This is a genomic window from Bradyrhizobium ingae, assembly GCF_055791185.1.
Window position 1 is genome coordinate 1 of the sequence record NZ_JBVUBB010000015.1, and the last position, 56,481, is coordinate 56,481.

Annotated in this window: 53 protein-coding genes (1 of these 53 only partly in view); 21 read left to right on the forward strand and 32 right to left on the reverse strand. The window is 65.0% G+C overall.

All coding sequences use genetic code 11. The annotated features are described in order from the left end of the window. The first annotated feature begins 139 nt into the window (after positions 1-139). Positions 140-3,661, forward strand: coding sequence for a PAS domain-containing hybrid sensor histidine kinase/response regulator (locus ACV1FX_RS21485; protein WP_473119554.1), 3,522 nt, complete (start codon positions 140-142; stop codon positions 3,659-3,661). Positions 3,662-3,814: 153 nt separating this feature from the next. Here ACV1FX_RS21485 and ACV1FX_RS21490 read toward each other — a convergent pair whose 3' ends face one another. Continuing rightward, positions 3,815-4,486, reverse strand: a complete 672-nt coding sequence (locus ACV1FX_RS21490) for a response regulator transcription factor (protein ID WP_473119555.1) — start codon at positions 4,484-4,486, stop codon at positions 3,815-3,817. A gap of 340 nt (positions 4,487-4,826) precedes the next feature. Here ACV1FX_RS21490 and ACV1FX_RS21495 point away from each other — a divergent pair, with 340 nt between their 5' ends. Beyond that, positions 4,827-6,452 carry an MFS transporter gene (locus ACV1FX_RS21495; protein ID WP_473119706.1) on the forward strand — a complete coding sequence of 542 codons (1,626 nt, stop codon included), beginning with the start codon at positions 4,827-4,829 and terminating at the stop codon, positions 6,450-6,452. 92 nt (positions 6,453-6,544) lie between these two features. On the opposite strand, the gene ACV1FX_RS21500 is transcribed toward ACV1FX_RS21495, so the two are convergent. Both ACV1FX_RS21500 and ACV1FX_RS21505 read right to left on the reverse strand, forming a co-directional pair. Next, positions 6,545-7,009 carry a secondary thiamine-phosphate synthase enzyme YjbQ gene (locus tag ACV1FX_RS21500; protein WP_473119556.1) on the reverse strand — a complete coding sequence of 155 codons (465 nt, stop codon included), beginning with the start codon at positions 7,007-7,009 and terminating at the stop codon, positions 6,545-6,547. A 175-nt stretch (positions 7,010-7,184) separates the two neighbouring features. Next, positions 7,185-7,703 (reverse strand): hypothetical protein, encoded by a 519-nt coding sequence (locus ACV1FX_RS21505; protein WP_473119557.1) that lies wholly within the window; start codon positions 7,701-7,703, stop codon positions 7,185-7,187. A 345-nt stretch (positions 7,704-8,048) separates the two neighbouring features. On the opposite strand from ACV1FX_RS21505, the gene ACV1FX_RS21510 reads away from it, so the two are divergent. From ACV1FX_RS21510 to ACV1FX_RS21530, 5 genes are all read left to right on the forward strand, one after another. Then, a complete protein-coding gene (locus ACV1FX_RS21510) occupies positions 8,049-8,423 on the forward strand; it encodes an AtpZ/AtpI family protein (protein WP_473119558.1) in 375 nt (124 codons plus the stop codon). 108 nt (positions 8,424-8,531) lie between these two features. After that, positions 8,532-9,281, forward strand: coding sequence for a F0F1 ATP synthase subunit A (locus tag ACV1FX_RS21515; protein ID WP_473119559.1), 750 nt, complete (start codon positions 8,532-8,534; stop codon positions 9,279-9,281). Between the two features lie 53 nt (positions 9,282-9,334). Then, positions 9,335-9,562, forward strand: coding sequence for a F0F1 ATP synthase subunit C (locus ACV1FX_RS21520; protein WP_018643436.1), 228 nt, complete (start codon positions 9,335-9,337; stop codon positions 9,560-9,562). 60 nt (positions 9,563-9,622) lie between these two features. Then, complete coding sequence (locus ACV1FX_RS21525; RefSeq protein ID WP_473119560.1) at positions 9,623-10,186, forward strand: F0F1 ATP synthase subunit B family protein; 564 nt, start codon at positions 9,623-9,625, stop codon at positions 10,184-10,186. Between the two features lie 5 nt (positions 10,187-10,191). Further along, positions 10,192-10,677 (forward strand): F0F1 ATP synthase subunit B family protein, encoded by a 486-nt coding sequence (locus ACV1FX_RS21530; protein ID WP_473119561.1) that lies wholly within the window; start codon positions 10,192-10,194, stop codon positions 10,675-10,677. A gap of 204 nt (positions 10,678-10,881) precedes the next feature. On the opposite strand, the gene ACV1FX_RS21535 is transcribed toward ACV1FX_RS21530, so the two are convergent. The 14 genes from ACV1FX_RS21535 to coxB form a co-directional block, all read right to left on the reverse strand. Beyond that, a complete protein-coding gene (locus ACV1FX_RS21535; RefSeq protein ID WP_473119562.1) occupies positions 10,882-11,562 on the reverse strand; it encodes a hypothetical protein in 681 nt (226 codons plus the stop codon). A 103-nt stretch (positions 11,563-11,665) separates the two neighbouring features. After that, entirely contained in the window at positions 11,666-12,253 is a 588-nt protein-coding gene (locus tag ACV1FX_RS21540) for a GNAT family N-acetyltransferase (RefSeq protein WP_473119563.1), read from the reverse strand. 45 nt (positions 12,254-12,298) lie between these two features. After that, on the reverse strand, positions 12,299-13,588 hold the full coding sequence (locus ACV1FX_RS21545; protein ID WP_473119564.1) for a M16 family metallopeptidase: 1,290 nt from the start codon (positions 13,586-13,588) through the stop codon (positions 12,299-12,301). Beyond that, positions 13,585-15,003 carry a threonine synthase gene (gene thrC, locus ACV1FX_RS21550; RefSeq protein WP_473119565.1) on the reverse strand — a complete coding sequence of 473 codons (1,419 nt, stop codon included), beginning with the start codon at positions 15,001-15,003 and terminating at the stop codon, positions 13,585-13,587. Before thrC ends, ACV1FX_RS21545 begins: the two co-directional genes overlap by 4 nt. Before the next feature lie 462 nt (positions 15,004-15,465). Next, positions 15,466-16,110 (reverse strand): response regulator transcription factor, encoded by a 645-nt coding sequence (locus ACV1FX_RS21555; RefSeq protein ID WP_473119566.1) that lies wholly within the window; start codon positions 16,108-16,110, stop codon positions 15,466-15,468. 153 nt (positions 16,111-16,263) lie between these two features. After that, entirely contained in the window at positions 16,264-16,629 is a 366-nt protein-coding gene (locus ACV1FX_RS21560; protein WP_473119567.1) for a nuclear transport factor 2 family protein, read from the reverse strand. A 118-nt stretch (positions 16,630-16,747) separates the two neighbouring features. Continuing rightward, positions 16,748-17,503 (reverse strand): SURF1 family protein, encoded by a 756-nt coding sequence (locus tag ACV1FX_RS21565; protein WP_473119568.1) that lies wholly within the window; start codon positions 17,501-17,503, stop codon positions 16,748-16,750. Continuing rightward, on the reverse strand, positions 17,500-17,886 hold the full coding sequence (locus ACV1FX_RS21570) for a DUF983 domain-containing protein (RefSeq protein WP_473119569.1): 387 nt from the start codon (positions 17,884-17,886) through the stop codon (positions 17,500-17,502). The genes ACV1FX_RS21565 and ACV1FX_RS21570 overlap by 4 nt, the downstream gene beginning before the upstream one ends. A gap of 81 nt (positions 17,887-17,967) precedes the next feature. Next, positions 17,968-18,864 (reverse strand): cytochrome c oxidase subunit 3, encoded by an 897-nt coding sequence (locus tag ACV1FX_RS21575; RefSeq protein ID WP_473119570.1) that lies wholly within the window; start codon positions 18,862-18,864, stop codon positions 17,968-17,970. Positions 18,865-18,941: 77 nt separating this feature from the next. Beyond that, positions 18,942-19,580, reverse strand: a complete 639-nt coding sequence (locus ACV1FX_RS21580; RefSeq protein WP_473119571.1) for a cytochrome c oxidase assembly protein — start codon at positions 19,578-19,580, stop codon at positions 18,942-18,944. Positions 19,581-19,585: 5 nt separating this feature from the next. Further along, complete coding sequence (locus ACV1FX_RS21585) at positions 19,586-19,750, reverse strand: CoxF protein (RefSeq protein WP_254102697.1); 165 nt, start codon at positions 19,748-19,750, stop codon at positions 19,586-19,588. Between the two features lie 7 nt (positions 19,751-19,757). Further along, positions 19,758-20,696: a heme o synthase gene (locus ACV1FX_RS21590; RefSeq protein ID WP_473119572.1), complete on the reverse strand. Its 939-nt coding sequence runs from the start codon at positions 20,694-20,696 to the stop codon at positions 19,758-19,760. A 63-nt stretch (positions 20,697-20,759) separates the two neighbouring features. Next, the gene (gene ctaD / locus ACV1FX_RS21595; protein WP_473119573.1) at positions 20,760-22,382 is read right to left on the reverse strand and encodes a cytochrome c oxidase subunit I; all 1,623 of its coding nucleotides are present in this window, start codon (positions 22,380-22,382) and stop codon (positions 20,760-20,762) included. Between the two features lie 69 nt (positions 22,383-22,451). Further along, positions 22,452-23,291, reverse strand: coding sequence for a cytochrome c oxidase subunit II (coxB, locus tag ACV1FX_RS21600; protein ID WP_473119574.1), 840 nt, complete (start codon positions 23,289-23,291; stop codon positions 22,452-22,454). Between the two features lie 453 nt (positions 23,292-23,744). Between coxB and ACV1FX_RS21605 the strand changes: the two genes are divergently transcribed. After that, a complete protein-coding gene (locus ACV1FX_RS21605) occupies positions 23,745-24,281 on the forward strand; it encodes an invasion associated locus B family protein (RefSeq protein ID WP_473119575.1) in 537 nt (178 codons plus the stop codon). A 147-nt stretch (positions 24,282-24,428) separates the two neighbouring features. Here the strand turns inward: ACV1FX_RS21605 and ACV1FX_RS21610 are convergent, their stop codons facing one another. Further along, a complete protein-coding gene (locus ACV1FX_RS21610) occupies positions 24,429-24,716 on the reverse strand; it encodes a hypothetical protein (RefSeq protein ID WP_473119576.1) in 288 nt (95 codons plus the stop codon). 198 nt (positions 24,717-24,914) lie between these two features. On the opposite strand from ACV1FX_RS21610, the gene tldD reads away from it, so the two are divergent. The 3 genes from tldD to ACV1FX_RS21625 all read left to right on the forward strand — a co-directional run bounded on the left by tldD (position 24,915) and on the right by ACV1FX_RS21625 (position 27,844). Then, the gene (tldD, locus tag ACV1FX_RS21615; protein WP_473119577.1) at positions 24,915-26,342 is read left to right on the forward strand and encodes a metalloprotease TldD; all 1,428 of its coding nucleotides are present in this window, start codon (positions 24,915-24,917) and stop codon (positions 26,340-26,342) included. Next, a complete protein-coding gene (gene lepB, locus ACV1FX_RS21620; RefSeq protein WP_473119578.1) occupies positions 26,339-27,151 on the forward strand; it encodes a signal peptidase I in 813 nt (270 codons plus the stop codon). The genes tldD and lepB overlap by 4 nt, the downstream gene beginning before the upstream one ends. A 126-nt stretch (positions 27,152-27,277) precedes the next feature. Next, complete coding sequence (locus tag ACV1FX_RS21625; protein ID WP_473119579.1) at positions 27,278-27,844, forward strand: nucleotidyltransferase family protein; 567 nt, start codon at positions 27,278-27,280, stop codon at positions 27,842-27,844. A gap of 27 nt (positions 27,845-27,871) precedes the next feature. Here the strand turns inward: ACV1FX_RS21625 and ACV1FX_RS21630 are convergent, their stop codons facing one another. From ACV1FX_RS21630 to ACV1FX_RS21640, 3 genes are all read right to left on the reverse strand, one after another. Beyond that, a complete protein-coding gene (locus ACV1FX_RS21630) occupies positions 27,872-28,450 on the reverse strand; it encodes a PAN domain-containing protein (RefSeq protein WP_473119580.1) in 579 nt (192 codons plus the stop codon). 108 nt (positions 28,451-28,558) lie between these two features. Next, a complete protein-coding gene (locus tag ACV1FX_RS21635; protein ID WP_473119581.1) occupies positions 28,559-29,929 on the reverse strand; it encodes a glutamate--cysteine ligase in 1,371 nt (456 codons plus the stop codon). 99 nt (positions 29,930-30,028) lie between these two features. Beyond that, entirely contained in the window at positions 30,029-30,517 is a 489-nt protein-coding gene (locus ACV1FX_RS21640; RefSeq protein WP_254102677.1) for a MarR family winged helix-turn-helix transcriptional regulator, read from the reverse strand. A 125-nt stretch (positions 30,518-30,642) separates the two neighbouring features. On the opposite strand from ACV1FX_RS21640, the gene gstA reads away from it, so the two are divergent. Both gstA and ACV1FX_RS21650 read left to right on the forward strand, forming a co-directional pair. Then, on the forward strand, positions 30,643-31,257 hold the full coding sequence (gene gstA / locus ACV1FX_RS21645) for a glutathione transferase GstA (RefSeq protein ID WP_473119582.1): 615 nt from the start codon (positions 30,643-30,645) through the stop codon (positions 31,255-31,257). Positions 31,258-31,494: 237 nt separating this feature from the next. Next, positions 31,495-31,803, forward strand: a complete 309-nt coding sequence (locus ACV1FX_RS21650) for a hypothetical protein (RefSeq protein ID WP_473119583.1) — start codon at positions 31,495-31,497, stop codon at positions 31,801-31,803. A 467-nt stretch (positions 31,804-32,270) separates the two neighbouring features. Here the strand turns inward: ACV1FX_RS21650 and ACV1FX_RS21655 are convergent, their stop codons facing one another. The 4 genes from ACV1FX_RS21655 to ACV1FX_RS21670 form a co-directional block, all read right to left on the reverse strand. After that, on the reverse strand, positions 32,271-34,484 hold the full coding sequence (locus ACV1FX_RS21655) for an FAD-dependent oxidoreductase (RefSeq protein WP_473119584.1): 2,214 nt from the start codon (positions 34,482-34,484) through the stop codon (positions 32,271-32,273). A 252-nt stretch (positions 34,485-34,736) separates the two neighbouring features. Further along, positions 34,737-35,945 (reverse strand): acetyl-CoA C-acetyltransferase, encoded by a 1,209-nt coding sequence (locus ACV1FX_RS21660; RefSeq protein WP_473119585.1) that lies wholly within the window; start codon positions 35,943-35,945, stop codon positions 34,737-34,739. Between the two features lie 56 nt (positions 35,946-36,001). Next, entirely contained in the window at positions 36,002-37,792 is a 1,791-nt protein-coding gene (locus tag ACV1FX_RS21665) for an acyl-CoA dehydrogenase C-terminal domain-containing protein (RefSeq protein ID WP_473119586.1), read from the reverse strand. A 103-nt stretch (positions 37,793-37,895) separates the two neighbouring features. Further along, positions 37,896-38,291 (reverse strand): nuclear transport factor 2 family protein, encoded by a 396-nt coding sequence (locus tag ACV1FX_RS21670; RefSeq protein WP_473119587.1) that lies wholly within the window; start codon positions 38,289-38,291, stop codon positions 37,896-37,898. A 182-nt stretch (positions 38,292-38,473) separates the two neighbouring features. Between ACV1FX_RS21670 and ACV1FX_RS21675 the strand changes: the two genes are divergently transcribed. From ACV1FX_RS21675 to ACV1FX_RS21695, 5 genes are all read left to right on the forward strand, one after another. Next, complete coding sequence (locus ACV1FX_RS21675) at positions 38,474-39,061, forward strand: PadR family transcriptional regulator (RefSeq protein WP_473119588.1); 588 nt, start codon at positions 38,474-38,476, stop codon at positions 39,059-39,061. Positions 39,062-39,412: 351 nt separating this feature from the next. Continuing rightward, positions 39,413-42,874, forward strand: coding sequence for a hypothetical protein (locus tag ACV1FX_RS21680; protein ID WP_473119589.1), 3,462 nt, complete (start codon positions 39,413-39,415; stop codon positions 42,872-42,874). A 201-nt stretch (positions 42,875-43,075) separates the two neighbouring features. Beyond that, positions 43,076-43,876: a COG3904 family protein gene (locus tag ACV1FX_RS21685; protein WP_473119590.1), complete on the forward strand. Its 801-nt coding sequence runs from the start codon at positions 43,076-43,078 to the stop codon at positions 43,874-43,876. 313 nt (positions 43,877-44,189) lie between these two features. Next, complete coding sequence (locus ACV1FX_RS21690; protein WP_473119591.1) at positions 44,190-45,107, forward strand: sulfite exporter TauE/SafE family protein; 918 nt, start codon at positions 44,190-44,192, stop codon at positions 45,105-45,107. Then, positions 45,104-45,877 carry a TIGR02186 family protein gene (locus ACV1FX_RS21695; RefSeq protein ID WP_473119592.1) on the forward strand — a complete coding sequence of 258 codons (774 nt, stop codon included), beginning with the start codon at positions 45,104-45,106 and terminating at the stop codon, positions 45,875-45,877. The genes ACV1FX_RS21690 and ACV1FX_RS21695 overlap by 4 nt, the downstream gene beginning before the upstream one ends. Positions 45,878-46,023: 146 nt before the next feature. Here the strand turns inward: ACV1FX_RS21695 and ACV1FX_RS21700 are convergent, their stop codons facing one another. Next, complete coding sequence (locus ACV1FX_RS21700) at positions 46,024-46,797, reverse strand: MBL fold metallo-hydrolase (RefSeq protein WP_473119593.1); 774 nt, start codon at positions 46,795-46,797, stop codon at positions 46,024-46,026. Between the two features lie 12 nt (positions 46,798-46,809). Beyond that, entirely contained in the window at positions 46,810-47,736 is a 927-nt protein-coding gene (locus ACV1FX_RS21705) for a DMT family transporter (RefSeq protein WP_473119594.1), read from the reverse strand. 120 nt (positions 47,737-47,856) lie between these two features. Between ACV1FX_RS21705 and ACV1FX_RS21710 the strand changes: the two genes are divergently transcribed. Beyond that, the gene (locus tag ACV1FX_RS21710) at positions 47,857-48,720 is read left to right on the forward strand and encodes a LysR substrate-binding domain-containing protein (protein ID WP_473119595.1); all 864 of its coding nucleotides are present in this window, start codon (positions 47,857-47,859) and stop codon (positions 48,718-48,720) included. A gap of 11 nt (positions 48,721-48,731) precedes the next feature. Here ACV1FX_RS21710 and ACV1FX_RS21715 read toward each other — a convergent pair whose 3' ends face one another. The 5 genes from ACV1FX_RS21715 to ACV1FX_RS21735 form a co-directional block, all read right to left on the reverse strand. Continuing rightward, on the reverse strand, positions 48,732-49,139 hold the full coding sequence (locus ACV1FX_RS21715; RefSeq protein WP_473119596.1) for a hypothetical protein: 408 nt from the start codon (positions 49,137-49,139) through the stop codon (positions 48,732-48,734). A gap of 10 nt (positions 49,140-49,149) precedes the next feature. Further along, a complete protein-coding gene (pdeM, locus tag ACV1FX_RS21720) occupies positions 49,150-49,848 on the reverse strand; it encodes a ligase-associated DNA damage response endonuclease PdeM (RefSeq protein WP_473119707.1) in 699 nt (232 codons plus the stop codon). A 151-nt stretch (positions 49,849-49,999) separates the two neighbouring features. Then, a complete protein-coding gene (locus ACV1FX_RS21725; protein ID WP_473119597.1) occupies positions 50,000-52,591 on the reverse strand; it encodes a ligase-associated DNA damage response DEXH box helicase in 2,592 nt (863 codons plus the stop codon). 231 nt (positions 52,592-52,822) lie between these two features. Beyond that, positions 52,823-54,052 (reverse strand): ABC transporter substrate-binding protein, encoded by a 1,230-nt coding sequence (locus tag ACV1FX_RS21730; RefSeq protein WP_473119598.1) that lies wholly within the window; start codon positions 54,050-54,052, stop codon positions 52,823-52,825. A 117-nt stretch (positions 54,053-54,169) separates the two neighbouring features. Next, the gene (locus ACV1FX_RS21735) at positions 54,170-55,096 is read right to left on the reverse strand and encodes a class I SAM-dependent DNA methyltransferase (protein ID WP_473119599.1); all 927 of its coding nucleotides are present in this window, start codon (positions 55,094-55,096) and stop codon (positions 54,170-54,172) included. A gap of 131 nt (positions 55,097-55,227) precedes the next feature. On the opposite strand from ACV1FX_RS21735, the gene ACV1FX_RS21740 reads away from it, so the two are divergent. Together ACV1FX_RS21740 and ACV1FX_RS21745 are read left to right on the forward strand one after the other, a co-directional pair. Beyond that, entirely contained in the window at positions 55,228-56,265 is a 1,038-nt protein-coding gene (locus ACV1FX_RS21740) for a ligase-associated DNA damage response exonuclease (RefSeq protein ID WP_473119708.1), read from the forward strand. Next, on the forward strand, positions 56,262-56,481 hold the 5' portion of the coding sequence (locus ACV1FX_RS21745; protein WP_473119600.1) for a cisplatin damage response ATP-dependent DNA ligase. 1,661 nt of this gene lie beyond the right edge of the window; the window shows 220 of its 1,881 coding nt (coding positions 1-220); the start codon lies at positions 56,262-56,264; its stop codon lies beyond the right edge, outside the window. Before ACV1FX_RS21740 ends, ACV1FX_RS21745 begins: the two co-directional genes overlap by 4 nt.

The window sequence follows — 56,481 nt, forward strand, 5'->3', positions numbered from 1 at the left end:
CCCCCCCCCCCCCCCCCCCCCCCCCCCCCCCCCCCCCCCCCCCCCCCCCCCCCCCCCCCCCCCCCCCCCCCCCCCCCCCCCCCCCCCCCCCCCCCCCCCCCCCCCCCCCCCCCCTTTCTAGTCGTCGGCAGCGTCAGATGTGTATAAGAGACAGCTCCATGACTGGGGCGTGATTGCAGCCGCTTTCGGCTATATCGGCTTTTTGTTCCTGGTGGCGAGCCATGGCGACCGCCGTTCCCAGGCGCGGGCCGGCCGTGCCTCCGGCCTGATCTACCCGCTCTCGCTCGCGATCTACTGCACCTCCTGGACCTTCTTCGGCTCGGTCGGCTTCGCCACCCGCACCTCGACCGACTTCCTCGCGATCTATGTCGGCCCGGTCCTGATGATCGGGATCGGCACCGGCATCCTGCGCCGCGTGATCCAGCTCGCCAAGGCGCAGAACATCACCTCGATCGCCGACTTCATCGGCGCGCGCTACGGCAAGAACCAGGCGGTGGCGGCGACGGTCGCGCTGATCGCGATCATCGGCTCGGTGCCCTATATCGCCCTGCAACTGAAGGCCGTCGCCTCCTCGCTCGAAACCATCTTGAGCGAAGACCAGGCCTTCTCCCACATCCCGATCCTCGGCGACATGGCGCTGATGGTGACACTGGCGATGGCGGCCTTCGCCGTGCTGTTCGGCACGCGCCAGACCGACGCCACCGAGCATCAGCACGGATTGATGCTCGCGGTCGCCACCGAATCCATCGTCAAGCTGGTGGCGTTCCTCGCCGCCGGTGCCTTCGTCACCTTCTGGATGTTCTCGCCGCACGAATTGATCGAGCGCGCGATGAAGACGCCGGAGGCGGTACGCGCTATCGACTATTCGCCCTCGATCGGCAACTTCCTCACCATGACACTGCTGTCGTTCTGTGCGGTCATGCTGTTGCCGCGCCAGTTCCACGTCAGCGTGGTGGAGAATTCGTCCGATGCCGAGGTCAGCCGCGCCCGCTGGCTGTTCCCGCTCTATCTCGTCGCCATCAACGTGTTCGTGATCCCGATCGCGCTCGCCGGCCTCGTGACCTTCCCGTTCGGCGCAATCGACCCCGACATGTACGTGCTGGCGCTGCCGATGGAGGGCGGCAGCGACCTGCTCAGCGTCGCCATCTTCGTCGGCGGATTGTCGGCGGCGACCGCGATGGTGATCGTGGAATGCGTCGCGCTCTCCATCATGGTCTCCAACGACCTGGTGGTGCCGCTGGTGCTGAAGCGGCGGCCCGAGGGCCGGGCCGGCGCCACGGATTTCATCGACTTCCTGCTGCGCTCGCGGCGGCTTGCGATCTTCGCCATCATGGTGATGGCCTATTTCTATTATCGCGCGCTCGGCAACACCCAGCTCGCAGCGATTGGCCTTCTGTCCTTTGCCGCCATCGCCCAGCTTGCGCCGAGCTTCTTCGGCGGCCTGTTGTGGCGGCGCGCCACCGCGCGCGGCGCCATCGGCGGCATGCTGGTCGGCTTCGCCGTGTGGCTCTACACGCTATTCCTGCCGAGCTTCCTCGACTCCTCGACCTCGGGGATCCTGCTGCTCCAGCATGGTCCGTTCGGCATCGAGGCGTTGCGGCCGCAGGCGCTGTTCGGCGCCGACCTGCCGCCGCTGCTGCACGGCGTCGCCTGGTCGCTGTCGCTCAATATCCTCACCTACGTGCTGCTCTCGCTGGCGCGCCAGCCGAGCTCGATCGAGCTCGTGCAGGGCGACCTGTTCGTCCCCAACACGCTCGCGCCGATCGCGCCGAATTTCCGCCGCTGGCGTACCACCGTCACCGTGCAGGACATCCAGAGCACGGTCGCGCAATATCTCGGTCCCGAACGCGCGCGGCAATCCTTCGAGGCCTTTGCAGCGCGTCGCAATGTGCGGCTCGAGGCCGGGGCGCCGGCCGATTTCGAGCTGCTGCAGCATGCCGAGCACATGATCGCATCCTCGATCGGAGCGGCCTCCTCGCGCCTCGTGATGTCGCTCCTGCTGCGTAAGCGGACCGTGTCGGCAAAAGCCGCGCTGAAGCTGCTCGACGATTCCCATGCGGCACTGCATTTCAACCGCGAGATCCTCCAGACCGCGCTCAACCACGTGCGCCAGGGCATCGCGGTGTTCGACGAGGACCTGCAGCTGATCTGCTCGAACCGGCAGTTCGGCGAATTGCTGAGCGTGCCGCCGCACTTCATCCAGTTCGGCACGCCGCTGCGGGAGATCCTGGAGTTCATGGGCGCCGGCAACCCGGCGGAGGTCGGCGACCACGAGGCGATGCTGGCGCGGCGGCTCGTCGCCTATACGACCGACAGCGCGCCGTATCTGGAGCGCCTGCCCGATCGCCATATGGTGATCGAGGTCCTGACCAATCGCATGCCCGGCGGCGGCTTCGTCATCACCTTCACCGACGTCACCCCCACCTTCGAGGCGGCGGAGGCGCTGGAGCGCGCCAACGCGACGCTGGAGAAGCGGGTGCGCGACCGCACCGAGGAACTGACCCGGCTCAACTCGGAGCTGGCGCAGGCGAAGAGCACCGCCGAAGACGCCAACATTTCCAAGACGCGCTTCCTCGCGGCGGCGAGCCACGACATCCTCCAGCCGCTGAACGCCGCGCGCCTCTATGCCACCAGCCTGGTCGAGCGCCAGCATGGCGGCGAGGAGACGCGGCTGGTCGAGAACATCGACGAATCGCTGCAGGCGATCGAGGAGATCCTGGGCGCGCTGCTCGACATCTCGCGGCTCGATGCGGGCGCCATGACGACCTCGATCTCGAGCTTCAAGATCGGTGACCTGATGCGGTCGCTGGAGATCGAGTTCGCACCGATCGCGCGCGCCAAGGGCTTGCGGCTGACCTTCATGCCCTGCTCGCTGGCGGTCAAATCGGACCGGCTGCTGCTGCGGCGCCTGCTCCAGAACCTGATCTCCAACGCGATCAAATATACGCCGCGCGGGCGTGTGCTGGTCGGCTGCCGCCGCCAGGGGGCCTCGCTGAAGGTCTGCGTCTACGACACCGGCGTCGGCATCCCCGCCGTGAAGCGCAGCGAGATCTTCAAGGAATTCCATCGCCTCGAACAGGGCGCGCGGATCGCGCGCGGCCTGGGGCTGGGCCTGTCGATCGTCGAGCGCCTGGCGCGCGTGCTCAAGCACGGCATCGCCATCGACGCCAATGCCAGCGGCGGCTCGATGTTCTCGGTGACGGTGCCGACCGCGAAGGCGGCGACCCATACCGCAGCCGTGACCAGCGCCACGCCGCTCGCGCGCGCCCCGATTGCCGGCGCGCTGATCGTATGCATCGAGAACGACGCGGCGATCCTCGACGGCATGCGCACGCTGCTGAAAGCCTGGGACGCCGAGGTCATCGCGGTCGCCGATCCGGAAGGAGCGATCAGTGCGATCGAGGCGGCCGGTCGCAACGTGACGGGCCTGCTCGTCGACTATCATCTCGACCGCGGCAACGGCATCGCCGCCATCCGCGACATCCGCCGCCGCTTCGGCGACAACATTCCGGCGATCCTGATCACCGCCGACCGCAGCCCGGCCGTGCAGGTCGCCGCGCGCGAGGAGCAGATCGCGGTGCTGAACAAGCCGGTGAAGCCGGCTTCGCTACGGGCTCTTCTCGGACAGTGGCGCACGCAGCAGATGGTGGCCGCGGAGTAGCGCGACTTTAGCCGGCGCACCGCCTAAATCCGTCATGCTGAGGAGGCCGCGTAGCGGCCGACTCGAAGCACGACGGCCCAAGTGGGGCCGTTCATCCTTCGAGGCTCGCTACGCGAGCGCCTCAGGATGACGGAACTGGCAGCCGCACCCGCCCTACTCCGTCGGCGTGCCCTGCTTCCACTGGCCGCCGGCGATCTTGGCGGCGGCGATCACGGCCTGGGTGCGGCTCTCGACGCCAAGCTTTTGCAGGATCGCGGAGACGTGGGCCTTGATGGTCGCCTCGGAGACGCCGAGTTCATAGGCGATCTGCTTGTTGAGAAGACCTTCCGACAGCATCATCAGCACCCGCACCTGCTGCGGCGTCAGCGTCACAAGGCGGTCGCGCAGCCGCATCATGTCGGGATCGGCGGCGGAGTTGAGGTCGATATCCGGCGGCACCCAGACGTCGCCGTCCATCACCTTCAGGATCGCATCACGCAGGGTCTCGACGCCGAACCGCTTGGGAATGAAACCGGAAGCGCCGAAGTCGAGGGAACGGCGGATCGTGGCGCTGTCGTCGGACGCCGAGACGATGACGACGGGGATCGCCGGATATTGCGCGCGCAGATAGATCAGGCCGGAAAAGCCCGAGATCCCGGGCATCGAAAGGTCGAGCAGGACCAGGTCGACGTCGGAATCCTGCTCCAGGAGCTTGGTCAGGTCTTCGAACGATCCGGCCTCGTCGACCCTCGCCGAGGTCAGAACGCCGGCCACGGCCTGACGCAGCGCATCGCGAAACAGGGGATGGTCATCGGCGATGACGAGGCGGGTTGCGGGAGCGTTCATCGATCTCTTGCTGTCGTTGCGGTCGGGGCCAATGAGCCAGGCCCCGGCGGGTCAATTCTTCCCCGAGCGGCCGTGGCATGCAAGCCCACATTATCCCTTTGCGGCAAAGGGGTTAATCCCGATCTTCTACCTCCCGCCGTATTGGTGCCAGCACCCGTCAGCCACCTGTCAGTGCAAAAGGCCGAAAGTCGTATTGGGGCCTGTTTCACGGCGATGTTACCTTCGGGCCAAGCCCGAGGCTGTCCGGCTGCGTCCGGACAGCCCGGGAGCGAGGAAACGATTTTCGGGGAGCCTATTCAACATGACGACCATGACTGTGTCCCGTGCTGGCGCAGGAGGGATGACGAAGGACGAACGGTTCGTCATTCTCGCCTCTTCGCTCGGCACCGTCTTCGAGTGGTACGATTTTTACCTCTATGGTTCGCTCGCCGGCATCATCGGCCTTCAATTCTTCTCGGATTATCCGCCGGCGACCCGTGACATCTTCGCCTTGCTGGCCTTCGCGGCGGGCTTCCTGGTGCGCCCGTTCGGCGCCATCGTGTTCGGCCGCGTCGGCGACATCGTCGGCCGCAAATACACCTTCCTCGTCACCATCCTGATCATGGGTCTGTCGACCTTCATCGTCGGCCTGTTGCCGAACGCGGCGACGATCGGCTTCGCAGCTCCGGTGATCCTGATCGCACTGCGCCTCGCCCAGGGTCTCGCGCTCGGCGGCGAGTATGGCGGTGCGGCGACCTACGTCGCCGAGCACGCGCCGAACGGCAAGCGCGGCTACTACACCTCCTTCATCCAGACCACCGCAACACTCGGCCTGTTCCTGTCGCTGCTGGTGATCCTGTTCACCCGCACGGCGACCGGCGAAGCCGAGTTCGCCAAGTGGGGCTGGCGTATTCCTTTCCTGGTCTCGGTGCTCCTGCTTGGCGTCTCGGTCTGGATCCGGCTGCGCCTCAATGAATCGCCGATCTTCCAGAAGATGAAGGATGAAGGAAAGAGCTCGAAGGCGCCGCTGACGGAGGCCTTCGCCAACTGGCAGAACGGCAAGCTCGTGCTGCTCGCTCTGCTCGGCGGCACCATGGGCCAGGGCGTGGTCTGGTACACCGGCCAGTTCTATGCGCTGTTCTTCCTGCAATCGATCCTGAAGGTCGACGGCTACACCGCCAACCTGCTGATCGCCTGGTCGCTGCTGTTCGGCACCGGCTTCTTCGTAGTGTTCGGTGCGCTGTCCGACAAGATCGGCCGCAAGCCGATCATCCTCGGCGGCTGCCTGATCGCGGCGCTGACCTTCTTCCCGATCTTCAAGATGATCACCACCAACGCCAACCCGGCGCTGGAAAAGGCGATCGAATCGGGCAAGGTCGAGGTGTGGGCGGATCCCGCGGGTTGCGGCGACCTGTTCAACCCGGTCGGCACCCGCGTCTTCACCGCACCTTGCGACACCGCGCGCGCGTTCCTGTCCCAGTCGTCGGTCAAGTACGTGACGATGCCCGGCGCTGCCGGCTCCGGCGTCAAGGTCGTCGTCAACGGCAAGGAAGTGCCCTACGCCAACGCCAAGGACAGCAACCCGGCCGTCCTCGCGGCGGTGCAGGCAGCCGGTTATCCCAAGGCAGGCGACCCCGGCATCGTGAAGATGGCGCATCCGTTCGACATCTTCCGTCCGCAGGTGGCAGCGATCATCGGCTTGCTGTTCATCCTGGTGATCTTCGTCACCATGGTCTACGGGCCGATCGCGGCGATGCTGGTCGAACTATTCCCGACCAAGATTCGCTACACCTCGATGTCGCTGCCCTACCACATCGGCAACGGCTGGTTCGGCGGCCTGCTGCCGGCGACCGCATTTGCGATCGTGGCCTCGACCGGCGACATCTATGCCGGCCTCTGGTACCCGATCGTGTTCGCGGTGATCACCGCGGTGGTCGGCTTCCTGTTCCTGCCCGAGACCAAGGACGTCGACATCAAGGCGACCTGATCGCGGACTGCCGTCGGCCCGCCGCCGACGTCAACCAGCAGCAAACCGGCCGCGAAATCCGCGGCCGGTTTTGTTTTGTCGGTACACATTGCTCAGTTCGCCTGGCCGATGAATTGCAGCACGATTTCGCGCCTGTGCGGCTGTGTACGATGCTCGATCAGATAGATCGCCTGCCAGGTCACGAGTGCGAGGGCGCCATTCAGCACCGGCACCTGGAGCGATGTCCCGGTCAGCATGGTCCTGATATGCGCCGGCATGTCGTCGGGGCCCTCGGTGTCATGCACCCAGCCGGCATTTTCCGGCGCGAGCCGTGACAGCGCCGTGGTGAGATCGACGAGCACCGAAGGATCGGCATTCTCCTGGATCGTCAGTGATGCCGACGTATGACGGATGAACAGCGCCAGCGCCCCCTCGCGCGCGCGAATGTCACGCACGAATTTCGCCGCCTCCGCCGTGAGATCGATGAAACCGCGGCGTGAGGTGTGCACTGTCAGCAACGATGTGCTGATCGTAGTGGCCTGCACCGTCGATGGCGCGGAGCTCGTGGTCGATGTCATGAACGACTTTCGTTACGTCGTCCTGGCGAAAGCCAGGACCCACTACCCCGAATGCTTGTGATCGAGAAAGGTGGCAACGCACACCGAAAAAAATAGAGAGGCCGCGGAGTATCGCGACGAGCGCATGCGCTCGCGCGGAGGTCGTGGCTGTCGCCAGGACGACTCAACGGGGTCCTCAAATCTTCCCGGACACATCCCTCTGCACGCGGTTGGCCATCTCGATCAACCGCCGCCAGGCGCGCTCCAGGAACGAAACCACGCGGTCGACGTCCTGATCGCTCGGCAGCGGGACCTCGATCTTGCGATCGTTCTCCGCGGCTTTCGGCTCGGCTTTCTTCAGCGAGTCGGATTTCGGCAACGCGTCGTCGATCTTGCCGGAGACGGTCGGCCCGGTGGCCAACTGCCCCTTCAGCTTCTCGAGTTCGGCCTGCAGGCGACCGATCTCGGCATCGAGCGCGGAGCGCTCGTCCGGCACGGCGTAGCAGGCCCAGCCTGCCCCGTTGTTCGAGCAGGTGGACACGACCCCGGTGCGCGTATCGAGCCGTAACACGCCGTCCGGGGTCGGCGTCATGGTGTAGCGGCCGTTCTCGCTGTCGGGCGCCGCCTGCGCGAACACGAGACCGCCGCCCGCCGCGAGCGCCACGGCAATGACGGTCCCCCGAAACCATGATGCTGATGACGTCGCTGACCTCATGGCGCTGCTCCGTCGGAAGATGATGTGACCCGCTGCAATCCTACACCTCGCGCGCGAAAAACGCGCCCGCGAGATGACGATTTCCGCACCTGCTTCGATATCCGCGGAGCCGCCAAATCCGCGCCAGACCCACCGATTGGGACGCGAGCTGCTGCGGTGCGGCGTCACGCTGTGCGTAGCGCCGGAGAACGCAGCGATATCTCAAGCAAGATCAACGAGATAAACGAAAACGACGCGATCGTGACTTGGCTTGACTTGATTATGTGCGGTCAGTATGGTCCGCGCGGCTTTCGAGGGTGGCGGGCGTAATTTCCATTCAACCGCGGCGTTTCGGGTCTTCGTTGCATGGGTACGGGCACGGGGCACGGCGAGAATGGAAATGGCGATAAATCGCCTGAGGAGGCTGCGCTTTCCGCAAGGCTCGGAAGTCTTAATCAGCGGTTGTCCGAATTTCGCGACCGCAGGATCAAGACCGAGCAACCCGCAGGTGAAGGTGGAGACGAAGCGGCCAGAGCCTCGGCGATGGCGCTCGGTTTCCGGCTATCCTCCGAGTTGATCGCCGGGGTCATTGTCGGAGCGGGGATTGGCTGGGGGTTCGACCGCTTGCTGTCGACGTCGCCTTTCGGATTTATCGTGTTCACGCTGCTCGGCTTCGTGGCTGGCGTGGTGAACGTGGTGAGATCGGCGGGCGCGGGTCAAAACAGGCGCAGTGGTTCGTAGCCCCTCTGGCCAGAGGAATTGATCGTGCCGGCCTCGCCGGTACGGGCCGGCCCGGCCGGCTGACCGAGACCAGCCGGCTTGCCCGGCAGACCGAGAGATGCCGCGCGGATGAAAATCGACCCGATCCATCAGTTCAATATCGAGCCTCTCTTCACGATCGGCCATATCGGCAACCACACGATCGCCTTCACCAATTCGTCGCTCTACATGCTGGTGGCGGTGGCGGTGATCTCGATCCTGATGCTTGCCAGCGGCACGCAGCTCGTCCCCGGGCGCCTGCAGTCGATCGCCGAGATCTCCTACGAATTCGTCGCCTCGACCATCCGTTCGACGGCCGGCGCGGAAGGCATGAAGTTCTTCCCGCTGATCTTCTCGCTGTTCATGTTCATCTGCGTCTCGAACCTGGTCGGCATCATCCCCTACACCTTCACGGTCTCGAGCCACCTGATCGTCACCGTGGGGCTGGCGCTGCTGGTCTTCTTCACCGTGCTGATCTACGGCGTCGCCAAGAACGGCCTGAAATTCTTTTCGATTTTCGTTCCGCACGGCGTCCCCGGCTACATCCTTCCGCTGGTCATGTTCATCGAGATCCTGTCGTTCTTCCTGCGGCCGGTCTCTCACAGCATTCGTCTGTTTGCCAACATGCTGGCCGGCCATATCGCGCTGAAGGTGTTCGCGGGCTTCGTCGCCATGCTGGGCTTCTCGCTCGGTGCCATCGGCTGGGTCGGCGGCGTGCTGCCGCTGGCGCTTACGATCGCGCTGTACGCCCTCGAGATTCTGGTCGCGTTTCTGCAAGCCTATGTGTTTGCGATCCTGACCTGCATCTACCTCAACGACGCCATTCATCCGGGACACTGAGCGGTCCGGGGAATTTCCACCCACACCCCAATCTTTCTTCCAAGGAGTCTAAAATGGATCCGGCAGCAGCAAAACTTATCGGCGCGGGCATCGCGTGCATCGGCATGGGCGGTGCGGGCGTCGGCGTGGGCGTGATCTTCGGCAACTACCTCGCCGCAGCCGTTCGCAATCCGTCGGCCGCCCAGGGCCAGTTCGGCAACCTGATCTTCGGCTTCGCCGTGACCGAAGCGCTCGGCATCTTCTCGCTGCTGATCGCGCTGCTTCTGCTGTTCGTTTTCTAAGAACGACCTCTTTCGCGCCGCTTCATCCGAAGCGGCGCGTGACAGCAACGGGAGTACTCCATGGCCGAGAGTCATGGCGGGGCGAAAAGTCCGGCGGCGGGCGCCCACACCGAGGCCGAAGGCGGTCACGGTGGCGGCTTTCCGCCGTTCGAGAGCAGCACCTTTGCTTCGCAGCTGGTGTCGCTCGCGATCTTTTTCGTCGTGCTTTATGTGATCGTGTCCAAGCTCGCTCTGCCGAAGGTCGGCGGCGCGATCGAAGCGCGTCAGAACAAGATCGAGGGTGACCTCACCGAGGCGCAGGCGCTGAAGGACCAGTCCGACGCGGCGCTGAAGGCCTATGAAACCGAGCTCGCTTCGGCGCGCACGCGTGCACAGGCGATCGGCAACGAATCCCGCGATAAGGCGAATGCGCAGGCGGAAGCCGAGCGCAAAGCCCTGGAAGAGCAGCTTGCGGCTAAGCTCGCCGAGGCGGAAAAGACCATCGCCTCGACCCGCACGACCGCCATGAGCAACGTCCGCGGCATCGCGGCCGATGCCGCTGGCCAGATCGTGCAGCAACTCGCCGGCGTCGTTCCGGATGCGGCGTCGGTCAATGCCGCCGTTGATGCGTCCTTGAAGGGTTAGTCGATATGTTCTTCGATCCTGAAACCTGGGTCGCCGTCGCCTTCGTGATCCTGATGGTCGTGTTCGGCTATCTCGGGGTCTTCAAGTCGGCGCTGACGGCTCTGGATCATCGTGCCGAGCGCATCAAGGCCGAGCTCGACGACGCCCTGCGCCTCAAGCAGGAGGCTGCCAAGGTGCTCGCCGACTATAAGGCGCGCAGTGCCACCGCAGAGCGCGAGGCTGCCGACATCATCGCCAACGCCAAGGCCGAAGCCGAGCGCATCGCGACTGAGGCCAAGGCGAAGATGGAAGACTTCGTCGCCCGCCGCACCAAGACCGCGGAGAGCAAGATCGCGCTCGCCGAGGCCCAGGCGCTCGCCGACGTCCGCGCCGCAGCCGCCGAGGCCGCCGTCCAGGCCGCCTCAACGATCCTGTCGCAGTCGGTCAAGGGCCAGGTCGCCGACGACCTCCTTGCCAAGGGCATCACCGAGGTTCGGCAGAAGCTGAACTGAGGCAAGCGTCCTCGAAAATCAAAAAGCCGGCGCGATGAGCGCCGGCTTTTTTGTTGGCTGATTGGTCCGTCCAAAAACTGGATGTCATCGCCCGGCGCGACCGGGCGATCCGGTATTCCAGCGGCGGTGAATGATACGGCAGGGCCGCGGCGTACTGGATGCCCCGGTCAAGCCGTGGCATGACGGCGTGTTAATTGTCGTCGCCTACTTCCTCTTCTTCGGCGCCGCCTTCGTTGATCCCGACAACGCCTGCGGATCGAAGCCGACGTAGAAGATGTAGGAATCGGCGGCCGCGCCCGACGGCACCGGATAGACCATGTCTTCGGCGACGAAGGTGAAGGGCACGCTGCCGTCCTCGGACATCGCCACCGTGGTGCGATAGGCCTTCGACCCGATCACCTTCTCGCCGACGCCGCCCTGCACCACCGCTACGCGAAGCGGAATCTCGACGGACGACGGCGCACCGGCGGGGCCCGCGACGATCCGGCCCTGAATGCCGATCCGCGCGGTGATCTCGCTGCCGTTACGGACGCATTCGCGCGCCATCTTGGTGATCGAGGCCTGGTAGCGCACGTCGTTGCCGACCGCCTGCTTGCCAGGGGCGGCCACGGCATAGGTGGACGCGCCCGCGCGCACCGTGACCGGAGGGCACTCGACCTCGGCCTGGCCGTCGGCCGGCTGGCCGGGTGCCGGCGTCGTGGTCTGGGCCGGCGGCTCGTCCGAGGAGCCGCCAAACAGGCTCTTGAAGCGGTCGCTCAGCGACTGCGCCGCCGCAGGCGAAGCCGCCGCGACCACGATCGACAACGCCAGCGCGATCACCGGACCTCGCCGCAGCGCGGTCTGCGAGGACCGAAGCTCTCTCACCTTCAAGGGACCATACTCCATGACAATGTCCCGGCAGATCGCCGGCCTGCTGCGCGTTATATCGCCAAAATCGGCGAACCCAAGGCACACGACAAGACACACGACAGGGCAAATTTCGGCTTGGTTAGCCGCGGAAATCCTCGTGCAGAAGGCCAAACAGCAGATGGTCCTGCCAGACCCCATTGATGCAGAGATAGCGGCGCGCCAGCCCCTCGCGGGAGAAGCCGCACTTCTCCAGGACCCGGATCGACGGCGCATTGGTGGGGATGCAGGCCGCCTCCACCCGGTGCAGATTGAGCTCGCCGAACAGGGTCGGCAGCAGGACCCGCAGCGCCGCGGTCATGTAGCCGCGATGGGCGTAGGACTGCCCGACCCAGTAGCCGATCGTGCCGGCCTGGACGATGCCGCGGCGGACATTGGCCAGCGTAATGCCGCCGACCATGGCGCTGTCGAGCTCCCGGAAGATCAGGAACGGATAGGACCGATCCGCGGCAATATCCTCGGCGTAGCGACGCAGGCGCCGGCGGAAGCCCGAGCGGGTGAGATCATCCGACGGCCAGATCGGCTCCCAGGGGGTCAGGTAGTCGCGGCTTCCCTCGCGCAGATGCGCCCATTGCAGAAAGTCCGACATCTGCGGCGCGCGCAACAGCAGTCCGTTGCCACGTGGGGCGAGGGCGGCAGGTCCACTGGACGGCAAGCGAAAAAGAGCCATGTGATGCTTCCCGGGGCCGCGATATGAGCCCTACTGGCACAGCTCCTAGTGGAGCCTTGCCCTGGCTCGCGCCCGGGTCAATCCTTCCGCAAAAGACACCGCCGTGTCCAGACCCCTGCCGCTGCCCAATGCAACGACCGCGGGGCGGCTCCGCGATAATAGCGCTCGTGCTGCATTTCGCGTGGATTCGACGCTCACGGCGTCGATTCGAGCCACCAGTTCCTGCACGGTCTGGGGCCGTCCATAGGCCAGCACATGCCGCGCGAGCTGCTCGGCGCGCGAAGAGCAGCTCTCCAGCGCCATCAGCAGGCCCGCCTTCATCTGGGCTTTTGCACGCGCGATCTCGGCTTCGGTCAGCGTTTCCACCGAATCATTGATGATGTCGACGACGACCTCCATCATCTCCGGCGCATCTGCCGGATCGGTGCCGGTATAGAGCCCGAAGAAGCCGGTATCGGTATAGGGTGCGTGGAAGCTGTAGATCGAGTAGCACAGCCCGCGCTTCTCCCGCACCTCCTGGAACAGCCGCGACGACATCCCCCCGCCGAGCACGTTAGTGAAGACCTGCAGCGAGAACAGCGACGGGTCGGTCTGCGGCACGCCTTCCAGCGCCAGCGTCAGGTGCGCTTGCTCGAGCTCTCGATGCACCACCTTCGCCCCGCCCTTGCCGAACATCGCTGGCGCGGGCTTCGGTCCTGGCGTCGCCTCGAAACTGGCAAACCGCTTCTCGACCTCGTCCACCACCTGGCGGTGATCGACCGCGCCTGCGGCGGCCACCACCATGTCCGGACCGCGATAATGCGTGGTGAGATAGCCGCGCAGCGTGTCGCGGTTGAAGGCGCGCAGTGTCTTGGCGGTGCCGAGCAGTGAGCGGCCCATCGCCTGGTCGGGATAGCAGAGCTCGTTGAGATGCTCGAACACGACGTCGTCGGGCGTGTCCTGGGCCGCGCCGATCTCCTGCACGATGACGTTCTTCTCACGCTCGAGCTCGTCCGGCTCGAAGGCGGGATTGGCGAGGATGTCGGCGAGCACATCGAGCGCCAGCGGCACGTCGGCCTTCATCACCCGCGCGTAGTAGGACGTCGTCTCGGTCGAGGTGCCGGCGTTGAGATCGCCGCCGACCGCCTCGATCTCCTCGACGATCTCGCGCGAGGAGCGCCGGGTCGTCCCCTTGAACGCCATGTGCTCGAGCAGGTGCGAGATGCCGTGCTCGTTCGGCTTCTCGTCGCGGCCGCCGACTCCGGCCCAGACGCCGAGCGCGGCGGTCTCGAGATGGGGCATGTTGTCCGTGACGACGGTGAGGCCGGAAGCAAGCTTGGATATCTCGACGCTCATCCGGCAACTCCCTGCTTTGCGGCCCGGCTGACCGACAACACGAACCGCTCCACCTCGGCCTGATCGTTCTTCATCACCTTCATGTGTTCGGATTTGGTCATCAAGCCGTCGAGCCAGGCCGGCAATTGCGGCCGCATGCTGCAGGCGGCCTCGACCGCGTCGGGGAATTTTGCGGGATGCGCGGTGGACAGCACGATGTTGGGTACCGTGGTGTCCGTGGTGTCGCGATCGGCCACGGCGAGAGCCACCGCGGTATGGGGATCGACCAACTCGCCGGCCTCGCGCCAGGCGGCGCGAATCGCAGCCGAGGTTTCGGTCTCGTCCGCGCGGCCTGCATCGAACTCCTCGCGGATCGCAGCGAGCGTGGCGTCGGGCAGCACGAAACGTCCCGACTGCTTCAGCGAGTCCATCATCCGGCGAACGCCGGCCGCATCGCGCCGTCCCGCCTCGAACATCAGCCGCTCGAAATTCGAGGAGATCTGGATGTCCATCGACGGCGACGCGGTGGCATGCACCTCGCGCACCTCGTAGATCCCGGTCTTGAGCGTGCGCGCCAGGATGTCGTTGACATTGGCGGCGATGCGCAAGGTGCGCACCGGAAGCCCCATGCGCTTGGCAACGAAGCCTGCAAAGATGTCGCCGAAATTACCGGTCGGCACGGTGAAATCGACCTGCCGTGCCGGCGCGCCGACCGCGACCGCCGAAGTGAAATAGTAGACCACCTGCGCCACGATGCGCGCCCAGTTGATCGAGTTGACGCCGGACAGCGCGACATTGTCGCGGAAGCGGTGATGGTTGAACATCCCCTTCACCAGCGCCTGGCAATCGTCGAACGTGCCTTCGATGGCGAGCGCATGCACGTTGGCCGCGCCCGTCGTCGTCATCATGCGCTGCTGCACGTTGGAGACGCGGTTGTGCGGAAACAGCACGATGAGGTCGACATTCTCCAGACCCGCGAAGGCTTCGACGGCGGCGCCGCCGGTATCGCCGGAGGTCGCGACCGCGATGGTGGTGCGCTGGCCACGCTTGGCGAGGACGTGATCCATCAGCCGCGAGATCAGCTGCATCGCGACGTCCTTGAAGGCGAGCGTCGGACCGTGAAACAGCTCCAGCACGAATTGATGCGGCGACATCTGGCGCAGCGGCACCACGGCCGGGTGGCGGAAGGTGGCGTAGGCTTCGTTCGCCATGCGGCCGAGATCGGCATCCGAGATCTCACCGCCGGTGAACGGGCGGATCACATCGACTGCGACCTCCCAATAGGGGCGGCCGAAGAATCCGGCGATCGTCTCTGGCGAAAGCTGCGGCCAGTCGCGGGGCACATAGAGGCCGCCGTCGCGGGCAAGCCCGGTCAGCATCACGTCGCAGAAGCCAAGCTCGGGGGCCTCGCCCCGGGTGGAGATATATCGAGTCAAACCGCCCTCCAAAGGTCGGCCGAACGCCTAAACCTTTGATTTTAAATGAAGTTACTTTGTTTTGCCGTAGCCAGCTCGGCGGCACCATAGAGCGTTTTGCAGCACGGGGAAACCGCTTCCCGTGTCGCGCCCGGCCTCACGCGCTGCAAGAAAAAGGGCTGCGGCGATGCCGCAGCCCTCTCCTGGAAGGGTCTGTCGTTACGTGTGCAGACCTGTTTTATCCGCGTTCGGAGGCCGCTTCGCGAGCCAAGGCCTCGTCAGATCATTCGCCGTGAGCTTTTGGTCGGGTGTCATCTCATCGTCAAGGTCAAAAACGGTCTGCGCGGGAGAACGTTCCAAATTTTCCCGCTCGCCCGCAAAGCTCGCTGATTGCGGATTGCACCGTGCTTTGACACACGACGCGATGGGCCTGCCAACTTTTCCCGGCGCCGAGGCGGGGCCGTCCGGCGCGGGCGGCCAGGTTCAGTTCATCCCGATCGCCACCGCGATCCGGATCAGGTCGGAGTGGTTTTTCGCGCCAAGCTTCTGCTTCAGCAGCGACGTGGTGTTGGCGACGGTCTTGTAGGAGATGCCGAGCGCTTCGGCGACCTCGACGATCTTGTCGCCGCGCCCGAGCAGCCGCAGGATTTCCAGTTCCCGCGGCGTCATCTGCGAGGCCGGATTGGCCTTGATCGCCGCGCCGGAGAAGGTCACGGCCTCCGCGAGCTGCGGCGAGATGAAATTGTCGCCCGCCGCGACCTTGCGCACCGCCTTGACCAGGACCTTGATATCGTCGCCCTTGGAGACATAGCCCTGCGCGCCCATCTCGACTGCACGGACCACGAAGGCGGGATCGTCATTGGTGCTGAGCATGATGATCTTGGCGTCCGGATCATCCTTGCGGATGCGGCGCATCAACTCGAAGCCGGAGACGTCGGGCAGGCTGATGTCGATCAGGGTGACGTCGGGACGCTTGCTGACGAAGGCGCGGTGACCGGACTTTGCGTCACTCGCCTCATCGATTCGGATCGAGTGATCCGAGGCGAACAACGATCTGCAACCGAAGACGACGACCGGATGGTCGTCGACGATCAATATCCGCGTGGCCGGCTTGACGACGTCTTGCATTGTCCTTGCTCGCTTTCCTCAACAGATAAGCCAGCGGGAACAAATGGAAAGAGCGAAAATACCACCAGCGTTAGAATTTAACTAAACGGAGGAGACCCTATGTACGTTTAGCTGCGCCCGTCTGCATATTTGGCGACACTGGGCCATGCCGGGTCAGCAGGCAGAGCAGTCCATCGGATTCTCCCGCGCGGGCCCGCAGACGGTTCGGGAAATCTTGCCATCGGCGCTGAAGTCGAAGCTGGCGCGGATGCGCAACGAGCCGGCGATCGAATATTCGAGCTCGATGCCCTGCGGCGCAGGACTGATGTCTTCCAGGCCAAATCCGGCAGAGGAGAGTGCGCCGAGCCGCGATCCCCAATAGGCTTCGAGCTCGCTGCGGCCGCGGTAGAGATGCGTGTCTCCGCATTGGCATTCGAGGCTGGCATCATCGGTATAGAGATCGATCAGCGACCTGAGGTCGCCCTTGCGACAGGCGTCCAGCCAGTCGACGACAATGCCCATCTGGTCGAAATCACTCACGCGTCCATCCCGATCTGCTCACGCGAATTCGTTTCGCGGCTTATGGCTACAGTCGTGAATGGACGCTGAATGGTAAAGCCCGGAAGATTGCGGGTTCCTTCTCGGAAACCGCGGCAGATCAGTTGCGCCGCCGTCCCCTCACCCACACACCGAATGCGATCAGCACCGCGCCCGCGAGCGCGAACCACGTGATTGCGTATTGCAGGTGATCGTCCTTCAGATGCACGTCGAGCGGTCCGGGGCGCGGGATGCCGTTCTCGGGCGCAGGCTGTTCCAGGTCGATGTAGAACGGTGCGACCGTGCCCCAGCCGAGCGCGCTCGCCATCAGATGCTGATCGCGGACGAACCACAGCCGCTTGGTGCGATTCTCCGCGGGCGTGAGCCAGCCCGCCTGTTCCGGAAAACGCAAATATCCGGTGAGCGCCACCTGCTCGCCAGTGATGAGCTTGGTTACAGCACGGTCCTCGACGGACCGATCCTGCATCGTATTCTCGACGAAGCCGGCATCGATCACGATCATCTCGCCAGTCGGCAGCCGCGCCGGCAGGAAGGCCCAAGTGCCGGGGCCGGAGGCGTCCTTGCGCACGGCCGAGCCGGAGCTGTAGACCATGGCGTCGGGAAGCGGCGCATAGGTCGCCGTGAAGCTGACACGGCGAAACTCGTCATTGGCCGCGTTGAGCGTGCTCCACTGCGCAGGCGGCGGCAGCGCGACAGGCGGCGCCGCAAGCCGCTCGGTCAGCGCTGCGATCAACTGATGCTTGGCGACGCGGCGCTGCAATTGCCAGACACCGAGCGCGACGAAGGCTGCGATCATGGCGAGCGTGAACAGACCAAAGCCCGCCAGGCCGCGACGGCGCGTCGCTATCCCGTTCATTTCGCGCGATCGACCAATCGGCCCGGCGCTGCCTTGTGGTGGAACTGCAGCGCGATCAACAGCGACTTCATCGACCGCAGCGGCAACAGCGTGGTGACGAGGATCAGCGGCAGCCACAGCGCCGCGTGCAGCCAGAACGGCGGCTGGTACTTGACCTCGACGATCAGTGCGCAGGCTACCACGATGGCACCGGCCAGCATGATGATGAAGATCGCCGGCCCGTCACCGGAGTCGATGAAAGCGTAATCGAGGCCACAGACCTCACATGACGGAGCCAGCGTGAGGAAGCCCGCGTAGAGCTTGCCCTGTCCGCAGCGCGGGCATTTGCAGGCAAGTCCGCGCATCGCGCTCTGCAGAACGGTCGTGGGAGGATACTCGGTCATGCACTTTCCTTCGCCTCACCACACCTTAAGCAAAAGGGGCGGCCGATCAGGCCGCCCCTTTATATCACGATCGACCGGGGTTTAATGCGCGCCGTGGGCCATGGTCTCGGCGCCGCGACCCCAGACGTAGATGCAGATGAACAGGAACAGCCAGACCACGTCGACGAAGTGCCAGTACCAGGCGGCGAACTCGAAGCCGAGGTGCTGCTTCGGCGTGAAATGACCTGCATAGGCGCGCGCCAGGCACACGATCAGGAACACGGTGCCGACCAGCACGTGGAAACCATGGAAGCCGGTCGCCATGAAGAAGGTCGCACCGTAGACGTTGCCGGCGAAGGAGAACGCCGCGTGGCTGTACTCATAGGCCTGCACGCAGGTGAAGGTCGCGCCCAGGAGGATGGTGAGGATCAGACCGTATTTGAGGCCCTGGCGGTCATTCTCCAGCAGCGCATGGTGCGCCCAGGTCGCGGTGGTGCCGGAGGTCAGCAGGATCAGCGTATTGAGCAGCGGCAGATGCCAGGGATCGAAGGTCTCGATGCCGTGCGGCGGCCAGGTGCCGGGCACGCTGCAGGCGCCCATCTGCGTGCCGAGGCCGCAGCCGAACACCGCATCGCGCGTGGCGTGGACGGGGTCGGCAGGGAACAGCGCCGCGTTGAAGAAGGCCCAGAACCAGGCGACGAAGAACATCACCTCGGAGGCGATGAACAGGATCATGCCGTAGCGATGGTGCAGCTGCACGACGCGGGTGTGATCGCCCTTGTACTGGGCTTCCTTGATCACATCGCCCCACCAGCTCGCCATGGTGTAGAGCACACCGATGGTGCCGACGCCGAAGATGATCGGCGCGGCCGCGAGCATATGGTGCATCCAGGTGATGGCACCGAGTGCCATGATGAAAGCCGAGACCGAGCCGACGGCCGGCCACGGAGACGGATCGACCAGATGATAGTCGTGATGCTTGCCTTGCGCGGTCGCCATTTCCGTCTCTCTCCTTAGCCCGTGCCTGTCAGGCACTTATCCCCTTTAATTCCAATCCCCGGATCTGAGCCCGGCGATCAAAGATTGCCTTTGCGCTTGTCGTCCTCGCCGGAGGCGATCGGCTTCACCGTCGGCTCGCGCACCGGATAGAACGTATAGGACAGCGTGATCGTGCCCAGCCCGTCATTGTCGTGGTCACCGATGATCGACGGATCGACGTAGAACACCACGGGCATCTCGCGCTTCTCGCCGGGCGCCATGGTCTGCTCGGTGAAGCAGAAGCAGTTGATCTTCTGGAAATAGGATCCGACCGTCAGCGGCGCGACGTTGTAAGCCGCCTGGCCTGCGGTGGTGCGCGCGGCCTGGTTGGTCACGGTGTAGTAGATAGTCGTGACCTGACCGATATTGACCTCGATCTCGGTCTGCTCCGGCTCGAACTTCCAGGGCAGGCCCGGCGCGACGTTGGCGTCGAAGCGCACCGCTATCTTGCGCGCGATCGGACCGGCCGTCGGCGCAGAGGTCGCGACCTGGGTGGTGCCGTTGAAGCCGGTGGCGCGGCAGAACCAGTTGTAGAACGGCACGGCCGCATAGGATGCGCCGACCATCAGCGCGACCACGGCGCCGCAGATCGAGGCGACCAGCGCGTCGCGGCCAAGGCCACGGCGCTTTTTCGCCGTCTGGCTCTCATCCCGCGATATGGTCGGCTTCTGATCCATCTTTCCTACAATGGCCGAACTAGCACCGCTGGTCCCTTGACCATGGTGACCGCGAAAAACAGCACCACAAGCACGCCGAGCGCGAGCGCGATCGCAATCGAGCGCTGACGGCGGCTCTTCTTCTGCGCCTCGGTGAGGACGATTCCATCTGGCTCGGGTTTGTCGGGCATGCCAGCGTCATGCGCCCCCTACCATCGGAGCAAGGGCGCGGAACACGACCTCGGCGAGCAGGGTCGCGAACAGCGCGAACAGATAAAGAATGGAGAAAGCGAACAATTTGCGCGTCGCGCGCAGCGACTTGGCCCGCTCGCGCCGCATATAGACGTTGATGGCGAGCACCAGCATGCCGGCGCCGAGCACCAGCGAGGTGACGCCGTAGATCCAGTCGAAATAGCCGAGCGCCCAGGGCGCTGCGGCCACCGCGATCAGGACGACGGTGTAGAGCAGGATCTGCAACCGCGTCGCGTCGGGGCCGGCGACGTTGGGCAGCATCGGAATGCCGGCGCGGGCATAATCGTCGGAGCGGAACAGCGCCAGCGCCCAGAAGTGCGGCGGGGTCCAGAAGAAGATGATGAGAAACAGGAGCAGCGGCTCGACGTCGACCGTGCCGGTCACTGCGGCCCAGGCGACCACCGGCGGTAGCGCGCCGGCGGCACCGCCGATCACGATGTTCTGCGTGGTCCAGCGCTTCAGCAGCAGCGTGTAGATCACGACGTAGAAGAAGATGGTGAAGGCTAGCAGCGCGCCCGCGATCCAGTTGACGAGGATGCCGAGCGTCATCACCGAGAAGAAGGCGAGCGTCATGCCGAAGGCCATCGCCTCGGGCCTGGTGACGCGGCCGCGGGGGATGGGCCGGTTCGCCGTGCGCGACATCTTGGCGTCGATGTCGCCTTCCAGCGCCATGTTGAGCGCACCGGAGGCGCCGGCGCCGACCGCGATGCAGAGCAGTGAGGTGATCGCGAGCACGGGATGGAAATGCCCGGGCGCCATCATCAGCCCGACCAGCGCGGTGAAGATCACGAGGGACATCACCCGCGGCTTCAAAAGCGCGATGTAGTCGCCGACCTCCGCTTCGGAGATCCTGATATCGATGGCGTTCTGATCGAGGACCGACACTAAACCTACTCGCTTCGTGATAGAGCCGCGGCGCCCGTCAAAGGCGCCGCGGCGAAGGGTTGCTTACTGCACGCGGGGCAGCACTTCGAACTGATGGAACGGCGGCGGCGAGGGCAGCGTCCACTCCAGCGTGGTCGCGCCGGCACCCCAGGGATTGGCACCCGCCTCCTGCTTACGGATGAAGGCGTCCGCAACGCAGTAGAGGAAGATCAGGACGCCGAAGCCGGAGACGTAGGAGCCGAGCGAGGAGATCAGGTTCCAGCCCGCGAACGCGTCGGGATAGTCGACATAGCGGCGCGGCATGCCCGACAGGCCGAGGAAGTGCTGCGGGAAGAACACCAGATTGACGCCGATGAAGGTGACCCAGAAGTGGGCCTTGGCGAGCGTCTCGTTGTACATGTAGCCCGTCATCTTCGGGAACCAGTAGTACCAGCCGGCGAAGATCGCGAACACCGCACCGAGCGACAGCACATAGTGGAAGTGCGCGACGACGTAGTAGGTCTCCTGGAGCACGCGGTCGACGCCGGCATTCGCCAGCACGACGCCGGTGACGCCGCCGACCGTGAACAGGAAGATGAAGCCCACCGCCCAGAGCATCGGCGCGCGGAACTCGATCGAGCCGCCCCACATCGTGGCGATCCACGAGAAGATCTTCACGCCCGTGGGCACCGCGATCACCATGGTCGCGGCGACGAAATAGGCCTGCGTCGCCGAGGACATGCCGACCGTGTACATGTGGTGCGCCCACACCACGAAGCCGATGCCGCCGATCGCGACCATGGCGTAGGCCATGCCGAGATAGCCGAACACGGGCTTGCGCGAGAAGGTCGACACGATCTGGCTGATCATGCCGAACCCCGGCAGGATTAGGATGTACACTTCGGGATGGCCGAAGAACCAGAACAAGTGCTGGAACAGCACGGGATCGCCGCCGCCGTCCGGCGAGAAGAAGGTGGTGCCGAAGTTGCGGTCGGTGAGCAGCATGGTGATCGCGCCGGCGAGCACCGGGAGCGACAGCAGCAGCAGGAACACCGTCACCAGGATCGACCAGACGAACAGCGGCATCTTGTGCAGGGTCATGCCCGGCGCGCGCATGTTGAAGATCGTGGTGATGAAGTTGATCGCGCCGAGGATCGACGAGGCACCGGCGAGATGCAGCGAGAGGATCGCGAAGTCGACGGCCGGACCCGGATGGCCCGAGGTCGACAGCGGCGCGTACATTGTCCAGCCCGCGCCGACGCCGTTGGCACCCGGCTCGCCCTCGACGAAGGTCGAGATCAGCAGCAGCGCGAACGAGGCCGGCAGGAGCCAGAACGAGATGTTGTTCATGCGCGGGAACGCCATGTCGGGCGCACCGATCATCAGCGGCACGAACCAGTTGCCGAAGCCGCCGATCATCGCGGGCATGACCATGAAGAAGATCATGATCAGGCCATGGCTGGTCACGAACACGTTATAGGTGTGGGTCTCATGGAAGATCTGCACGCCCGGATACATCAGCTCGGCGCGGATCGCGATCGACATCGCAGCACCGATGATGCCCGCGATGACCGCGAAGATCAGGTACATCGTGCCGATGTCCTTGTGGTTGGTCGAATAGACGTAGCGCCGCCATCCGGTCGGATGGCCGTGATCGTCGTGTGCGTGGTCTTGGGCGTGATCGCCGTGTGCTGCACTCGTTGCCATTTTCAAATCCTGCCTTGCGTCCCGTTCGGACCCCGAAGGGTCCCGCCCTTTCGTCCCCTGAACCGGCGCTTATTGCGCCGGGCCGGCCGCGGAGGCGTAAGTGCTCGTGCCACCGCTCGCATATTTCTTCTTCGCCGCTTCAACCCAGGAGGCGAATTCCTGGTCGCTGACCACGCGAATCGCGATCGGCATGAAGGCGTGGTCCTTGCCGCAGAGCTCCGAGCACTGGCCGTAATACATGCCGGTCTTGGTCGCCTTGAACCAGGTCTCGTTCAGGCGGCCCGGAATAGCGTCGATTTTGACGCCGAAGGCCGGTAGCGCGAAGGCGTGGATGACGTCGGCGCCGGTCGTCTGGACGCGAATCACCTTGTTGACCGGCACCACCATCTCGTTGTCGACGCCGAGCAGGCGGGGCTGCTTGTCCTGGGCCATCAGCGAGTCGAACTCGAACTTGCCGTTGTCGGGATAGGCGTAGGACCAGTACCACTGCTTGCCCGTGGCCTTGATGGTCAGGTCCGCCTTCGGCACGTCGAGCTCGAGGAACAGAAGGCGGAACGACGGCACCGCAATGCCGACGAGGATCAGCACCGGCACCAGCGTCCAGAGCACCTCGATCAGCGTGTTGTGGGTGGTTCGCGACGGCACCGGATTGGCCCTCGCGTTGAACTTCACGACCACGACGACCAGAAGCGCAAGCACGAACAGCGTGATCACGGTGATGAGCACGAACAGAAAATTGTGGAACCAGACGATGTTATCCATCACCGGGGAACCGGAGGCCTGCAGATGCCATTCCCACGGCTCCGGCTGTCCGAGCTCGGCAAATGCCGCGCCGCCCGTGGCCAGCGTCAGGCCAGCTACGGCCAATCCCAGCAAATGCCGGCCCATCCGGCCCATCGACATCCTCATGCCGCTCGCGCTCCCCTTACGAAATCACCCCAATGCACTCCCCTATTTTTGGGGAACGCTTATTCGATCCGCCCGTCCGACAAACCGCCGCGCAAGAATACCTCTAAGAGGAATTGGGGCCAGATCGCTAGAACGCCGAAATCAAGCCTCTCAAACCATAATTCTTGATGTATCGCAATGCAGTCTTGTGCCCGGTCTGCCAGCCATCACACGCAAGATATTTCAGACAAAATCACCGTTCCCGGGAGTGTCGCAGCTTGACAGCAGGATTGCCCGCTGTAGGCACTGACCGGCCGCCCCCGCAGGAGCCTGATTCGCGCAGGAAAAGGCGACCGGCGCGGCGCGAGATTTGCTTGTTGGTTGCTTGGGATCCGCCTTCAGGCCGCCGTCATTTCCGTACCTGAGTGGAAGCGAAGCCGCCCAAGCAGGTTGCGAACAGAGGGATCGACCCCGATGGGGCTTTCGACACGCATGGCGAAACCCGCTTCCTACCGTCGCTTTGGCGCGCTGGCTTGTCTTCTGGTGGCCGCCGTCCTGCTCCTGCCGGGCCTCGCGCATGCGCAGGGCGCGGTTCGCTCGGTCCATGGCGACTGGCAGATCCGCTGCGACACCCCGCCGGGCGCCCAGGCCGAGCAATGCGCCCTGATCCAGAGCGTCGTCGCCGAAGACCGCTCCAACGCCGGCCTGACCGTGATCGTCCTCAAGACGGCCGACCAGAAGAGCCGGCTGATGCGGGTGGTGGCGCCGCTCGGCGTGCTGCTGCCCTCCGGCCTCGGCCTCAAGCTCGACAACCAGGATGTCGGCCGCGCCGGCTTCGTCCGCTGCCTGCCCAACGGCTGCGTCGCCGAGGTTGTCATGGACGACAAGCTGCTCGGCCAGCTCCGCTCGGCCAAGACCGCGACCTTCATCATCTTCGAAACCCCCGAGGAAGGGATCGGCTTCCCGCTCAGCCTGAACGGGCTCGGCGAGGGTTACGACAAGTTACCGTAGGAGCGACTGACGTCAGTGGGGCATTAGCCGAACATTTGGCAGCTTCCTCATCGTCATTGCCAGCGAAGCGAAGCAATCCAGACTGCTTCCGCGGCAAGATTCTGGATCGCTTCGCTTCGCTGGCAATGACGGAGGCGTATCTGGCCCTCACGCCTTGTCGACGCGGTAAAGCTCGGTCTCACACCAGCCGCAGCGATAGATGCGGCCCCTGCCGGCCACTGGCCCTACCAACGCCTTCTGCCGGCACTTGGCGCAGACGACGCCGTTCCTGGTCGCGCTGCCCGGATGGGTGGCGACGTACTGCTCGCGCGTCGGATAGGATTTCCAGCCACGGCGGTAAATCAGCTGATTGACGAACAAGACCAGAGCCAGCACGGCGAAGCCGATGATCAGGCCGTGATACTGATCCCAGAATGCAAACAGGGAATTCCACATGCCTTGGCCGCCGGTTCACACAGGTGTGCGCCGATATAGGCAGAAAACCTTGAAAACCGGCTTAAGGCGCGGCTGACCGAAAAAGTCGCCGGCGCCGCGGTGCCGATGGTGTCGTTTCGGTAATGTGAGGGTCCGCCCCCTCGCCGAACGCCTTTGAAACCATTATCTTGCCCCACATCTCCCGATAATGGATCGCCAATGACCAATCCCGCCACAACCTCCCTGCTCGACCGCGCCAATCTCGACCGCGACCAGGTTCGCAACGAAGTCGCGCGCGGGCTTTCGGGCGCCGACGACGGCGAATTGTTCCTGGAATATAGCCAGACCGAAGCGCTGATGTTCGACAATGGGCGGCTGAAGCAGGCGACCTATGACACCTCGCAGGGCTTTGGCCTGCGCGCCGTGAAGGACGACGCGGTCGGCTACGCGCATTCCTCCGACGTGTCGCTGCCGGCGCTGATCCGCGCCGCAGATGCCGTCGCGGCGGTCCGTGGCGGCTATTCGGGAAGCTTCGCTGCGCCCCCGCCGCATACCAATGTGCGGCTCTATGCCGACGACAATCCGCTGGACGCACCGGGTTTCGAGGCCAAGGTCAAGCTGCTCGCGGAGATCGACGCGTATCTGCGCGACAAGGATCCGCGCGTGCGGCAGGTCAGCGTGAGTCTGGGGGCGACCTGGCAGGTGGTTGAAATCCTCCGCCCCGATGGCGAGAGCTATCGCGATATCCGCCCCCTGGTGCGCGTGAACATTTCCGTTGTCGCCGGCCAGGGCGATCGTCAGGAAAGCGGCAGCAAGGGTTATGGCGGCCGCGCCGGCTATGCCGAATTCATCGAGACCCGGAACTGGCGCGACGCGGCTGACGGCGCGCTGCGCGAGGCGCTGGTGAATCTGGAATCCGTGCCGGCGCCTGCCGGCGAGATGGACGTGGTGCTCGGCGCCGGCTGGCCCGGCGTGATGCTGCATGAGGCGGTCGGCCATGGCCTGGAGGGCGACTTCAACCGCAAGAAGACCTCGGCGTTTGCCGGCCTTATGGGCCAGCAGGTGGCGGCCAAGGGGGTCACCGTCGTCGACGACGGCACCATTGCCTCGCGGCGCGGCTCACTCTCGATCGATGACGAGGGCACGCCGACCAACCGCACGGTGCTGATCGATGACGGCATCCTGGTCGGCTACATGCAGGACCGCCAGAATGCGCGTCTGATGAACATGAAGCCGACCGGCAACGGCCGCCGCCAGGGCTACGCCCATGTGCCGATGCCGCGCATGACCAACACCTACATGCTGGCGGGCGATCGCGAGCCGGGCGAGATCCTTGCCTCGGTGAAGAACGGCGTCTTCGCCGCGAATTTCGGCGGTGGCCAGGTCGACATCACCTCGGGCAAATACGTCTTCCAGTGCACCGAGGCCTACAAGATCGAGAACGGCAAGCTGGGGGCGCCCCTGAAGGGCGCCATGCTGATCGGCAACGGGCCGACCGACCTGCATCGCATCCGCGCGATCGGCAACGATCTCGCGCTCGATACCGGCATCGGCACCTGCGGCAAGAACGGCCAGGGCGTGCCGGTCGGCGTCGGCCAGCCGACGCTTCTGATGGGACGGATTACGGTGGGTGGTACGGGCGCATGAGCGTTGAGAAAATGACTGCAACAACCAAGCCCAAAAGCAGCGAGAAGAGTGGCGGCAAGAACAGCGGCAAGAGCAGCAGTTGGCGCGGCCAGCTCGTGCAGCTCGCCGGCATCGTCGCCGCCGTGTTCATCGCCAAGGGCGCGCTGGCCGAGCCGTTCTACGTGCCATCGGGCTCGATGGAGCCGACCTTGCTGATCGGCGATGCGCTGCTCGCCTCGAAATTCCCTTACGGCTATGGCACCTCGTCGCTGCCGATCCAGATCAATCTGCCGGAGACCGGCCGCGTCTTCGCCGAGACGCCGAAGCTCGGCGACGTCGTCGTATTCCGCTGGCCGGGCGATCGCTCGCAGGCCTGGGTCAAGCGCGTGGTCGGTTTGCCCGGCGACCGCATCCAGATGCGGCAGGGCCAGCTCTTCATCAATGACCGTCCGGCCGAGCTGAAGCCGGACGGCGTCGGCCAGGCCGAGGACGACAGCGGCGGCAACGAGCCCGCCTATCGCTATGTCGAGACGCTGCCGAACGGCGTGTCGCATCTCATCTTCAAGATGCGCGACAACGGTCCGCTCGACAACACGCCGGAAGTGACGGTGCCGGCCGGGCATCTCTTTGTGCTTGGCGACAACAGGGACAACTCCGCCGACAGCCGCGTGTCGCTGCGCTCCGGCGGTGTCGGGCTGTTGCCGATCGACAATCTCGTCGGCCGCGCCGATGCCGTGCTCGGCTCCTGGGATCTCGGCATGCGCAGCCAGCCGGTTTGGACCTGGCTGTCGGGCTTCCGGATGGCGCGGTTCTTCACTGCGGTGAAGTGAGGCACGGCGGCTGAAGATCGCAGGGGCGGGCAAAACGAAAGCGAGCCCGCCACTTCTGTCGCAATCCTGGAGAGATGGCGTGCACGACGCGCGAAGAGCGCGCCTTTGCCCGGCCTACGATTGCCGATGACTCGCGACGCGTTTCTCGCCCTCACCTTGAAAAATCCCCTCAACGTCGCGATCACCGACGCGCTCGCGCAGCTTGCACTGCCGGATGCCTGGCTGGTGTCGGGATGCCTGGTGCAGACGGCATGGAACGTGATCACGGGGCGAGCGATCGATCACGGCATCGCCGACTACGACGTGTTCTATTTCGACCCTGACACTTCATGGGAGGCGGAGGACGCGGTGATCGGCAAGCTCGCGGCCGGCCTTGCGCATCTCGGCGCGAAGATCGAAGCACGCAACCAGGCGCGCGTACATCTGTGGTACCCCGACAAGCACGGCCTGCCCTATCCGCCGCTGACCTGTTCGACCGATGGCATCGACCGCTTCCTGACGCAGAACACGCAGATCGGCATCCGGCGTGCAGGTGAGAGCTACGACGTTTATGCCCCGCATGGATTCGACGATGTCGCGGCATTGATCGCGCGTCCCAATCCGGGACCGAATTTCTCCACCGCAAGTTACGCGGCGAAAGCCCAGCGGTGGAAGTCGTTGTGGCCGGAGATTACGGTGATCGCGGCGGAATGAGGCAATGACGGCGGTGAGAGCTGCGCGCTATCTGACCACGCCCGAGGTAAACCCGGCCTTCCTGCGCGGCGGCTTGATTTCCTTCTTCAGGAAGCATTTCGCTTCACGGCCGGTGTAGCCGGGACGGGCGAAGGTGAACGCGCGGCACTTGTTGTCGGCGATGCAGGCGGCCTTGCAGGCCTCCTCGCCTTCGTCGGCCTTCAGTTCGAAATTGCGCAGGTCGCCACCGGGGCGGTCGATCGACGTCTCGACGCCTTCGACACGTGGCTCGATCACGCCCGCGCCGCGGACGCCCGAGATGCAGCAATTGGCCGGACTGCGCGGCGGCACGGTGTTCTTCAACCAGCACACCGCAGGCGCACCCTCGACATCGGGATAGCTGAAGCTCCAGGACCGGCAGCGGCGGTCGCGCTCGCACAGCAGCGCGCAGTCCTCGGGATCGCCTGATGCCACGGGCGTGTTGAAATAGTCGCCGCCGGGACGGTCGAATGCGGTCTGGGCACTGGCCGGCACGATGGCGAGCAGGACCGCCAGCAGCATGACCCACGCCATACCCTGTGCCATGAGCTTCGCCATCAAGGCCCCTGGCAGGCGGCCCTTCCCCATCAGAACAGCTTTCGAGTTATTGAACGCGCTTGAGTTTTTCAGCCGGACATTTGATCGCCGCAAACCTGTACGGGCGATGAACGGCGGCGCGCCGCTCGTCAGGCTCAGCTAGAACGCGTAGTCCTCATAGGCTGGTTCCACGGATTCCTTCCAGGTGCCGTGAAATTTCTCCAGCATCTCCTCGGCCGGCGTCCGTCCGCAATCGATAATGCGGTCAAGCGGCTCCAGATGGCGGGTCTCATCGCGGCCGAGCTGGTCGATCCGGCCACGACGCCTGAGGCCCGCATGGGCCAGCACCAGGCATTCCTTGGCGATCTCGAAGAGATAGCGGTCCTTGATCCGGGCTTTGAAGCCGAAGCGCGGCACATCGTCACGCAACGCCTGGCGCTCATGCGCGCTCCAATGCTTCACCAGATCCCAGGCGGCATCGAGCGAGACGTTGTCATAGAGCAGCCCGACCCAGAACGCCGAAAGCGCCGGCAGCCGTCCCCACGGACCACCGTCGGCGCCGCGCATCTCGAGGTAGCGCTTGAGCCGCACCTCCGGGAAGATGGTCGAGAGATGATTGGCCCAATCCGACAGCGTCGGACGCTCGCCGGGCAGGTTGTTGTTGCGGCCATCGAAGAAGGCACGGAAGGAGGAGCCCGACACGTCGATGTAGTCTTCGCCGCGCTTGACGAAATACATGGGCACGTCCAGCGCGTAGTCGATATAGCGCTCAAAGCCCATGCCGTCCTCGAAGGCGAAAGGCAGCATGCCGGAGCGCGCATTGTCGGTGTCGCGCCAGATCTCCGAGCGGAAAGAGAGGAAGCCGTTGGGCTTGCCTTCGGTGAACGGCGAATTGGCGAACAGGGCGGTTGCGACCGGTTGAAGCGCGAGCGAGACGCGCAGCTTCTTGACCATGTCGGCTTCGGAGGAGAAGTCGAGATTGGTCTGCACCGTGCAGGTGCGGTACATCATGTCGAGGCCGTATTTGCCGACCTTCGGCATGTAGTTGCTCATGATCTTGTAGCGGCCCTTCGGCATCACCGGGATGTCTGCGCGCGACCAGGACGGCGTCATGCCAAGGCCCAGGAAGCCGATGCCGAGCGGGGTCGCGATCTCCCGCACCTGCGCCAAGTGCGCCATCAGCTCGCTCTGCGTCTGGTGCACGGTCTCAACCGGCGCGCCGGACAATTCGAACTGCCCGCCCGGTTCGAGCGAGATCGCGCCGCCGCCGGTAACGTCGTAGAGGCCGATGATGTTGCCCTTCTCCATGATCGGCTCCCAGCCGAGCAGGAGCTTCATGCCTTCGAGCAGCGCGCCGATGCCGCGCGCGCCCTCATACGGCACCGGGCGACGGCCTTCGAGCGTGAACGGCGTCTTCTCGTGCTCGGTGCCGATGCGGAAGTCGTCCACCGGCTTGCAGCCGGCCTCGAACCACGCGACGAGCTCGTCGCGCGATTGCAGCGGCGTCATATCGATCTGGTCTCGCGCCATATCAAACTCTAATCAAAAGCGCTTCGACCGAACGCGCGGGGGTGACAGGGAAGGTCCGCGAACCCACGGGTTGCGCGGACATGTTGGTTTGCTGCCGGATCATCGCAACGGTGTGCTTTCGTTCGCGACGGGCAACTTCATCTCGCCGCAGGAGCAACCGAGACGATCGAGCAGACCGCTGAGCTTGACAGCGTCCGCATCGGACAGTTTTGAGCCGACATACTTCTCGATTGCGGCGGAATAGGCACCCCACATCCGCTTCTGCAACTCGCGGCCGGCCTCGGTGATCTCGACGAACTGGCCGCGCTTGTCGATCTTGCATTCGCGGCGCACTGCAAGGCCCTCGTCGACCAGACGGTCGATCAGCCGCGACGTCGAATATTGCGGGATCAGCATCTGCCGCTCGAGCTCCACGGGGCGCAGCTCGCCCGACGGCGCGCGCGACAGCTCGAGGAGCGCATCATACCAGGCGAGCGGCGGGAAACCGGCCTTCTTCAGGTCCTGCTCCACACAGTCGAGCACGCGGCTCTGCACCCGCATCAGGCGGATCCAGGCGGACGTTGCCTCGGTTGATGGTTTGCGTTTCATGGTCCCGCTCAAGCTAATAGCCTGTTCTTAGCGCACTTGATGCACCTGCATCAATCTTGACTGTTCCATGCAAATGCATGTAGGTGATCTTTCGCCCCAACCAACCATCGGGAGGAGAAAATTCCATGAAGCTCTATTACTCGCCGGGCGCGTGCTCGTTGTCCCCCCACATCGCCCTCCTCGAAGCCGACCTGCCCTACGAACTCGTCAAGGTCGATATCCGCGCCAAGAAGCTCGAAAACGGTGAGGATTTTCTGAAGGTCAACCCGAAGGGCCAAGTGCCGGCACTCGGCCTCGATAGCGGTGAGATCGTGACCGAAGGCCCGGTCATTGTCCAGATGATCGCCGATCAGGCCTCGGCCAAGGGCCTCGTGCCCGCGCGCGACAGTTCCGAGCGATACAAGCTGCTGGAGTGGCTGAACTTCCTCACCTCGGAGGTGCACAAGAGCTTTGGCCCGATGTTCTCGCCGGTGCTGGCAGACGATGCCAAGGCATTCTTCAAGGACCGCGTCATGGGCAAGCTGAAATACATCGACAGCCAGCTCGCCGGTCGCGACTATTTGATGGGCAAGCAGTTCAGTGTTGCCGACGGGTATCTCTTCACCATGCTGACCTGGGCGGAGCGGCTGAAGTTCGACCTCTCAGCCCTCACGAACCTGCTCGCCTACAAGGCCCGCGTCGCCGCGCGGCCGAAGGTGCAGGAAGCTCTGAAGCGGGAAGGGCTCGCGCAGGCGGCGTGAGGCCGCCGATCGAGGTCAAGTGACAAAAAGAGCCGGATCAATGATCCGGCTCTTTTCGTTTGTTGGTTTTGCTGTCGTCGCACATTCAACGGGCGAGCCGAGTCGGAACCAAGCGAACGGCCTTGTCGCAGTTCATAACCCGTCCTTGTGAACGACTCGCGCAACACTACTGTTGCTTGAGAGACCGGGTTGGCCAACTATGGATTGCAGGGGACCTTCGCGAGGTGGAATGGAACCGTGGCCGTTGCCGTCACCCTGCTGCTGACGAGCCTCGTCGTCGGACTGGCGACAGGTGTGCTGTTCCGGGTCTGGGCCCTGGTGCTGGTCTCGCCGTTGATCGCGGTCGCGTCCGCCATCGTCCTTCAGACCGAGCGCTTTGATTTTTTTGCAGGTGTGTCGGTCATCGTCGGCTGCCTCATCGTCAGTCAACTGGCCTATTTGCTGGCAACGTTCCACCTGGCCAGACGGGAACTCTCAGTGCAGGACGACGTCGACGGCGACCCAGGCGAGCGCGGCCATCGCCGTATCCGCAACGAGAACGATTAGTGCCAGGCCGACCCAGGAAGGGATCTTTCTGCGGAGGCGCAACACCCTGCGGCGCAGCCGCAGCCGACCCAACAGCGACAGAGGGGCGTATCTCATCGCAATACCCGCTGCGCTGTCTTGAAACACCATGGAGGTCATCGCGGGACACCTTCAATGCCGATCGTTGCCTGGTGCATTGATCAGCAAGAGCGGTGCCAATGCGGAGCGAGCGTGACCACAGCGGGGGGTCTGCGCGGCCTTAATGTGGCACGGAAACGGGTAAGCAATCATGACAGGCGCGCAACAGCAGAAAGACCGGATCGCGGATCCGGTCTTTGATCTTCAAGGCATGCCCGGATTGCGCTGCGCTCCGCCCGGGGCTGCAAGCCGAAGCGCGATGAGACGAAGATGAATCGTCATCGCGCTTCAGCTTGTTATTTGCGCATGATCTTTCCGGAAAACCGCTTCGCACTTTTCCGGATCATGCTTCAGGCCGCCGATTTCTTCGGGGCGAAGCGGCCGTAGAAGGTCTCGCCCTTCGCCGCCATCTCCTCGAGCAATTTTGGCGGGGTGAAGCGCGAGCCGTATTTGGCTTCCAGCTTGTGGCACAGCTCGACGAACTTCTTGGGTCCCATGAAGTCGATATAGGACAGCGTGCCGCCGGTGAACGGCGCAAAGCCGAAGCCGAGGATCGAGCCGACGTCCGCTTCACGCGGATCGGTGATGACGTGATCCTCCACCGTGCGCGCGGCTTCCACCGCCTGCACCACCAGGAAGCGCTGCTTCAGCTCCTCGACGTCGAGCGTGTCGGGGTCGAGCTGCTTCGGCTGCAAGGCCGAAAGGCCCGGCCACAGGCTCTTCTGGCCTTTGCCCTTCTCGGGGTAGTCGTAGAAGCCCTTGCTGTTCTTGCGGCCGAGCCGGCCCTGGTTCTCGACCATCTCCATCATCAGCTTCTTCTGATCGGGATTGATGGCATTGGGGCCGAGATCGGCTTCGGTCGCCTTCATGATCTTGAGGCCGAGGTCGAGTGCGACTTCATCGGACAGCGAGAGCGGGCCAACCGGCATGCCGGCCATCTTGGCGCAGTTCTCGATCATCGCCGGCGGTACGCCTTCGAGGAACATCTCGTTGCCTTCGGCGACGTAGCGGCCGACGCAGCGATTGGCGAAGAAGCCGCGGCTGTCGTTGACGACGATCGGCGTCTTGCCGATCTGGCGGACGTAGTCGAGCGCGGTCGCGAGCGCGACATCGCCGGTGTTCTTGCCGAGAATGATCTCGACCAGCATCATCTTCTCGACCGGCGAGAAGAAGTGGATGCCGACGAACTTGCCCTGGTCCTTGAAGCTCTCGGCGAGCGAGGTAATCGGCAGCGTCGAGGTGTTGGAGGCAAAGATCACGTCCGGCTTGAGATATTCCTGCGCCTTGGCGAACGTCTCCGCCTTGACCTTGCGGTCCTCGAACACGGCCTCGATGACGAGGTCGACGTCCTTCAGTGCGGCATAGTCGGCAGTCGGCGTGATGCGCGCAAGCAGCGCTTCGGCATCCGCAGGCTTGGCGCGGCCCTTGTTGATCTGCTCCTCGATCACCTTCTGTGCATGCGCCTTGCCCTTGTCGGCGCTCTCCTGGTCGCGGTCGATCAGGACGACGTCGAGGCCGGCGCGGGCCGAGACGTAGCCGACGCTCGCGCCCATGAAGCCGGCGCCGATCACGGCGATCTTCTTCACCTTGGTCGGCGGCACATCCTTCGGGCGCCGCGCCCCCTTGTTGAGCTCCTGCATCGACAGGAACAGGCTGCGGATCATCGCGGCCGCTTCCTTCGAGCGCAGCACCGAGGTGAAATAGCGCGACTCGACGCGCAGCGCGGCGTCGATCGGCAACTGCAGGCCCTCATAGACGCAGCTCATGATCGCGCGCGCGGCCGGGTAGTTGTCGTAGGTCTCGCGGCGGTAGATAGCGTTGCCTGCCGGGAACATCATCATGCCGTTCTTGGAGAACACCGGACCGCCGGGCAGCTTGAAGCCCTTCTCGTCCCACGGCGCGACCGCCTTGCCGCCGCCCTTGATCCAGTCCTTCGCCGCCTTGATGAGATCGGCGGCGGGAACGATGGCGTGGATCAGGTTGAGCTGCTTGGCCTTGTCGAGCGCGACGGGATCGCCCTTGAGCAGGATGGTCATGGCGTCCTGCGGCGGCACCAGGCGCGGCACGCGCTGCGTGCCTCCGGCGCCGGGGAACAGGCCGACCTTGACCTCGGGCAGGCCGAGACGCGTCTTGGGATTCTCCGCCGCCACGCGATAGTGGCAGCACAGCGTGATCTCGAAGCCGCCGCCGAGCGCGAGGCCATTGATCGCGGCCGCCCACGGCTTGCCGGAAGTCTCGATGGAGCGCAGCACCTGCGAGAAGCGCCGGCTCTGATCGAACAGCATCTGGTTCGCGGCCGTCTCGCCCTGCTCCTTGAAGACCTTTGCATAGGCCTGGTTCATGCCCTCGAGCATCGAGAGGTCGGCGCCGGCGCAGAACGCTTCCTTGCTGGAGGTGATGACGACGCCCTTCACGGCGGCATCCGCGGTAGTTTCCTTAACGATCGCGTCGAGCTCGCTGGTCGAGGTCTCGTCGAGCACGTTCATTGAACGGCCCGGGATGTCCCAGGTGACGAGCGCGATGCCGTCGGCGTCGGTCTCAACCTTGAAGTTCTTGTAAGCCATGTGGTGCTCCTCGGTGCCGCAGCCGATCTCAGGCGCGGCGGTTGATGGGGATCTCGTATTACCCTCTCCCCTTGTGGGAGAGGGCATAGGCGGCCTTCGGCCGCCGTCTATAAGAGACGCCGATGCTACGCATCGGCTACGGCGAAACGAGGGGGTGAGGGGTCTGCATCCGCGGAGAGAGACCCCTCACCCGGCTCGAACCCGCTTCGCGTGTTCGTGCCACCCTCTCCCACAAGGGGAGAGGGTAAAAAATCACACCCGCTCGATGATGGTCGCGGTGCCCATGCCGCCGCCGATGCACAGCGTCACAAGGGCGGTCGACTTTTTGGTGCGCTCGAGCTCGTCGAGCACGGTGCCCAGGATCATCGCACCGGTCGCGCCGAGGGGATGGCCGAGCGCGATCGCGCCGCCATTGACGTTGATCTTGGCGTTGTCGATCTCGAAGGCCTGGATGTAGCGCAGCACGACGGAGGCAAAGGCCTCGTTGAGCTCGAACAGGTCGATGTCCGACTTCTTCATGCCGGAACGCGCGAACAGCTTTTCGGTGACGTCGACCGGACCGGTCAACATCATCGCCGGCTCCGAGCCGATATTGGCGAAGGCACGGATCTTCGCACGCGGCTTCATGCCGTACTTCGCACCCGCCTCCTTGCTGCCGAGCAGCACGGCGCCGGCACCGTCGACGATTCCGGAAGAGTTGCCGGCGTGGTGCACGTAATTGACGCGCTCGATCTCCGGATGCGATTGAACCGCCACCGCATCGAAACCGCCCATCTGCGCCATCATGGTGAAGGACGGCTGCAGCTGCGCCAGCGACTGCATCGTCGTGGTGGGCCGCATATGCTCGTCCTTGGCGAGGATGGTGAGGCCATTGATGTCCTTCACCGGCACCACGGACTTGTCGAAGCGGCCTTCGTTCCAGGCCTTGGCCGCGCGCTGCTGGCTCTGCACGGCGTAGGCGTCGACATCGTCACGGGAGAAGCCGTACTTCGTGGCGATCAGATCGGCCGAGACGCCCTGCGGCATGAAATAGGCCGGCACCGCCATCGAAGGGTCCATCGGCCATGCGCCGCCGGAGGCGCCGATGCCGACGCGGCTCATGGATTCGGCGCCGCCGCCGATCACCAGCTCGTGCTGGCCGCTCATGACCTGGGCGGCGGCGAAGTTCACGGCGTCGAGGCCGGAGGCGCAGAAGCGGCTGATCTGCACGCCGGGGACGGCTTCGCCGAGGCCGGCTTTGAGCGCCGCGAAGCGCGCGATGTCGGAGCCCGCTTCGCCGACGGGATCGACCACGCCGAGCACGACGTCGTCGACGGAATCCACGGGCAGGTTGTTGCGCTCCTTCAGCGCCTGCAGCGGCACGGTGGCGAGCGCCAGCGCGGTGACCTCGTGCAGCGCGCCGTCCGGCTTGCCGCGGCCGCGTGGCGTGCGAACGTGGTCGTAGATGAATGCCTCAGGCATGACGCCCTCCTGATGTGTTGTCTAGATGCGATTGGGACCTGGCGACGGAAGCGGACTCAAAATGCTTCCGCCGGCAGTTCCATGATAGTGGCGCAGCCGGCCTGGATGCGCGCGAGATTGGCGGCGGTCTCCGGCAGCATCCGCTCCATGAAGAAGCGGCCGGTGACGAGCTTGGTCGAGAGATAGGGCGTGGCACCACTCTCGGCAATCTTGGCCTGCGTGACTTTCGCCATCCGCGCCCACATGTAGCCGAGCGCGACGAAGCCGAAGAGATGCAGGTAATCGGTTGCGGCGGCACCGGCATTGTCCGGCTTCGCCATCGCGTTCTGCATCAGCCAGGTGGTGGCCTGCTGGAGATGGCCGAGCGCGGTCGAGAGCGGGGCGACGAAAGGCTTCAACGCCTCGTCGCCGCCGTTCTCCTTGGCAAAGCCCATCACCTCGCCGAAGAACGCCATGATGGCACGGCCGCCGTCGCGCGGCAGCTTGCGGCCGACGAGGTCGAGCGCCTGGATGCCGTTGGCGCCTTCATAGATCATGGCGATGCGGGCATCGCGCACGAACTGCTCCATGCCCTGCTCGGCGATGTAGCCATGGCCGCCATACATCTGCTGCGCCTGCACGGCGTTGGCAAAGCCATAGTCGGTGAGGAAGCCTTTCAGCACCGGCGTCATCAGGCCCATGTGATCGTCGGCGGCCTGGCGGTCCTTGGGGTCCTCGGAGCGGTGGGCGACGTCGCTCTTCAGCGCGGTCCACACCACGAAGGCGCGCGCGGCTTCGTTGAAGGCGCGGATCGACAGCAGCGTACGGCGCACGTCGGGATGCACGATGATCGGATCGGCCGCCTTGTCCGGCGCCTTCGCTCCGGTGAGCGCGCGGCCCTGGATGCGCTCGCGCGCATAGGCGACCGCGTTCTGATAGGCGACTTCGGACTGCGCGAGGCCTTGGACGGCGACACCGAGGCGGGCCTCGTTCATCATCACGAACATGCCCTGCATGCCCTTGTTCTCTTCGCCGATCAGCCAGCCGGTGGCGTTGTCGTAGTTCATCACGCAGGTGGAATTGCCGTGAATGCCCATCTTGTGCTCGATCGAGCCGCAGACCACGCCGTTGCGCTGCCCCAGCGAACCATCCGGATTGACCATGAACTTGGGCACCACGAACAGCGACACGCCCTTGATGCCGGCAGGCGCGCCTTCGATGCGCGCGAGCACGAGGTGGATGATGTTATCAGCGAGATCGTGCTCGCCGGCCGAGATGAAGATCTTGGTGCCCGTGATCTTGAAGCTGCCGTCGGCCTGGCGCACCGCCTTGGTGCGGAGCATGCCGAGATCGGTGCCGCAATGCGGCTCGGTCAGGTTCATGGTGCCGGTCCATTCGCCCGCCACCATCTTCGGCACGTAAGTCTTCTTCTGCTCGGGGGTGCCGTGGACCAGCAGCGCGGCGGTCGCGCCCATGGTGAGGCCGCCATACATCGCGAAAGCCATGTTGGCAGAGCACTGAAATTCGTTGACCGCCTGGCTCAGCGCCACCGGCAGGCCCTGCCCGCCATATTCGGTCGGCACGGAGAGGCCGAGCCAGCCGCCTTCGGCGAGTTGCTTGAAAGCGTCCTTGAAGCCCTTCGGCGTGGTGACGCTGCCGTCATCGGCGCGCTTGCAGCCTTCGATATCGCCGGTGCGATTGAGCGGCTGCAGCACCTCTTCGGCGAGCTTCGCGGCTTCGCCCAGGATCGCCTCACGCACGTCGCTCGACGCATCGGAGAAGCCCGGCAGATTGTCGTAACGGTCGATCTGGAAGACGTCGTTGAAGAGGAAGTTCACGTCTTCGACGGGGGCTTTATAGATCGGCATGGCGTTCTCCCGGCATGAGGCCGTTAAGTGGTGGTATTCTTGAAACGCCCTGCGGCGCGGTCTTTGTCGCGAGTCTAATCGTTTCCGCAACGGCAGGGCAGTGTCATGATTGAGCGGCGAGCTGCTCCGCCATCAGGCGGTGCAGCATGTTGATGGCCTTGAGCGGACGCACCATCACCTTGAAATGCGTGATGCGGCCCTCGTTATCGAAAGTGATGATGTCGACGCCGTTGATCTCGATGCCGTCGATCTCGGTCTTGAATTCGAGCACGGCGCCGTTCGCGCTCCGCCACTCCCCAACATAGGTGAAGGTCGGACCGCCCAGCACCTTCTCGGCGCTCGACAGATATTTGAAGGAGATGTCGCGCCCGCGCTGCGGCGTGTGCACGACGGGACTTTCGAACACGGCGTCAGGATGCAGGAGGTCCCAGAGCGCGGAGCGGGCTCCCGCGCGGTCTTGGGATTTCATGTAGCCGTACCAGGAATCGAGACCGGTCATTCTCAGGGTGCCTCCCTTGAAAAAAGGCGTTGGCAAAAAACTTGAAAACAACCCCATGCAAAGTAGCGCGAAGGCCGATGCCGGCTGGCAACCGGCCTCCGGTATATGCACATTGACGCATATGCGCCGATATGCATAAAGTCAAGTCAATTGCTCGGGACTTCGCAAGGGAGAGCCGTGTCATGGCGCTGGGCGACGCAATTCTCGCATGCCTGACGGAACGTCCGATGACGGGCTACGAGCTCGCCAAGACGTTCGACTCCTCGATCGGCTTCTTCTGGAAGGCCGACCACCAGCAGATCTATCGCGAGCTCTCCAAGCTGCGCGACCGCGGCTATATCCAGGGCCGCGAGGTCGTACAGTCCGGCAAGCCCAACAAGCTGGTTTATACGCTCACCGACGAGGGACGAACAGCACTGCGGCACTGGGCCGCGCGCCCGAGCACCCCGGCCTCGACCAAGGACGACCTCCTGGTCCGCCTCCATGCGCTGGACAGCATCGACATCGAGCCCCTGCGCACCGATCTGATGGCCCGCCTCGAGCACCACCGCGACCGCCACGCCAATTACGAGCGCATCCTGAAGAAGCGCTTTCCGGACGGCGAGGCGTCGGGCGTGCTCGACCTCGGCAATCTTCTGCTGCTCCGTCTCGGCGCCCGGCACGAGCAGATGGTGGCCGACTTCTGCGAGGAAGCACTCGAGGCGCTGTCGACCATGAACGCGCGCGGGACCGTGGTCCCGATCGACGAGGGCAAGCGCGACAAGGGCTGAGGACAGTTGGCCGCGGGCTCGAACACCTTTCCCGCCTGCGGGAGAGGTCGCGCCGAAGGCGCGGGCGAGCGCTCTCTCCACTCGGAGACTCCCAACGCGGAAGCACCCTCTCCCCGGCCCTCCCCCGCAAGCGGGGGGAGAGAGCGCACCGACAATGCGCCATCCCTTGTTCCCCGCGCCCAACTTTAAGACAGCGGCGACGGCTTCCTTAACCCGTTATTTACCGTAACAGAGAAAAGTCGGTTTTTGAGGCAGACGACCCGCGCCGAATGGCATTGTCTCTACAACTGGGACGCGCGGGAAAGCTGGAGGCATCGGGTGGGGTGCCGAAGTCAGAACCGGACAGAAGTCATGAATTCGCGCGTATCGTGGAGTGTTGACGGCATCGATCCATCCGTCAGGGAGCGGGCCGAAGCAGCTGCGCGCCGTGCCGGGATGTCACTCAATGATTGGCTGAACTCGACTCTCGGTGACACTACCCCGCCGAATTTCCGCGCATCCTACGAGGAGCGTCCGCAGGCGCCGCAAGTCCCGAACCAGGCACCGAGTCAGGAAAGCCGCGACGTCGCCGACATCCATCAGCGGCTCGATGCAATCACCCAGCAAATCGAACGAATCTCAAAGCCCGCGCCGCGCCAGGACGCTTCGCGCCAAGACTCCCGCCAAGACTCGCGTCAGGGCGCCTCGCGCGAGCAGGGCGTCGCACGCCAGCTGAACGATGCGATCTCGCGGCTGGATGCGCGGCTATCGCAGATCTCGCGGCCGCAGGCGCAGGCGCCGCGGCCTGCTCCGGTCGAGACGCGCCAGCGCCAGGCCGAGATGGTCGAGCGCGCGGCAGCCCAGGTCTATCGCAACGCGCCGCCGCTCAGTCCCGCCTCGCTCGACGTTGCGGTGGCCGAAATCACCGCGCGACAGAACGAGCTCGACAGCTTTGCGCCCCGGTACGTGCCGCCGCGCGCAGCGCCCTCGATTGCACCCGCCGCGCAAGTGGCTCCCGCCATGTCATCTCCCTCGGCGCCCCCCGTGTCTCCGCCCTTGGCGCCACCGGCCCCCGCTTACGCGCCGCCGCAACAGCAGCAGCAGCCGGGTCCCGACTTTTCAGCGCTCGAACGGCATCTCCTCAAGATCACGAGCCAGATCGAGTCGCTGCAGCGCCCCGATCACATCGAGCAGTCGATCACCGCGTTCCGCAACGAGCTTGCCGAGATTCGCCACGCCATCACCGAGGCGATGCCGCGCCGCGCGATCGAATCGATCGAGAACGAGATCCGCTCGCTGCATCGTCGTATCGACGAGACGCGCACCTCCAGCACCGACGGCCAGGCGCTCGCCGGCGTCGAACACGCGCTGTCGGAGATCAAGCAGGTGCTGCGCACGCTGACGCCGGCCGAGCAGCTCACCGGCTATGACGAGGCGATCCGCAATCTCGGCGGCAAGCTCGACCTGATCCTGCGCGCCAACGACGATCCCGGCACGGTGCAGCAGCTTGAGGGCGCGATCTCGGCGCTGCGCGGCATCGTGTCCAACGTCGCCTCCAACGATGCGCTGGCACGGCTGTCCGAGGACGTAGCACTGCTGTCGTCCAAGGTCGACCAGATCACCCGCCCCTCTGCCCCCAACAGCGACGGTTTTGCAGTGCTGGAGCAGCGCATCGCCGCGCTCACTGCGGCGCTGGAGACGCGCGAGCGGCCTGCGCCGTCCGAAAGCACCGAGCATCTGGAAAACGCGATCCGCGCGCTGTCCGATCGCTTCGACCGCATGCAGGTCGGCAGCGACTCCGCCTCCACCTTCGCGCATCTCGAACAGCGCGTGTCGTATCTGTTGGAGCGGATCGAGGCTGCCTCCGATCCGCGCAACGGTAATTTGAGCCGCGTCGAAGACGGGCTGCACGACATCCTCCGGCATCTGGAGCGGCAGCAGGCAACCTATGCCGCACTCGCCGAGAGCCGCAGCGCGGCACCGGCTTCCGATTCGGGCGTGGTCGACCTCGTCAAGCGCGAACTCTCCGACATCCGCTTCAGCCAGGCCGAGACCAACCGCCATACGCAGGACTCGCTCGAAGCCGTGCACAGCACGCTCGGCCATGTCGTCGATCGCCTTTCGATGATCGAGGGCGATCTGCGCGCAGTGCGCAGTGCGCCGCCTCAAGCCGCGCCGCAGGCCTTCGCTGCACCGGCGATGCCGGCCGAACCGGCGCGCAGCGCGGTGCCGCCGCAGCAATCGCCCAAAGCCGACATCAAGCCCGACCTGCCGAATCCGGCTGCGGCGCCGACGGCCTTCGTCGCAGCGCCACGCGAATTCCACGCCGCAACGCCCGCCGCTCCGGTGCCGGCGACCCCGCCCGCGGTGCCTCCCCTGCCGCCGCGCGCGATCAGCGAAATCCTCGAGCCGCATGCCGCGCCTGCGCGCGCCATGATCGCGCCGGAGCTGCCGCCGGATCATCCGCTGGAGCCGGGCACGCGGCCGAGCGGTCGCGCCGCCACGCCGTCGGAGCGCATTGCCGCGTCCGAGAGCGCGATCAGCGAAATTCCCGCCCCGCCGAAGGAGCCGGTGTCGTCGTCAAGCTTCATCGCCGCTGCACGCCGGGCCGCGCAGGCCGCAGCCGCGCAACCCGAGAAGCCCGGTCGTGGCGGCAAGGCCGCGGGCGGCGCCGGCAAGGACAAGGGCAAGGAAGGTTCGACCATCACCTCGAAGATCCGCTCGCTGCTCGTCGGCGCGAGCGTGGTCGTGATCGTGCTCGGCACCTTCAAGATGGCGATGAACCTGCTCGAAGGCAGCGGCGGCGCTCCGCCGCCACCGGCGATGGAAAGCCCCGCAAGCGCGCCCGCGCCGCAAGCTCCTGCTCCCGCCGAGAACAGCGCGAAACCCGCCGTGCCCGAGCAGGTCACGCCATCGATGACCTCGCCGACCCCGCTCGGCCGGCAATCCCTGAACAATGCCGCTCCCGTCAATTCCGGCGGCACCGCATCGATCGAGATCCCGCCTCCACCGGCGGTGACTGCGCCCGCGGCCAGCAATGGCGACATCACCGGCGCGATCCCGACGACACCGTCGCGCACGCGGCTCGGCACCGTGCAGGTGCCCCCGGGCGAGCGGCTGGCCGACGGCATCGGCGGTCCGGCGCTGCGCGCCGCCGCGATGAAAGGTGATGCGACCGCGGCCTACGAGATCGGCCTGCGCTTTGCCGAAGGCAAAGGCGTGGCTGCGAATTACGAGGAAGCCGTCAAATGGTATGACCGCGCGGCGCAGGCCGGCGTGGTGCTCGCGACCTTCCGGCTCGGCACGCTCTATGAGAAGGGCCTCGGCGTGAAGAAGGACGCCGACATCGCCCGCCGCTACTACACGCAGGCCGCCGAGCGCGGCAACGCCAAGGCCATGCACAATCTTGCGGTGCTCGACGCCGATGGCGGCGGACGGGGCCCCAATTACAAGAGCGCGTCGCTCTGGTTCCGCAAGGCCGCGGATCGCGGCGTCGCCGACAGCCAGTACAATCTCGGCATCCTCTATGCCCGCGGCATCGGCGTCGAACAGAACCTTGCCGAATCCTACAAATGGTTCAGCCTCGCCGCCGCACAGGGCGACGCCGATGCGGCGACCAAGCGCGACGACGTTGCCAAGCGCCTCGACCCGCAGTCGCTCGCCGCCGCCAAGCTCGCGATCCAGACGTTCAGCGCCGAGCCTCAGCCGGACGATGCCGTCAACGTCGCAGCGCCTGCCGGCGGCTGGGACAGCGCCCCGGCGCAGGCCAGCACCAAGCCCGCGCCCAAGCCTGTCGCGACCAAGCGCCAGGCCTTGGCCACCACGGCACGCTAAAGCGCGACGAAATCAAATTCGGTCGGTTGCCTGGGTTCACCTCTCCGCAGCGGGGAGAGGTGAAACGTGCCCTCGCCGAAGCTCGGCGCATCCGGACAAAACCGCGTCGCGACCAGCGGTTGCGTCGTCCTATTCCTCTCTGCTCAAGCCGTGTAGAACTGCGTGACATCCGCGCGCGGCGTTCCGCAGCAAGAGGTTCCCTTGTCCGAGACTGATCGCCGGGAGGACAGCTCCTTCCGTAGCTCTCCCACTGGTCCGCGCATTGCGCCTCCGCGCGCTGCGGCTCCACTGCTGACAGTCGAAGAGCAGGCCCCCCTGCCGGCGCGCAGACGGCTGTTCTGGTCGGTCGTGATCTTCCTGCTTCTATCCTCAAGCGTCCTGGTGCGCGCCTATCGGGACCTGTCGCGCCCGGAAGCCTGGTCCTACTGGAAGGATCAGTATTTTTCGCCGAGCCTCAGCTCGAAGCTCGCCAATGTCGATCTCGGCAGCACGGATCGCAACCGTCGCGCACTCGCCGTCAGCGGCGAGATTGGACCGGCGGCCGCGAGCTGGCTGCGTGACCGGCTCGATGAAGCGCAACTGTCACCCGGAGACCTCGTGCTGCTGTCCTCGCCGGGCGGCAACCTGACCCAGGCCGTGATCATGGGCGAGACGATCCGCGCGCGCGGGCTGTCGACCGCCGTCGGTGTTGCCGACACCTCGGGTCGCGTGCGGCCGGCCTATTGCGCCAGCGCTTGCGTGCTGGCGTATGCCGGCGGCAAGATCCGCTACGGCATCGAAGGATCGGCGCTCGGGATCCATCGCTTCACGAGCAGGGCACCGGGCAGCGACCCCGTCGCCGATACCCAGCGCGTCGCCGGCGCAGTGCTTGGCTATGTGACGCAGATGGGCGTTTCCTCCACGCTCGTCGAGGCGATGTCGCAGACCAGCGAAGTGCGTTGGCTCGCGCCGGAGCAGGCATTGGCGATGAACCTGATCACCAATCCCGTCGGCAAGCCCTGACAATCGGCTCTCGTTAATCTGAACTATTCACCACACGAAGCGATCCTGATCTGCCAGGCTGCGAAAAACGCTGCGGAGGGCCAATTCCCTGTCCCGCCGGGCGCCAAATTCGGCTAATGAGGGAGGCGGCAACCGTTCCGCGCTTCGCGAGCATTCCGCAAATGGAGCGCGATGATTTCTAGTTGAGATCATCATGCTCCCGATTCCTGTTTGCGCATGATCTCCGCGCAAACGCGTTCCGCGTTTGTCGCGAGGGAAAACCGCGTCACACTTTTCCGGATCATGCTTGATCCGCCTCGCCGGAACGTGCCCGATGCAGCTTTACCTCCCCATCGCCGATCTTCCGGTCAATGTGTTCCTGGTGCTCGCGATGGGCGCCGCGGTCGGCTTCGTCTCGGGCATGTTCGGGATCGGCGGCGGATTCTTGATGACGCCGCTGCTGATCTTCATCGGCATTGCGCCCGCGGTCGCGGTCGCCTCCGTTGCGAGCCACATCGCGGCGTCGTCCTTTTCCGGCGCGATCTCCTATTGGCGGCGGCGCGCGATCGATCCGGCGCTGGCGACAGTCCTGCTATTGGGCGGCGTGACGGGAACCGCGCTCGGGGTGTGGACCTTCACGCAGCTGCGCGCACTCGGCCAGCTCGACCTGATGATCGCGCTCTCCTACGTGGTGCTGCTCACGACCGTGGGCAGCCTGATGTTCTCGGAAGGCCTGCGCGCGATGATGCGGACGCGACGCGGCGCCGTGCCGCCACGCCGCACGCACAACTGGATCCACGGCCTGCCGCTGAAGATGCGCTTCAAGCGCTCGAAGATCTATCTGTCGGTGATCCCCGTCGTCGTGGTCGGCGTCATCATCGGCTTCATCGGCGCCATCATGGGCATCGGCGGCGGCTTCATCCTGGTGCCCATCATGATCTATCTGTTGCGGGTGCCGACCTCGACGGTGATCGGCACATCGATGATCCTGACGCTGGTCACCATGCTGTTCGCGACCATGCTGCATGCGATGACCAATCATCTGGTCGACGCGGTGCTGGCGCTGATCCTGATGGTCGGCGGCGTCACCGGTGCGCAATTCGGCGCGCGCGCCGGGCAGAAGATCCGCGGCGAGCAGTTGCGGCTGCTCCTGGGCCTGCTCATCCTCGCCGTGGGCTTGCGCTTCGCCGTCGAGCTCGTGCTTCGCCCCGAGGATCTCTTCACCATCCGCGAGATCGGAGTGACGGGATGATCGCGCGCGCAATCATCACCGGCCTCCTCGTTCTGCTGCTCGCCGGCGCCGCACGCGCCGAGCGGCTGATCGTGTCGGTCTCCAACCACCGCGTCACGGTGACGCCGAACTATTCCGGCGAGGAGCTGGTGCTGTTCGGCTCGGTAGAGAGGGATGCGGCGACGCCTTCCAATCGCAACGCCTACGATCTCGTCGTCACCGTGTTGGGTCCGCGCGCCGACATGGTGACGCGGCGCAAGGAACGAAAGTTCGGCATCTGGATCAACACCGACTACCGGCAATTCTTGCAGGTGCCGAGCTATCTCGCGCTGTTCGCCAATCGCCCCTTCGACCAGATCACCTCGCCCGAGATCGCGCGGCGCCAGCAGATCGGGCTCAACAACGTGCTGCTGACCCAGCGCGTCGGCACCGACTATGCCGACGTGGTGCCAGACGATGCGTTCCGCAGCGCCTTCATTCGTTTGCGCACGCAGCGCGGGCTCTATCGCGAGGATCCGTCCGCAGTGACGTTCCTGACGCCGACACTGTTCCGGACCGGCATTCCGCTGCCGGCGGAGGTGCCGATCGGAACCTATGAAGTCGAGATCAAGCTGTTCGCGAACGGCGCGCTCGTGACCAAGACCGAGACGGCATTCGAGATCGTCAAGGTCGGCTTCGAGCAGTTCGTCGCCACCAGCGCGCGGCAGAATGGATTCAGCTACGGCCTCGTCACCGCCGCCCTGGCGCTGATGTGCGGCTGGGCCGCGTCGATCGTGTTCAGGAAGGATTGAGGCGGGCTACGCTCTCTCCGCTCGTCGTCGCCCGGCTTGACCGGGCACCCAGTATTCCAGAGGCCAGCATTGGCGACCTCGCTCTCGCAACAATGGCCGCGGCGTACTGGATGCCCTTTCGGTTCGCGGGGCGTGACAGCTAAGGGCTAAGGCGCCTCGATCACCGTCGGCACGCCGGGCTCGAGCAGGCGCAAACGCGGGCCGAAGCCGAGGACGTCGAAGGTCTTGCGCAGATCCTCGCCGTTCTGGCGGAAATGCGCCCAGCCTTCGGTATGGAGCGGCACGATCACCGCATCGGGAAAGGCGCGCGCGGTCTCGACGGTGTCATTGGTGTCCATGGTGAGATGGAACGGCCCGCGCGTCTGCGCGGCGCCGGCAAAGGGCAGCACGACGCCGCAATCGAAACGGCGCGCCACTTCCGCAACGCCGTCGAACCAGGTGGTGTCGCCGCTGACATAGATCGCGCGGCTGTCCTTGTTGCTGGAGGACACCACGAAGCCGATGACGTCGCCCGAGAGCGGCTCGATGCCGGCCGGTCCGTGACGGGCCGGCGTCGCTGTGATGGTCAGCGTGTTGCCGTCGCCATCCCTCACCTGCGTCGTGTCCCAGGGCGCAAGGCCCTCGACATGACCGCCGAGCCGCTTGGCGCCGGCTTCCGTCGTCAGCACGCGCTTGATCCTCGACAGAAGCTCGCGGCCGGAATTGTCGAGATTGTCGGAATGCTGGTCGTGGCTGAGCAGAACGGCATCGACAGGGCCGATGGCGTCGGCCTTCAGCGCGGGGCCGATCGTCTTCTCCAGCTTGACATGCGGCAGTTGATAGGCGCCGGGCGCATCGAAGGTCGGATCGGTGAGGAGCCGGAAGCCGTCGATCTCGATCAGCGCGGTCGGGCCGCCGATCAGGGTGATGGAAATGGGCATGGCGGCCTCCTGTTACGCGGCGGACCTGGTTGCGACGGTTTGGGCGGGACGCGTCACGAGATAAATGCCGATCGCCACCGGAACGATGCCGAGGAGATCGCGCGCCTCGACATGCTCCCCGAGCACGAGGAAGGCGAACAGCATGCCGAGCGGCGGCATCAGGAAATGATAGGCACTCGCTGCCGTCGCGCCACACACTTTCAGGAGATGGAACCAGAGCAGATAAGCGAGGATCGAACCGCCGAGCACCAGGAAGGCGAAGGCACCGAGGAGGCCGGGCGTGTACTGGATCGCGTGGACATCGGCAAAGCCAAGCGCGATCGGCGTGAGCACGATCCCGGCCGCCATGTTTTGGATGCCGTTGCCGATCCACAAGCTCCCCTTCGGCGCGAACAGCTTGAACAGAATGGTGCCGGCAACGATGGAGGCGAGCGAGGCGAGCGTGAAAACGATGCCGTGCGCGCTGTCGGTGCCGACCGCGAGGCGATGCCAGACGATGAAGGTAACGCCCAGCACGCCGAGCGTGAGCCCCGCCGCCTTCCGCCACGTCATGCCCTCGCCGAGCAGCAGCGCGGCGAGCGCCGCGGTGAACACCGGATTGGCCGACACGATCAAGCCACCGAGGCCGGCAGAGACCGATTGCAGCCCGGTGTAGCCGAGCCCGAGATAGAGCGCGTTGTTGGCGATGCCGAGCACGGCGAACATCGCGGCATCACGCCAGGTCATCTCCCACGCGTCGCGGCGCAGCGCCGAGATGCCCAGGATCAGAACGCCGGCGAGCGAAAACCGCGCCGCGAGCAGAATCAGCGGCGGGCAGTCGGTGACGCCGATTTTGCCGGCCACGAAGGCATAGCTCCAAAGCAGGCAGAACAGGCCGATATAGAGCGGCAGGGGATTGAAGCGGCTGCGGGGGACGGCGATCGAAGGGGCGAGCGACATGGTGGTTCTCTTGGCAGTTTCTCTTGGCATGCTCCTGAGCCCTCGATCTAGGGATAAGCCTTGTCATTTGGAAATTAAATGATTAACTGCCATCCAGTGGATTTACGAATGGAGGCGGCAATGCTCGATCTGGAGCTCCTGCGCAGCTTCGTCTCGGTGGTCGACGCCGGGGGCTTCACCCGCGCCAGCGAGCGCGTCCATCGCACGCAGTCGACGGTGAGCCAGCAGATCAAGCGGCTGGAAGAGGACGTAGGCCAGGTGCTGCTGCACCGTGACGGCAAGGACGTGCGGCCGACCGAGGCCGGCGAACGGCTCTTGTCCTACGCGCGGCGCCTTCTGTCGCTCGCCGAGGAGGCGCGCGACGTGCTCAGCGAGCCCGGCAGCGAAGGCGCGATCAGGCTCGGCATCCCCGAGGATTTCGCCGCCTATCGTCTCGCGAAGCTGCTCGGCACGTTCTCGCGCTCGCACCCTACCCTGCGGCTGGACGTGCGCGCCGACCAGAGCAGGAACCTGTCTCGCGATCTCGAACGCGGCGAGCTCGATCTTGCCCTGTTCAAGCGCGAGGCCGGCGAGAAGGGGGCGATCGCGGTCTGGACGGAGCGGGTGCACTGGGTCACCAGCAAGAGCCATCCGATTCAAGCCGACGTGTCGTCGGTGCCGCTGATCGGCTTTCCACTCGGCTGCCTCTATCGCGCCGGCGCCATCCACGAGCTGGAAAGCGCGGGCCGGCCCTGGCACATGGCCTATACGTCATCGAGCCTCGCCGGCATCCAGGCCGCAGTCGCCGCGGGCATGGGGCTGAGCATCTTGTCGGAGATGGCGATCCAGTCCGATCACCGCGTGCTGACCGCCAAGGACGGCTTTGCACCGATCAACAGGACGGAAGTGGCGCTGATGGCGGCACCGGATGCGAGTCCTGCCACGCTGCGACTCGCGGATCGGCTGGCCGAGTTCTGCGATACGGTGCAGGCGAAGGCGGCTTAGCGAGCCGACGGCTACGTGTGTTCGACCAAAGCTTCTTTGGCCAGCACCCAGCCAGAGAGGCCATACGACGAACTTAGAATGAAGCCTTTTACGTCCTTTGCCGCGAGCACCTGCGCCGCAGCAGCCAAATCGGCCGCCCACGGCCCTGGGGCGCCCGCCATACGATAGGACTCCGCGATCGCGGAGCCATACTCTACCAACACCTGCTCAATGGAAACCACCACCAGTGAGAAGATGATATTTCCGAATGCATCGTCCTCGAACTGGTATCCCTCGACACCATTAAAAACGATGGTGCGGGGGCGCTGTTCGCGCATTGCAGCGTCTCTAGGATCTGGCCTCGTGTGGAGTTTGATCTGGCGGGTTTCGCAGTTCACCTCGTACGAAACGACGAAATCATCATGAAGAGACGGCAGCATAGTCGTTTCCTCAACAACACCGCGACGCTGCAATCGCGTGGACGCGATTGTCGCCGAGGAGATGCGCGGTGAAGTGCCGCGCGCCGAACACGCGCGCGAATGCTTCATCGCGGATGCTGAGGCCGCCGGCATAGGCGCCGAAGGCCGGCATCACGGCGCGCATCCCGTCGGAGGCGAAGCAGCGCCGCTCCATCGAGCGGCCGCGAGCAGTGACGCGCGCCTTGGGATGGAGATGGCCGGCGATCTCGCCATGTGCGCCGGTCGGCTCGTGGCGAAAAGTAATCGGGCCGATCGCGGCTTCGTCGGCAACGGTGCCGCCCAGATCGCGCGGCAGTGCCGGGTCGTGATTGCCCGAAATCCAGATCCAGTCGCGGCCTGTCTGGAGCGAGGTCATGGCGTCGCGATCCCCGTTCGACAGCCGTTCGTGGGCACAGCGATCATGAAAGCTGTCGCCGAGTGCGATCACGACCTGCGGATCGTGCCGCGCGATAACCGCCGCAAGGCGACCGAGTGTCGCGACCGTGTCGTAAGGCGGCAGCAGGACTCCCCGCGTGGCGAAGCTCGAGCCTTTTTCAAGATGCAGGTCGGAGACGACCAGCAGCCGCTGCTCGTCCCAGAACAGCGCGCCGGAGAGATCGGCGGTGAATGATGCACCCGCAACATCCAACGTGCGAGAGGTCGTGATAGCGAGTGTCCCTTGCTCCGTCATGGCCGGGCTTGCCCGTCCGGCGAAGCTTTGGCGTAGCCGGATCCGGGCCATCCACGTCGCGCCCGCGGCAAGAAAGACGTGGATGCCCGGGTCGAGCCCAGGCATGACGACATGGAGAGAGTTGCGCCCCAGGGATTCATTCGCCAGCAGTCTACGACATCGCCTCTTTGACGAGCTCGTCGGCGGCCTCCGCCAGGAGTTCGTCTCCTGCCTCGCCATAAACTGACTCGCGACCGATTTCCAGTAGCGCAGGTACAGCGAGCGGCGAGACGTGATCGAGTTCCCGGTGCGTGATGCGGCCCTGGATGCGCGCGAGCATGTCGCCCAAACGGCGCAGGTCGAGCAGACCCGTCGCGGCATCGGCGCGCGCGGCGCGCAAGAGAACGTGATCGGCCTGGTGCTTGCGCAGGACGTCGTAGACCAGATCGGTCGAGAACAACACCTGGCGCCGGCTCTTCTCCTCGCCGGTGTGGCGGCGCGCGATCAGGCCGGAGATGATCGCGCAGTTGCGGAAGGTGCGCTTCATGAGTGCGGACTCCGCGAGCCAGGCTTCGAGATCATCGCCGAGCATGTCGGGATCGAACAGCGTGTTGAGATCGAGCTGACCGTTCCGGATCATGAAGGACATGTCGCCGAGCCCCCAGATCGCAACCGCATATTCATTGGCGACGAAACCGAGCGGCCGGGCGCGGGCGCGCTCCAGCCGGCGGGTGAGCAGCATGCCGAGCGTCTGATGGGCGAGACGTCCCTCGAAAGGATAGCAGATGAGGTAATGCTTGTTGCCGCGCGGAAAGGTCTCGACCAGCAGCTCACGCACCGCCGGCACGCGCGACACCTCCTTTTGCACTGACAGCCAGTCGCGCACCTGCTCCGGGAGCACCTTCCAGGCGCTGCTGTCATCGAGCAGCCGGCGCACGCGCTCGGCGAGATAGGTCGAAAGCGGAAACTTGCCGCCCATATAGGACGGCACTTTCGGGTCCTTGTCGTGGGCGCGCGAGACATAGACCTGGTCCTCGACGAGGGCTTCATAGCGCACCACCTCGCCGCCGAACACGAAAGTATCGGCGGGGCTGAGGCCCTCGATGAAGGCTTCTTCGATCTCGCCCAGCAACCTGCCGCCGCGCGCGATGACTCCGGTCGAACCGGTACCGCCGGTCCGCGAGCGCACCAGCCGCACCTTCAGCATATCGTCCTCGACGATGGTGCCGACATTCATCCGATAGCTTTGCCGCACCTTTGGATTGGCGACGCGCCAGCGGCCCTGCTTGTCCTGCTTGATGCGGGCGAAGCGCTCATAGGTTTTCAGCGCATAGCCGCCGCTGGCGACGAAATCGACGACGTCGTCGAAATCCTGTCGCGAGAGATCGGCGTAGGGCGCCGCCGTGCGCACCTCGTCATAGAGCTCGTCGCCGAGAAACGGCTCGCCGCAGGCGCAGCCGAGCACGTGCTGCGCCAGCACGTCGAGCGCCCCGATGCGCAAGGGCGGAGTATCCTGCGCATTCTCCGCGATCGCATCGATCGCGGCGCGGCACTCCAGCACCTCGAAGCGGTTGGCCGGCACCAGCACCGCGCGCGAGGCTTCATCGAGACGGTGGTTGGCGCGCCCGATGCGCTGCATCAGGCGCGAGCAGCCCTTTGGCGCGCCTATATTGATGACGAGATCGACGTCGCCCCAATCGACGCCGAGATCCAGCGACGAGGTGCAGACGACACCGCGCAGTTTTCCCGCCGACATCGCGTCCTCGACCTTGCGGCGCTGCGCAACGTCGAGCGAGCCGTGATGCAGCGCGATCGCAAGGCCGTCGTCGTTCATGCGCCAGAGATCCTGGAACAGCATCTCGGCCTGGCTGCGGGTGTTGACGAAGACGAGCGTGGTCTTGTTCGCCTTGATCAGCTCATAGACCTCGGCCAGCGCATGGCGCGCGGTATGGCCTGCCCAGGGCAGGCGCTCGCTCGTATCCAGCATCTCGACGATCGGCGCCGCCGCGCCGCCGGCGATGACGATGTCGGCAGTTGCAGGCTGACCGCCAGGCTGCGGCATCAAGAAGCGCGCCAGCGATTCCGGCTCTGCCACCGTCGCCGACAGGCCAATCATGCGCATTTCGGGCGCAAGTCGCCATAGACGCGCCAGCCCCAGCGAGAGCAGGTCGCCGCGCTTGGAGGTGACCAGCGCGTGCAGCTCGTCAAGCACCACGCGCCTCAGCGATGAGAACAGGAACGGCGCGTCGTCGGAGGAGAGCAGCAATGCGAGCTGCTCCGGCGTCGTAAGAAGGATGTCCGGCGGATAACGGCGCTGGCGCTGCCGTCGCGACACCGGCGTATCGCCGGTGCGGGTCTCGACCTTGATCGGCAGCCCCATCTCCGCAATCGGCCGCTCCAGATTGCGCGCGATGTCGACGGCGAGCGCCTTCAGCGGCGAGATGTAGAGGGTGTGCAGGCCACCGGTTCGCTGAACGGCGCGGCCGGTGGACATGAGCCGCGTCGGCCCGCTCCGCTGCGCGGTCGAAACCGCGCGCACGGCACCGTCCGAAGCAAGCTCGACCAGCGTCGGCAGGAATCCCGCCAGCGTCTTGCCGGCGCCGGTCGGCGCGATCAGCAGCGCGGAGCGATCCTCGCCCGCCTTCTCCAGGAGCGCCAATTGATGCGCGCGGGGCGACCAGCCGCGGGCCGCGAACCATCTCTGGAAGCGCTCGGGCAACAGCGCGGCCGGCTCGGCCGATGCGGTGAGGATACGGGGCGGCACGGCAATAGAGGTAAGCCGTGGGGACGGGTTCGTCGAGGGGTGCTATGAATCGATGAAGGAGATGCTGCGCCTTCCCCTCTCCCCTTGCGGGAGAGGGTGCCTCCCGAAGCGAGGCGGGTGAGGGGTCTCTGTCCGCGCGCGATCCTCGTTCAGTTGAGTACGCGGATACAACCCCTCATCCGGCGCTTCGCGCCACCTTCTCCCGCAAGGGGAGAAGGAAAAGCGCCCCCGCTACTCCGTCACCGGCTTGTCGGAGACTTGCCAGTCCTTGCCGTTGAAGGTCGAGATGAACAGCGTCTTCATCGGCGTGTAGTCGTCGGGCGTGTAGCTGTAGTCGACGCCGTCGAGGAAGAACGGCGAGTGGAAGCCGTTGAGGTTTGAGGCCTGCTTGAGCACGTTTTCGCGTGTAAGCTCGTCGCCGCAGCGGCGCAGGATCTCGCCCATGGTCACGGCCTGACCGTAACCGGCATAGGCGATGGTGTTGTCAGGATCGACGTTCGGCAGGTAGTTCTTGCGCAGCGTGTCGAACGCGATGACGTCCTTGTCGTTCTCCCAGGGACCCGGGCCGGCATCCTTGGAATAGCGGATCGCGACGATGCCGGATGCATTCTCGAAGCCGGCGGCGTTGAGTATGGATTTGCCGGTCGAGCCTGCGGAGAGCAATTGCAGCGGCTTCCAGCCAAGCTCGGCCGCTTTCCGGATCGACTGCGACGACGCCTTGCCGGTAGAGATGTTATAGAAGACGTCAGCGCCCGACTTGGAGAGATTGACGAGCTGGGAGTCGATCGTCGGATCGGTCAGGTCGTAGGTCTGCTCCAGGATCACCTTGGCGGTGCCGCCGGCATCCGCCAGCACCTTCTTGAACGGCCCGAGGAAATCGCGGCCGAAATCATCGTTCTGGTAAAGGATGCCGATCTTCGCATTCGGCTTCACGCTGATGACGTGCTTGGCGAGGATGCGCGCTTCGGTCGGATAGAGCGGCAGGCCCGCCATCGTCCATTTGAATTCCTTCGGGTTGTTCCACTTCGACGCGCCGGTGTTGAGCAAAAGCTGCGGCACACCCTTGGAATTGAGATATTTGTGCACGGCGGTCTGCGGCGCGGTGCCGAGCGAACCGTAGAGCGCCAGCACCTCCTCCTGCTCGACGAGGCGCCGCGTCGCCTCGACGCATTTCGGCGCACTATAGGCATCGTCCATGGTGAGGAATTTGACCTTGCGCCCGTTGATGCCGCCCTTCTCGTTCAGCATCTGGAAGTAGGCCTCGCCGACGCGCCCGAGCACGCCATAGAGCGAGCCGGGGCCGGAATGCGGCACAGTCTGACCGATCTTGATCTCGGTGTCGCTGGCGCCCGCATCATATTTCTTCTCGGCGGCCCAGACGTAGGGCGCGGGCAAGGTCGAGGCTGCGATGGCGGCAAATGCGCCGGTGCTGAAGTCGCGTCGCGATGGATTTTTTGTCATTGGCGTTGTCTCCCTAATGCTGCGCATTGTGCGGACAGCAGGGCGGGCATCGCAAGTGGCAAGGCTGCGCTTTGCGACGCAATGCCGCTCAATTTGCAGCGACCCCAGCGCCTAGACTCAAGTTTTCTCGGCGACGATGACGAGGCCGCGCACCGGCTCGTTGTTCTCGTTGCGCGGCGAGGCCGGCTCCAGCGTCAGCAGCTTGAGGCCAGCCTTGGCGAGGGCGTCACGCACATATTCCGCAGCATGGGCATAGCGCAGGCCCTCGCCGAGCACCACGCCGCTACCGTCATGCGTCTCGAGCGTGAAGGCGAGCGTGCCGCCGGCTGCAAGCACGCGCCTTGCTTCCATCAACACCACTGCAAGATCGGACAGATACACGAATGCATCCGCAGCAACGACGAGGTTCGCGCTCGCATCGCTCTTTCCGCGCAGGCCGTCGATCATGTCGGCGACCTCGAGCTCGGCATAGAGATTGGTGGCGCGCGCCTCCTTGATCATGCCGGGCGACAGATCGATGCCGATGAAATGATCGACCTGTTGGGCGAAGGCGGCGGCCGCAAGCCCGGTACCGCAGCCGAGATCGATGGTGCGCTTGAAGAAGGTCGGCTTCTTCGCGGCGACGCGCGCGGCCAGCACCGCCTTGAAGATCAGCGCGGGGGCGCGATAGCCGAGATCGTTGATCAGCGCATGCTCGAAGCGCGGCGCGTACTGGTCGAACAGCGCCTGCACATAGGCTTTCGGCATTTCAGCCATCTCTGCATCGCCAAGCCGCATCAGATGCAGGCCGGCGCCGTGCTGGTCCTCGGGATCGGATCGCCGCGCTTCCCGGAAGGCCGCGATCGCCTTGTCACGCTCGCCGAGCTGCTGACGGATTTCGCCAAGCGTGAACCAGGCCGACGTGAAGTTCGGCGCCAGCTCGATCGCCTGCTCCAGCAGATCGGCCGCGGCCGGCAGATCGCCCTTGAGCTGGAGGTCGCGCGCGAACTCGAAACGGCGGTCGGCCATCAGATCGCCGGAGGACAGGAAGAGGCGGAGGGGCATGGAACTCGGCTCGTCATTGCCGGACTTGCTCCGGCAATCCATCAAAACGGGGAGTGTTTAAGAGGATGGATACGCGGGTCAAGCCCGCGCATGACACTGAATTTGGGGCATCTGGTCCCTATATGCTGCATATGCGCCCGCAAGACATCCTGTTGCCAACTGCTGCCGGCCTGTGCTGCAAGCCGGGCGGCTTCCATATCGATCCTGTCCGCCCCGTCGAGCGCGCCGTCATCACCCACGGTCATTCCGACCATGCGCGCGCCGGTCACGGCGCCGTGCTGGCGACGCAGGAGACGCTGGACATGATGCGCCTGCGCTATGGCGAGAACTTTGCCGGCACGACGCAGGCGGTCCGCTATGGCGAGGAGATCCGGCTCGGCGACGTCGGGGTGAAGTTTCACCCCGCGGGCCATGTGCTGGGCTCGGCCCAGATCGCAGTGACGTGCAAGGACACCTGCATCGTCGCCTCCGGCGACTACAAGGACGCGGCCGACCCGACCTGCGCGCCGTTCGAGCTCGTGCCCTGCGATGTCTTCATCACCGAGGCGACGTTCGGGCTGCCGGTGTTTCGCCATGGCGAAGCGGCGGACGAGGTTGCGAGGCTGCTCGCCTCCGTCGCGCTGTTTCCGGAGCGCGCGCATCTCGTCGGCGCCTATTCGCTCGGCAAGGCGCAACGCGTCATCGCGCTGCTGCGCGCGGCCGGATACGACGCACCGATCTACCTGCATGGCGCGATGGAGACGATCACGCACTATTATCAAAGCCGCGGCATCGCGCTCGGCGAGCTGCGGCCGGCCAAGGGCGTGAAGAAGGCCGCTCTCGCCGGCACCATCACGCTGGCGCCGCCGTCAGCGACATCCGACCTCTGGACCCGGCGGTTTCCCGATCCCGTCACCGCCTTCGCTTCGGGCTGGATGCGGGTCCGCGCGCGAGCGCGACAGCGCGGCATCGAACTGCCGCTGGTGATTTCCGACCATGCCGATTGGGAAGGCCTCACCGCGACGATTGCCGCGACCGGCGCAGGCGAAATCTGGGTGACGCACGGCCAGGAAGACGCGCTGGTGCATTGGTGCAGGAGCAAGGGACTGCGGGCCCAGCCGCTCGATCTCGTCGGCTATGGTGATGAGGAGGAAAGCGAGACGCCACTCACAAGCGAGGCCGAGGCATGAACCGCTTCGCCGAATTGCTGGATCGCCTCGCCTACGAGCCCGGCCGCAACAACAAGCTGCGGCTGATCACCAGCTATTTTCGCGAGGTCGGCGATCCCGACCGCGGCTATGCGCTGGCGGCACTGACGGGCGCGCTGAGCTTTAAGCATGCAAAGCCGGGATTGATCCGCGACCTGATCGCGGCGCGCACCGATCCGGTGTTGTTCGGGTTGTCCT

Excerpts from the sequence above, each read along its gene's own strand:
- ctaD (WP_473119573.1), bottom strand. The coding sequence starts at position 22,382 with ATGGCAACGAGTGCAGCACACGGCGATCACGCCCAAGACCACGCACAC.
- ACV1FX_RS21665 (WP_473119586.1), bottom strand. The coding sequence starts at position 37,792 with ATGCCGATCTATAAAGCCCCCGTCGAAGACGTGAACTTCCTCTTCAAC.
- ACV1FX_RS21695 (WP_473119592.1), top strand. The coding sequence starts at position 45,104 with ATGATCGCGCGCGCAATCATCACCGGCCTCCTCGTTCTGCTGCTCGCC.
- ACV1FX_RS21680 (WP_473119589.1), top strand. The coding sequence starts at position 39,413 with ATGAATTCGCGCGTATCGTGGAGTGTTGACGGCATCGATCCATCCGTC.
- ACV1FX_RS21670 (WP_473119587.1), bottom strand. The coding sequence starts at position 38,291 with ATGACCGGTCTCGATTCCTGGTACGGCTACATGAAATCCCAAGACCGC.
- ACV1FX_RS21520 (WP_018643436.1), top strand. The coding sequence starts at position 9,335 with ATGGATCCGGCAGCAGCAAAACTTATCGGCGCGGGCATCGCGTGCATC.
- ACV1FX_RS21570 (WP_473119569.1), bottom strand. The coding sequence starts at position 17,886 with ATGACCGAGTATCCTCCCACGACCGTTCTGCAGAGCGCGATGCGCGGA.
- lepB (WP_473119578.1), top strand. The coding sequence starts at position 26,339 with ATGAGCGTTGAGAAAATGACTGCAACAACCAAGCCCAAAAGCAGCGAG.
- ACV1FX_RS21660 (WP_473119585.1), bottom strand. The coding sequence starts at position 35,945 with ATGCCTGAGGCATTCATCTACGACCACGTTCGCACGCCACGCGGCCGC.
- ACV1FX_RS21635 (WP_473119581.1), bottom strand. The coding sequence starts at position 29,929 with ATGGCGCGAGACCAGATCGATATGACGCCGCTGCAATCGCGCGACGAG.
- gstA (WP_473119582.1), top strand. The coding sequence starts at position 30,643 with ATGAAGCTCTATTACTCGCCGGGCGCGTGCTCGTTGTCCCCCCACATC.
- pdeM (WP_473119707.1), bottom strand. The coding sequence starts at position 49,848 with ATGACGGAGCAAGGGACACTCGCTATCACGACCTCTCGCACGTTGGAT.
- ACV1FX_RS21605 (WP_473119575.1), top strand. The coding sequence starts at position 23,745 with ATGGGGCTTTCGACACGCATGGCGAAACCCGCTTCCTACCGTCGCTTT.
- ACV1FX_RS21500 (WP_473119556.1), bottom strand. The coding sequence starts at position 7,009 with ATGACATCGACCACGAGCTCCGCGCCATCGACGGTGCAGGCCACTACG.
- ACV1FX_RS21655 (WP_473119584.1), bottom strand. The coding sequence starts at position 34,484 with ATGGCTTACAAGAACTTCAAGGTTGAGACCGACGCCGACGGCATCGCG.
- ACV1FX_RS21530 (WP_473119561.1), top strand. The coding sequence starts at position 10,192 with ATGTTCTTCGATCCTGAAACCTGGGTCGCCGTCGCCTTCGTGATCCTG.
- ACV1FX_RS21640 (WP_254102677.1), bottom strand. The coding sequence starts at position 30,517 with ATGAAACGCAAACCATCAACCGAGGCAACGTCCGCCTGGATCCGCCTG.
- ACV1FX_RS21575 (WP_473119570.1), bottom strand. The coding sequence starts at position 18,864 with ATGGCGACCGCGCAAGGCAAGCATCACGACTATCATCTGGTCGATCCG.
- ACV1FX_RS21610 (WP_473119576.1), bottom strand. The coding sequence starts at position 24,716 with ATGTGGAATTCCCTGTTTGCATTCTGGGATCAGTATCACGGCCTGATC.
- ACV1FX_RS21625 (WP_473119579.1), top strand. The coding sequence starts at position 27,278 with ATGACTCGCGACGCGTTTCTCGCCCTCACCTTGAAAAATCCCCTCAAC.
- ACV1FX_RS21580 (WP_473119571.1), bottom strand. The coding sequence starts at position 19,580 with ATGGATCAGAAGCCGACCATATCGCGGGATGAGAGCCAGACGGCGAAA.
- ACV1FX_RS21545 (WP_473119564.1), bottom strand. The coding sequence starts at position 13,588 with ATGAGCGTCGAGATATCCAAGCTTGCTTCCGGCCTCACCGTCGTCACG.
- ACV1FX_RS21740 (WP_473119708.1), top strand. The coding sequence starts at position 55,228 with ATGCGCCCGCAAGACATCCTGTTGCCAACTGCTGCCGGCCTGTGCTGC.
- ACV1FX_RS21555 (WP_473119566.1), bottom strand. The coding sequence starts at position 16,110 with ATGCAAGACGTCGTCAAGCCGGCCACGCGGATATTGATCGTCGACGAC.
- ACV1FX_RS21690 (WP_473119591.1), top strand. The coding sequence starts at position 44,190 with ATGCAGCTTTACCTCCCCATCGCCGATCTTCCGGTCAATGTGTTCCTG.
- ACV1FX_RS21535 (WP_473119562.1), bottom strand. The coding sequence starts at position 11,562 with ATGGAGTATGGTCCCTTGAAGGTGAGAGAGCTTCGGTCCTCGCAGACC.
- ACV1FX_RS21585 (WP_254102697.1), bottom strand. The coding sequence starts at position 19,750 with ATGCCCGACAAACCCGAGCCAGATGGAATCGTCCTCACCGAGGCGCAG.
- ACV1FX_RS21705 (WP_473119594.1), bottom strand. The coding sequence starts at position 47,736 with ATGTCGCTCGCCCCTTCGATCGCCGTCCCCCGCAGCCGCTTCAATCCC.
- ACV1FX_RS21510 (WP_473119558.1), top strand. The coding sequence starts at position 8,049 with ATGGGTACGGGCACGGGGCACGGCGAGAATGGAAATGGCGATAAATCG.
- ACV1FX_RS21700 (WP_473119593.1), bottom strand. The coding sequence starts at position 46,797 with ATGCCCATTTCCATCACCCTGATCGGCGGCCCGACCGCGCTGATCGAG.
- ACV1FX_RS21505 (WP_473119557.1), bottom strand. The coding sequence starts at position 7,703 with ATGAGGTCAGCGACGTCATCAGCATCATGGTTTCGGGGGACCGTCATT.
- ACV1FX_RS21540 (WP_473119563.1), bottom strand. The coding sequence starts at position 12,253 with ATGGCTCTTTTTCGCTTGCCGTCCAGTGGACCTGCCGCCCTCGCCCCA.
- ACV1FX_RS21630 (WP_473119580.1), bottom strand. The coding sequence starts at position 28,450 with ATGGGGAAGGGCCGCCTGCCAGGGGCCTTGATGGCGAAGCTCATGGCA.
- ACV1FX_RS21675 (WP_473119588.1), top strand. The coding sequence starts at position 38,474 with ATGGCGCTGGGCGACGCAATTCTCGCATGCCTGACGGAACGTCCGATG.
- ACV1FX_RS21730 (WP_473119598.1), bottom strand. The coding sequence starts at position 54,052 with ATGACAAAAAATCCATCGCGACGCGACTTCAGCACCGGCGCATTTGCC.
- ACV1FX_RS21525 (WP_473119560.1), top strand. The coding sequence starts at position 9,623 with ATGGCCGAGAGTCATGGCGGGGCGAAAAGTCCGGCGGCGGGCGCCCAC.
- coxB (WP_473119574.1), bottom strand. The coding sequence starts at position 23,291 with ATGAGGATGTCGATGGGCCGGATGGGCCGGCATTTGCTGGGATTGGCC.
- ACV1FX_RS21490 (WP_473119555.1), bottom strand. The coding sequence starts at position 4,486 with ATGAACGCTCCCGCAACCCGCCTCGTCATCGCCGATGACCATCCCCTG.
- ACV1FX_RS21565 (WP_473119568.1), bottom strand. The coding sequence starts at position 17,503 with ATGAACGGGATAGCGACGCGCCGTCGCGGCCTGGCGGGCTTTGGTCTG.
- tldD (WP_473119577.1), top strand. The coding sequence starts at position 24,915 with ATGACCAATCCCGCCACAACCTCCCTGCTCGACCGCGCCAATCTCGAC.
- ACV1FX_RS21515 (WP_473119559.1), top strand. The coding sequence starts at position 8,532 with ATGAAAATCGACCCGATCCATCAGTTCAATATCGAGCCTCTCTTCACG.
- ACV1FX_RS21495 (WP_473119706.1), top strand. The coding sequence starts at position 4,827 with ATGACGAAGGACGAACGGTTCGTCATTCTCGCCTCTTCGCTCGGCACC.
- ACV1FX_RS21715 (WP_473119596.1), bottom strand. The coding sequence starts at position 49,139 with ATGCTGCCGTCTCTTCATGATGATTTCGTCGTTTCGTACGAGGTGAAC.
- ACV1FX_RS21710 (WP_473119595.1), top strand. The coding sequence starts at position 47,857 with ATGCTCGATCTGGAGCTCCTGCGCAGCTTCGTCTCGGTGGTCGACGCC.
- ACV1FX_RS21735 (WP_473119599.1), bottom strand. The coding sequence starts at position 55,096 with ATGCCCCTCCGCCTCTTCCTGTCCTCCGGCGATCTGATGGCCGACCGC.